The sequence below is a fragment of the Sphingomonas sp. MJ1 (PH-R8) genome (assembly GCF_048058635.1).
Taxonomy (GTDB): Bacteria; Pseudomonadota; Alphaproteobacteria; order Sphingomonadales; family Sphingomonadaceae; genus Sphingomonas.
Genome location: NZ_JBBEFX010000010.1, coordinates 1 through 57,671 on the forward strand (window position 1 = coordinate 1; position 57,671 = coordinate 57,671).

The 57,671-nt window shown below is 67.1% G+C and carries 43 protein-coding genes (1 of these 43 running past the window's edge); 32 read left to right on the forward strand and 11 right to left on the reverse strand.

The window, feature by feature from the left end; genetic code table 11:
- The 6 genes from VPH46_RS09935 to VPH46_RS09960 all read left to right on the forward strand — a co-directional run.
- Window positions 1–613: response regulator transcription factor (locus tag VPH46_RS09935; protein ID WP_416610855.1), on the forward strand; the 613-nt coding region annotated here is incomplete at its 5' end.
- Window positions 614–1,140: 527 nt separating this feature from the next.
- Window positions 1,141–1,533, forward strand: coding sequence for a hypothetical protein (locus tag VPH46_RS09940; RefSeq protein ID WP_416610857.1), 393 nt, complete (start codon window positions 1,141–1,143; stop codon window positions 1,531–1,533).
- A gap of 203 nt (window positions 1,534–1,736) precedes the next feature.
- Window positions 1,737–2,000: a hypothetical protein gene (locus VPH46_RS09945; RefSeq protein WP_416610858.1), complete on the forward strand. Its 264-nt coding sequence runs from the start codon at window positions 1,737–1,739 to the stop codon at window positions 1,998–2,000.
- Window positions 2,001–2,011: 11 nt separating this feature from the next.
- Window positions 2,012–2,527: an SAM-dependent methyltransferase gene (locus VPH46_RS09950; protein ID WP_416610860.1), complete on the forward strand. Its 516-nt coding sequence runs from the start codon at window positions 2,012–2,014 to the stop codon at window positions 2,525–2,527.
- Window positions 2,524–2,790, forward strand: coding sequence for a hypothetical protein (locus VPH46_RS09955; protein WP_125961213.1), 267 nt, complete (start codon window positions 2,524–2,526; stop codon window positions 2,788–2,790). The genes VPH46_RS09950 and VPH46_RS09955 overlap by 4 nt, the downstream gene beginning before the upstream one ends.
- A 6-nt stretch (window positions 2,791–2,796) precedes the next feature.
- Complete coding sequence (locus VPH46_RS09960; RefSeq protein ID WP_416610862.1) at window positions 2,797–3,882, forward strand: hypothetical protein; 1,086 nt, start codon at window positions 2,797–2,799, stop codon at window positions 3,880–3,882.
- Window positions 3,883–3,958: 76 nt separating this feature from the next.
- On the opposite strand, the gene VPH46_RS09965 is transcribed toward VPH46_RS09960, so the two are convergent.
- Both VPH46_RS09965 and VPH46_RS09970 read right to left on the reverse strand, forming a co-directional pair.
- A complete protein-coding gene (locus VPH46_RS09965; protein WP_416610864.1) occupies window positions 3,959–7,018 on the reverse strand; it encodes a TonB-dependent receptor in 3,060 nt (1,019 codons plus the stop codon).
- Window positions 7,019–7,222: 204 nt separating this feature from the next.
- The gene (locus VPH46_RS09970; protein WP_416610865.1) at window positions 7,223–7,966 is read right to left on the reverse strand and encodes a FadR/GntR family transcriptional regulator; all 744 of its coding nucleotides are present in this window, start codon (window positions 7,964–7,966) and stop codon (window positions 7,223–7,225) included.
- Between the two features lie 222 nt (window positions 7,967–8,188).
- Here VPH46_RS09970 and VPH46_RS09975 point away from each other — a divergent pair, with 222 nt between their 5' ends.
- The 7 genes from VPH46_RS09975 to VPH46_RS10005 are packed head-to-tail and all read left to right on the forward strand — an operon-like array spanning window position 8,189 to window position 16,833.
- Window positions 8,189–9,604: a 3-keto-disaccharide hydrolase gene (locus tag VPH46_RS09975; RefSeq protein WP_416610868.1), complete on the forward strand. Its 1,416-nt coding sequence runs from the start codon at window positions 8,189–8,191 to the stop codon at window positions 9,602–9,604.
- Between the two features lie 16 nt (window positions 9,605–9,620).
- Complete coding sequence (locus VPH46_RS09980) at window positions 9,621–10,931, forward strand: Gfo/Idh/MocA family protein (RefSeq protein ID WP_416610870.1); 1,311 nt, start codon at window positions 9,621–9,623, stop codon at window positions 10,929–10,931.
- Between the two features lie 4 nt (window positions 10,932–10,935).
- Complete coding sequence (locus tag VPH46_RS09985; protein WP_416610872.1) at window positions 10,936–11,781, forward strand: FAD:protein FMN transferase; 846 nt, start codon at window positions 10,936–10,938, stop codon at window positions 11,779–11,781.
- The gene (locus VPH46_RS09990; RefSeq protein ID WP_416610874.1) at window positions 11,778–13,058 is read left to right on the forward strand and encodes a Gfo/Idh/MocA family protein; all 1,281 of its coding nucleotides are present in this window, start codon (window positions 11,778–11,780) and stop codon (window positions 13,056–13,058) included. The genes VPH46_RS09985 and VPH46_RS09990 overlap by 4 nt, the downstream gene beginning before the upstream one ends.
- 49 nt (window positions 13,059–13,107) lie before the next feature.
- Window positions 13,108–14,265, forward strand: coding sequence for a Gfo/Idh/MocA family protein (locus VPH46_RS09995; protein ID WP_416610876.1), 1,158 nt, complete (start codon window positions 13,108–13,110; stop codon window positions 14,263–14,265).
- Window positions 14,266–14,320: 55 nt separating this feature from the next.
- On the forward strand, window positions 14,321–15,637 hold the full coding sequence (locus tag VPH46_RS10000) for an MFS transporter (protein ID WP_416610878.1): 1,317 nt from the start codon (window positions 14,321–14,323) through the stop codon (window positions 15,635–15,637).
- A 47-nt stretch (window positions 15,638–15,684) separates the two neighbouring features.
- On the forward strand, window positions 15,685–16,833 hold the full coding sequence (locus VPH46_RS10005; protein ID WP_416611038.1) for an MFS transporter: 1,149 nt from the start codon (window positions 15,685–15,687) through the stop codon (window positions 16,831–16,833).
- A 47-nt stretch (window positions 16,834–16,880) separates the two neighbouring features.
- Here VPH46_RS10005 and VPH46_RS10010 read toward each other — a convergent pair whose 3' ends face one another.
- Window positions 16,881–17,432, reverse strand: a complete 552-nt coding sequence (locus VPH46_RS10010; RefSeq protein ID WP_416610880.1) for a hypothetical protein — start codon at window positions 17,430–17,432, stop codon at window positions 16,881–16,883.
- 378 nt (window positions 17,433–17,810) lie between these two features.
- On the opposite strand from VPH46_RS10010, the gene kduI reads away from it, so the two are divergent.
- From kduI to VPH46_RS10055, 9 genes are all read left to right on the forward strand, one after another.
- Window positions 17,811–18,653 carry a 5-dehydro-4-deoxy-D-glucuronate isomerase gene (gene kduI, locus VPH46_RS10015; protein ID WP_416611040.1) on the forward strand — a complete coding sequence of 281 codons (843 nt, stop codon included), beginning with the start codon at window positions 17,811–17,813 and terminating at the stop codon, window positions 18,651–18,653.
- A gap of 147 nt (window positions 18,654–18,800) precedes the next feature.
- Window positions 18,801–19,556 (forward strand): 2-dehydro-3-deoxy-D-gluconate 5-dehydrogenase KduD, encoded by a 756-nt coding sequence (gene kduD / locus VPH46_RS10020; RefSeq protein WP_416610882.1) that lies wholly within the window; start codon window positions 18,801–18,803, stop codon window positions 19,554–19,556.
- A complete protein-coding gene (locus tag VPH46_RS10025) occupies window positions 19,556–20,569 on the forward strand; it encodes a PfkB family carbohydrate kinase (RefSeq protein ID WP_416610884.1) in 1,014 nt (337 codons plus the stop codon). The genes kduD and VPH46_RS10025 overlap by 1 nt, the downstream gene beginning before the upstream one ends.
- Entirely contained in the window at window positions 20,556–22,130 is a 1,575-nt protein-coding gene (locus VPH46_RS10030) for a carboxylesterase/lipase family protein (RefSeq protein ID WP_416610886.1), read from the forward strand. Before VPH46_RS10025 ends, VPH46_RS10030 begins: the two co-directional genes overlap by 14 nt.
- Window positions 22,131–22,354: 224 nt before the next feature.
- Entirely contained in the window at window positions 22,355–25,372 is a 3,018-nt protein-coding gene (locus tag VPH46_RS10035; protein ID WP_416610889.1) for a TonB-dependent receptor, read from the forward strand.
- Between the two features lie 64 nt (window positions 25,373–25,436).
- Window positions 25,437–26,426 carry an alpha/beta hydrolase gene (locus tag VPH46_RS10040; protein WP_416610891.1) on the forward strand — a complete coding sequence of 330 codons (990 nt, stop codon included), beginning with the start codon at window positions 25,437–25,439 and terminating at the stop codon, window positions 26,424–26,426.
- A gap of 55 nt (window positions 26,427–26,481) precedes the next feature.
- Window positions 26,482–27,279 (forward strand): 2-keto-4-pentenoate hydratase, encoded by a 798-nt coding sequence (locus VPH46_RS10045; protein ID WP_416610893.1) that lies wholly within the window; start codon window positions 26,482–26,484, stop codon window positions 27,277–27,279.
- Between the two features lie 239 nt (window positions 27,280–27,518).
- Complete coding sequence (locus tag VPH46_RS10050) at window positions 27,519–31,364, forward strand: LamG-like jellyroll fold domain-containing protein (protein WP_416610895.1); 3,846 nt, start codon at window positions 27,519–27,521, stop codon at window positions 31,362–31,364.
- Entirely contained in the window at window positions 31,361–32,545 is a 1,185-nt protein-coding gene (locus VPH46_RS10055) for a DUF885 family protein (protein WP_416610897.1), read from the forward strand. The genes VPH46_RS10050 and VPH46_RS10055 overlap by 4 nt, the downstream gene beginning before the upstream one ends.
- 137 nt (window positions 32,546–32,682) lie before the next feature.
- Here the strand turns inward: VPH46_RS10055 and VPH46_RS10060 are convergent, their stop codons facing one another.
- The 3 genes from VPH46_RS10060 to VPH46_RS10070 all read right to left on the reverse strand — a co-directional run bounded on the left by VPH46_RS10060 (window position 32,683) and on the right by VPH46_RS10070 (window position 36,463).
- Window positions 32,683–34,302, reverse strand: coding sequence for a family 43 glycosylhydrolase (locus tag VPH46_RS10060; protein WP_416610899.1), 1,620 nt, complete (start codon window positions 34,300–34,302; stop codon window positions 32,683–32,685).
- A gap of 63 nt (window positions 34,303–34,365) precedes the next feature.
- Window positions 34,366–35,652: an MFS transporter gene (locus VPH46_RS10065; protein WP_416610901.1), complete on the reverse strand. Its 1,287-nt coding sequence runs from the start codon at window positions 35,650–35,652 to the stop codon at window positions 34,366–34,368.
- Window positions 35,633–36,463: a 2-keto-4-pentenoate hydratase gene (locus tag VPH46_RS10070; protein WP_416610903.1), complete on the reverse strand. Its 831-nt coding sequence runs from the start codon at window positions 36,461–36,463 to the stop codon at window positions 35,633–35,635. Before VPH46_RS10070 ends, VPH46_RS10065 begins: the two co-directional genes overlap by 20 nt.
- 377 nt (window positions 36,464–36,840) lie before the next feature.
- On the opposite strand from VPH46_RS10070, the gene VPH46_RS10075 reads away from it, so the two are divergent.
- The 4 genes from VPH46_RS10075 to VPH46_RS10090 all read left to right on the forward strand — a co-directional run bounded on the left by VPH46_RS10075 (window position 36,841) and on the right by VPH46_RS10090 (window position 43,436).
- Window positions 36,841–39,315: a glycoside hydrolase family 3 C-terminal domain-containing protein gene (locus VPH46_RS10075; RefSeq protein ID WP_416610905.1), complete on the forward strand. Its 2,475-nt coding sequence runs from the start codon at window positions 36,841–36,843 to the stop codon at window positions 39,313–39,315.
- A 119-nt stretch (window positions 39,316–39,434) separates the two neighbouring features.
- Complete coding sequence (locus tag VPH46_RS10080; RefSeq protein ID WP_416610907.1) at window positions 39,435–40,457, forward strand: LacI family DNA-binding transcriptional regulator; 1,023 nt, start codon at window positions 39,435–39,437, stop codon at window positions 40,455–40,457.
- A gap of 100 nt (window positions 40,458–40,557) precedes the next feature.
- Window positions 40,558–41,973, forward strand: coding sequence for a glucuronate isomerase (uxaC, locus tag VPH46_RS10085; RefSeq protein WP_416610909.1), 1,416 nt, complete (start codon window positions 40,558–40,560; stop codon window positions 41,971–41,973).
- 23 nt (window positions 41,974–41,996) lie between these two features.
- Window positions 41,997–43,436, forward strand: coding sequence for a mannitol dehydrogenase family protein (locus tag VPH46_RS10090; protein WP_416610911.1), 1,440 nt, complete (start codon window positions 41,997–41,999; stop codon window positions 43,434–43,436).
- A gap of 2 nt (window positions 43,437–43,438) precedes the next feature.
- Here the strand turns inward: VPH46_RS10090 and VPH46_RS10095 are convergent, their stop codons facing one another.
- On the reverse strand, window positions 43,439–44,197 hold the full coding sequence (locus VPH46_RS10095) for a FadR/GntR family transcriptional regulator (protein ID WP_416610913.1): 759 nt from the start codon (window positions 44,195–44,197) through the stop codon (window positions 43,439–43,441).
- A gap of 58 nt (window positions 44,198–44,255) precedes the next feature.
- Window positions 44,256–45,749, reverse strand: coding sequence for a UxaA family hydrolase (locus tag VPH46_RS10100; protein ID WP_416610915.1), 1,494 nt, complete (start codon window positions 45,747–45,749; stop codon window positions 44,256–44,258).
- Window positions 45,750–45,916: 167 nt separating this feature from the next.
- Here VPH46_RS10100 and uxuA point away from each other — a divergent pair, with 167 nt between their 5' ends.
- The 4 genes from uxuA (at window position 45,917) to VPH46_RS10120 (ending at window position 51,622) form a co-directional block, all read left to right on the forward strand.
- Window positions 45,917–47,092 (forward strand): mannonate dehydratase, encoded by a 1,176-nt coding sequence (gene uxuA / locus VPH46_RS10105; RefSeq protein WP_416610917.1) that lies wholly within the window; start codon window positions 45,917–45,919, stop codon window positions 47,090–47,092.
- Window positions 47,093–47,288: 196 nt separating this feature from the next.
- On the forward strand, window positions 47,289–49,793 hold the full coding sequence (locus VPH46_RS10110) for an alkaline phosphatase PhoX (RefSeq protein WP_416610919.1): 2,505 nt from the start codon (window positions 47,289–47,291) through the stop codon (window positions 49,791–49,793).
- Window positions 49,794–49,934: 141 nt separating this feature from the next.
- Entirely contained in the window at window positions 49,935–50,864 is a 930-nt protein-coding gene (locus tag VPH46_RS10115) for an ABC transporter ATP-binding protein (protein WP_416610921.1), read from the forward strand.
- Window positions 50,861–51,622, forward strand: a complete 762-nt coding sequence (locus tag VPH46_RS10120; protein WP_416610923.1) for an ABC transporter permease — start codon at window positions 50,861–50,863, stop codon at window positions 51,620–51,622. Before VPH46_RS10115 ends, VPH46_RS10120 begins: the two co-directional genes overlap by 4 nt.
- Window positions 51,623–51,860: 238 nt before the next feature.
- Here the strand turns inward: VPH46_RS10120 and VPH46_RS10125 are convergent, their stop codons facing one another.
- Complete coding sequence (locus VPH46_RS10125; RefSeq protein WP_416610925.1) at window positions 51,861–53,165, reverse strand: replication protein RepA; 1,305 nt, start codon at window positions 53,163–53,165, stop codon at window positions 51,861–51,863.
- A gap of 550 nt (window positions 53,166–53,715) precedes the next feature.
- Here VPH46_RS10125 and VPH46_RS10130 point away from each other — a divergent pair.
- Both VPH46_RS10130 and VPH46_RS10135 read left to right on the forward strand, forming a co-directional pair.
- A complete protein-coding gene (locus VPH46_RS10130) occupies window positions 53,716–54,918 on the forward strand; it encodes an AAA family ATPase (protein WP_416610927.1) in 1,203 nt (400 codons plus the stop codon).
- A gap of 256 nt (window positions 54,919–55,174) precedes the next feature.
- A complete protein-coding gene (locus VPH46_RS10135) occupies window positions 55,175–56,152 on the forward strand; it encodes a ParB/RepB/Spo0J family partition protein (protein ID WP_416611042.1) in 978 nt (325 codons plus the stop codon).
- 174 nt (window positions 56,153–56,326) lie between these two features.
- On the opposite strand, the gene VPH46_RS10140 is transcribed toward VPH46_RS10135, so the two are convergent.
- Together VPH46_RS10140 and VPH46_RS10145 are read right to left on the reverse strand one after the other, a co-directional pair.
- Window positions 56,327–57,415: a Ca2+-dependent phosphoinositide-specific phospholipase C gene (locus tag VPH46_RS10140; protein ID WP_416610929.1), complete on the reverse strand. Its 1,089-nt coding sequence runs from the start codon at window positions 57,413–57,415 to the stop codon at window positions 56,327–56,329.
- A gap of 2 nt (window positions 57,416–57,417) precedes the next feature.
- Window positions 57,418–57,671, reverse strand: partial view of a TonB-dependent receptor gene (locus tag VPH46_RS10145; RefSeq protein WP_416610931.1) — the end only. It continues 2,377 nt past the right edge of the window; 254 of the gene's 2,631 nt are visible here — the last part of the coding sequence; its start codon lies beyond the right edge, outside the window — the gene reads right to left on this strand; it ends in the stop codon at window positions 57,418–57,420.

Below are 57,671 nucleotides of genomic sequence, written 5' to 3' on the forward strand. Positions count from 1 at the left end.
GGGCTATACCGTGGCGGAAGCGATGAACGGACGCGAGGCTCTGGTGCAGGCGAGCGCACACGAGCCGGATGCGATCCTCCTCGACCTGGGACTGCCCGACCGCGACGGTCTCACCCTGATCCCGATGCTGCGCAAACAGGCGAATGGCGTGATCCTGGTGGTGTCTGCACGCGAAGCGACGGAAGAGAAGGTGGCGGCGCTCGACCTTGGCGCCGACGACTATGTGACCAAGCCCTTCGACACCGACGAGTTGCTTGCCCGGCTGCGTGTCGCGCTGCGCCATCACGGCGGCTCCGGTGCGACGCCCAAGCTGGTGCGCCGCGGAGACATCACCATCGACCTCGACCGACGCCTCGTCTGCCGGGCCGGCGAGGAACTGCATCTGACCCGCAAGGAGCACGACGTGCTGGCGGTGCTCGCGCGCCACATCGGGCGGGTCGTCACGCACGAGCGCATCATCGCCGCCGCCTGGAGCGGGGAAGAGGATCCGCGGGTGGAATATCTGAGGATCGTGATCCGCAATCTCCGCCAGAAGCTGGAGGCGCCCGGCCCCGTCGGGAGCGTGATCGCCAACGAACTCGGCGTCGGCTACCGGCTGCGGCCCGATAGCTAACGCTGGGCATCGGGAACGCCGCACTATGGGCCCGCTATGCGAAAGCCTTGAATCGATCTCGAATTGCTATGCGCCGGGGGATAGCTGGGCCGCCACAACGGGGAATGTGGCATGCGCACGTGGCATCGGTCGTGGAAAGCAAGCATCGGACTTCGCGCCGTCGGAGTGGCCTTGTGCGGCCTTGCCTGGGCGGCAATCGCCAGGCTCGCGAGCTATCCGCCAACTGCCCCGGGCCTGATCCCGTACCTGCTCGCCGGCCTCGGCGTGATTTCCGCGAGCGCGGGAGGCGCGCTGGCATTCCTGGGGCCGCGCCTGTTCACACCGGTACGGGTCAGTGCGCGCTGGCGCCACAATCGCGCCGCCCCTTCTCGCCCCGCCGACAGATGGCATCACGCTCTGCTCCCGAACGCGAACGTCGTGCCGGAATTGCCGAACGCCTGGCTTACGCCTGAACCCACGGCAGCGGCAGGGATGCCCTGGCACGGGGTCCGCTCAGGCGCGGAAACAGCCCTCGACAGGGCAAGGGCATGACCAATCTCACCGCACGCCTTACAGGCGTCGTCTGCCTCCCGGCCGCCGCGGCGAGCACGCTCCTTCACCGCGCGATCTTCGTTGCGGCGCAAGGCGGCCCGGCGCAGGCGGCCGAGTTCGCCACCGGGCTGCTCAGCTTCGTGCTCGCAAGCCTCGGCGTCCTGCTGCTGACGAACGGCGCCCGGTTGTTCGAGCGTCCGGAGCCCCCGGCCGCGAAGCCGACGGAGGTGCTCCTGGTGTCGGAGGCTGCCGGGTTGAACGAGTCCGCCGCATTCGACTCCCGCTATGGTGTCGCCCGACTTCTGGCCGACCGCGCGATCCGGACGGCGTCGCTGCGCGAAGCGGCTCGTCACGCGTCCAATCCTGAGCCTCTCCACACACGGGGCTGACGCAGGCCCATGCCCGTGCTGCGAGCTTCTCTACAGGAGAGCCGAATGCCCAACGGCAGTTCCAGGCCCGCGACTGGCGCCAGCGCTACGCCGCTATGCGGGCGCTATGCGAAAGCCGGGAAACGATCTCGAAACGCTATGCCGCGGTCCATAGATCGCCGGGTGACGGGCCATGGAGCCCGTCCTACCGAGGTACAATCGACATGATGTCGGACGTTTCTCCAGAGCCCGACCAACCCGGGCGCATCATCTACGTGGGCCAGGACTGCGCTGGTCACTGGCTGGTCCAAGACAGCGGCAAGACACTGGAAGGCCGCTTCGTCTCCTATGCAGCGGCTATGCATTATGCGCGCGAGGAGCGCGAAATCTATCGGGCAGAGATCGCGATCGCATCCGCACCGCTGGTCCCGCTGGTCTCCTTCGATCCGGTGCCGGCGCCACGGCATGCGCTCGCCCGCGCGGCATGAGGGAGGCAGTCATGCACGCGCTACTTTCCATCTCGCCAGAACCGATCCCGGTTCACCGGCTGGCGAAGCCCGGCCCTCGCAGCCCGACCGTCCGCCGTTCGGCGGGCCATGACCCGCGCTGGGCTGCCGTCACGGCGCACCTCGCCGCGCTGCGAGAGCAGGGGCGCCATGCCATCCGCATCGTGGATGCGGACTGCGGCGCCGGCGCGCTGCTGCTGGGCGCGCTTCTCCAGGCTCGCGCGATGGGGTTCACTGCGATCGAGGGACGGGGGATCGATGGCTCCCCGCCGATGATCGGCCGCGCACGCGCTTCTGCGGCCCGCTTGCGCGACCCGGCGATCGGCGTGACCTTCGAGGTCGGCGATGTCGCAGCCGCACTTGGCGACGAGGCGGACCTGCCGGCGGACCTGCTGCTCTGGCACCGCTATCCGGCGCCGGATGCCGGCGACATCAGGACGGCGCTTGGCCGTGCCGCAAAGGTCGTGATCGACGACAGCTCCGCTGCCGCAGACAGGTGGGCGGCATGACCGGGCGTGACCTCCGGTGGCGGGCGGCGGGCCTGCTGCTGAGCGCCATCGCTTGCGCTGGCACCTTTCTCCACCGCGACGGATCGCCGCTTACGATCGTCTTCTTTCTGGGAGCGATCTGCGGCATCGTGCTGATGCTCCATGGCAAGCGGGTGGCGGTGGCCCTGCGCGCGGAGCGCCGCGGCCATTGCCAAACGGCGGCTGCGATCCACACCCAGCGGATGCGCCGCCAAGAGCGTCGGTCCGATCGCGTGCGGCGCTGAGGGCGAATGGAGTGCGCGTTCCGTTCGGGCGTGCTCCACGTGGAGGACGTGCCCCTCACCGCCGTCGCCGCAATGGTGGGGACACCGGTGCTCGTCGTCTCGGCCGCTGCCCTCGGGGCTGCCGCCCCTCGGCCGGTACCCCGTGTCCAGCATGTCCTTTCAGTCCGCTCGATCGCCAGCGCGGCGGTGCTGCGCCGGCATGCAGCGGAGGGTTGCGGCGCCGACGTAACCTCCGGTCCGGAAATGCACCGGGCGCTCACAACCGAAATCGCGCCCGCTGAGATCGGCTTTTCGGGAATCGCCAAGAACGGCGCTGCACTGGCCGCAGCGCTTGCGGCCGGCATCGGCCGCTTCACGCTCGAGCTGGAGGAGGAGGCCGCGCTGCTCTCGGCCCTGGCGCTCGCACGCGGAACCCGGGCACGAGCGCTGCTGCGCGTCGCCAGTCTTGCTCCCAATCCGCCCGCTTTTCCCGCCGCGTACGAGCGCCTCTCCCGCTTGGCCGGTCTCGATCTCTGCGGGCTGGCGATTTCTGCCGCCGCAGCGGTGGAACCTGCCGCGATCGGGACGCTGATCGGCCAACTTCGGGCGCAGGGGCATCGCGTCGAACGCGTCGATCTCACCGGCGTGCCCGGCGGCATGGATGATGATGCGCTAAGGAGGTGCGCAAGCGCCTGGGCTGTTGTGTTGGGAATTCCCGTCGCCGGTGTTCCGCCGGGGGCAGCGATGCTCCTGACCCGCGTGCTGCGGGTGAAGCGGACTCCGGCGGGGCCGTGCATCTTCGTCGATGCCGGGCGTGCGGTCTTTCGCGGCTTCCACGCCGCCCAGCCTCGCAGCCCCCACATGCTGGCCAGGGTTCCAGGTGCGAGATCGCCGCATGCTGATCCCGGAGCCACACTCGACTGGGTGGAACGCGGGGATCTCGTCGTAGTCCGCCCGGATCGGAACCCCGTTTCGCAACTGGTGGTGGTGGACGGAAGCCGGTGTGAGATGGAGGCGGATCGCGTGCTTGCCGCGACGCTGGCTGGTCATGGCGCGAGGGGCTATGGGCACGCCACCTACGCACTTCCGGGTATTCCCCGCCTAGAAACATAATCCTTGCTATCGGACCGAGCTTTAAGCCGAAGAGGGCCGTGTCCCCTGCGAGACACGGCCCCGTACGATGCAACGCTCAGAACTGGAAGTTGACGGCTAGCGCGTAGGTGCGGCCGAAATAGGCCGTGTACAGCGGGTCCTGGCGCGTAGTGTCGACCGTCAGCCGGTTTGTCTCGTTGGTGATGTTCGAGACTTCCGCGATCAGCTTGAGGTTTTCGCTGATGTTGTAGGACGCCGAAGCGTCCACAAAGATCGAACTGGCGTTGGACGTAGAGTCCGCGTCGACCGAACCGCTGGGCACCGCCGTGAGGAACGACGACCGATAGTTCACTGTGGAGCGGATGCTGAACTTCTCGTCCTCATAGTACAGCGTGCCGCTGGCGGTTTCCGGTGAGAGGCCGACGAGCGGAGCCGTGCGCGTGAGGGTCGGCGAGATGATGTAGTCGATGTTCGAGCGCACCCGCGTGAAGTTCGCCAGCGCCCCGAAGTTGCTGAGCGCCCCTGGCAGGAAGCGGAACGGCAGCTGTACGTTCACTTCCCAGCCGCGCAGCGGACCGCCGGGGGTGTTGTTGCTGCGTTGGACGGTGAACAGGTCGGTTGGCCGCAGCTGCGTTCCCGACAGCAAGCTCAGCGGCAGGCCGATGTCCTCGAAGGGAACCTGGGTGCTCGTCGTCTGGATATAGGTTTCGATGTTCTTGTAGAAATAGGCGATCGAAATCAGCGATCCCGGAGCGAAATACCATTCGAGCGAGCCGTCGAAGGTGTTGGCGCGGATCGGGTCCAGGAAGGGGTTGCTGAAGGAGGCCGTCTGGATCAACAGGTTGGCGGAACCGGCGGGGATCAACTGGCCATAGGAGGGGCGCGACATCACCCGCGCTGCCGAGACGCGCGCGATCAGGTCGGGCGTGATGTTCAGGGCCAGGTTGATCGACGGCAACCAATCCTCATAGGAGCGGCTAACCTCGGAGATCACGTACATCGATGGGTAGGTCGAACCGGGGGGCGACGCGGTGGTGATCGGACCATAGGTGTTCAGCCCGGTGTGGACATAGCGGACACCGGCATCGCCCCGCAGGGTAAACGGCAGGATGTTCTCCGTGTCGAACTTGAACATCAAATAGCCTGAGCCGTAGGTCTCCTTCACGCCGCCATAGGTTCCCTTGGCGCATTCCAGGTTGCAGTAGACATAGTCGTCCAGACCGACTGCCGAGCGGAACTTGTCCGGATCGATCGAAACGAAGTCCTGCAATTGCCCGTCGAGGTTCTTACCCACCCCGCTCGTCACGAAGGTGAGGCTTGAGAGGGATACGCCGGTGGGCAGTTCGAGCGGCGTGTTGGTGGCAAGTTGCCGCTCCCGCGCGGTGTAGCTGTTGGTACGATATTGCCCGCCGACCTGCACGGTGAACTGCGACGCAGCCTCCCACTCGCCGTTCAGCTCGAAGGTCTTGCTCGTGATCTTGTTGCGTCGGATGAAGTTCGACAATTGCCCGCGCTGGTCGCCGGTGGGGAGCGGCGGGCCGTACTGAAACAGCGCGGCATTCGTCGTGTCGATCCCATAGGTGATCTTGGGAATGTCCGGATTGTCGCGGAAGTCGATCGAGAAGTCGCGCGTATCGTTGGAGTCGATCGCCACCTGCAGGCGATCCACGTCGAGCACCGACTGGTTGATCCCCGCCAAGCCGAAAAGCCGGAAGCTGTCCGAAAAGCGATGGTCGAAGTTGAAGTTCACCTGCTTGTAGGTGGAGGTGAAGCGCTCGTCCTGCATTTCCGAGCGAAGATCGACGCCGTCGAAGAGGCCGTGGACCAGTGAGCCATTCTCGTCGACTTCGATGTCCCGCACGGAGGTGAGCGGTTGGCCGTTGTTCGAAATGGCGCGACCGAAGGAACGCGCGTCGAACATGGTGTCGAGCCGATGGACCTTGAAACGGGAATAGAGCCCGTCCAGCGAGATGTCGGTGTCATCGGTCGGCTTCCACTGCAGTGTCAGCGACCCTGCCAGGCGCTCTTGATTCTGGCTGCTCTTCACGGGGCGCGGCAGGCGCGGCAGGTACACGCCGCCGCCTGGTTTGCCGTTCACCCCCGTACGGCTCATGATATAGTCGTAGGCAGCCGCCGTGCCGGTGCGCGGATTGTTGATGCTGCAGTTGTTGGCGTCGGCGCCGATCGGCGTGCCGTTCGGCTGCGTATAGCCGGGCACCGGGCTGGTCGTTGGAACGCCGTTATAGACATAGCCTACCGGCGTGCAGAACGGGAAGATCACGCCTGCGTTGGCCGTGCCGGCCGGCTGGGCCAGGCCATAGACCGTCGTCGGAACGACATCGACCGCCGAATAGGCGTATTCGTCGATGTGCCGCTTCGAATAGGCGATGCTTCCAAGCACGCCGAACGTGTCGCCGAACTTCTTTGAGACCAGCGCGGACAGGCGCGGATCCACCTTCTTGCGGATGTCGTTGTAGATGCCGCGGGCGGTGCCCGTCAGGACCAGGTCGTCACCGCGCTGATCGAACGGCTTGGGCGCACGCAAATCGACGGTCGCACCCAGCGACCCCTCTTCCACATCGGCAGACAGCGTCTTTCGCACGGAGAGAGCAGAGAAGATCTCGGTCGGGAAAGTCACGAAGTCGAATGAGCGCCCGCTCGCGACGCCGCCACGAATGTCGCTTCCGCTGACCTGCGAGACGCCTTCCATGCCGTTGATGCGCACACGGGTGAATTGCGCACCGAGACCGCGGACGGAGATGTTGCGCCCCTCGCCGCCGTCGCCCCGCGAGAGCGCGACGCCCGGAATACGCTGCATGGACTCGGCCAGGTTCGAGTCCGGGAACTTGCCGATGTCCTCGGCAACGATGCTGTCGATTGCCGCGGTCTCGTTGCGCTTCGCATTGAGGGCGCTGTTGAGCGACGCGCGGAATCCCGTGACGACGATGTCGGTTTGGGGGGCGCCGTCGGTTGGCTCCTGTGGGGCTTGTGTGGAAGCCGCCGCTTGGTTCGCCTGCCCCGCCTCGGGCACGCCCACATCGCTCGTCACTCCCGCGGCAGCGGTTTGTGCCTGCGCCTGGATCGCGGCCGTGAGGAGCGGAATGAGAACACTGGTCGAAACGAGCAAACGATTCTTGTTGCCGCTGTTGAGCCTCACGCCGCCTCTCCCTGTTATACCCGGCGCCCTTGATGGACGTCCTTGGCAGTGATGTGCCGGTTGCCGGCATCAATCCTGCTGTCGGGTAACACTGCACAACCTGTATGACAATAGATGCCAAGTGGTCGGGCAGTTCACGGCAGTAGTTCTCTTACTGGAATGTAGGTTTTAACTGACCAATGTTAGCGGAACCATAGACCTTGATCAGACAGCGCGGCGTGCAAAGGCGCGTCTGCGTTGCGCGGTCTCGGCACGAACGCGCTCCACCGCCTCGGCTTCGTTGAGATGGAGCAGGTGGTCGATCACGCGCGTCAGATGATCGCGCATGGCGAGTCTCGCCTCGGCCGGATTGCGCGCTTCCAGCGCGCGCAGGATGCGACCGTGCTCCTCGAGACGCTCCTTCGTGCCCAGGCTGCCAGCCTTGCGCAGCACCTCGCGCGCGAGCGGCGACCGAAAACGTAGGTCCCAAAAGTCGGTCACCGCGGAGATGATGACGGCGTTGCCCGTCGCCTCGGCGATGCCGATGTGGAAGCGGCGGTCCGCGTCCTCGGCCGCGGCCACATCCTCCTGCGCCATCTCAGCGACAAGCGCACGCAGCTGTGCCAGCTGGGCGTCGTCGATCTCCGTTGCCGCCACCGCCGCGACTTCCCCCTCTACAAGGCGGCGAGCCTCGATGATCTCGAATGCGCCAATGTCATATTCCTCGCCTGCCTCGTCGTTTGTCGAGGCGAGGACAAACACGCCCGACCCCTTCCGCGCTTCGACCAGGCCCTGCATCTCCAGTGCGATCATCGCCTCGCGAATGGTCGGCCGACTCACTCCGAAACGCTCCGTCAGGTCCCGCTCGGCAGGAAGGCGCGACCCGATGGGAAAGACGCCAGCTCCGATGTCCGCGATGATGGCCTGCACGATCTTACGATACAGCTTGCCGCCATTGTTGCCTGACATGTTCATTCCCGATCTCTAACTGCGCGCGATCCGACACCGCTTCCGCATCGGCCTTCCCGCATGAAGTCGCGCTGCGTCAACCCCTTGGGCGGGTCTGACGGTACAAGTACTTCCTTAAAATGTCTGACAGCCTCTTGCATGTGGCCGGACCGCCTTTTACGCATGGAGCATAAAGCGCGTGGCAGCGACCAACGCGCGTCCGGGGATGAGGATGATGGCGGAATGAGCGGAAGCGCAATCGCGTCCAGCAGCAAGTCGCGTCGCGCGGTGGGCAAGGCGGTGCTGGCAGCAACCGTCTGGACGACAGCGATGCTGGTCGGCGTCGCGCCACCCCTCGCCTCCCTCCGCGCCGAGACTGCCGAGCCGTGGCGCAACATCACGCCCGACGCCAGCCTGAGGGGCTGGCACAGCACGGGCGGGAATGCGCGCTACACGGTGGTCGGGGGCGAACTGATCGGCCGCGCCGCGCCGGGCAAGGCGAACAGCTGGCTCGTCTCCGACGCCACCTATGGCGACTATATCATGGAGTTCGACGCCAAGACCGATCCGCTGCTCAACTCGGGGGTGATGGTGCGCGGCCAGAGCCGGCCCGATTACCGCAACGGCGTCGTGCACGGCTATCAGGCAGAGATCGATCCGTCGGCGCGGGCATGGAGCGGCGGCCTGTACGATGAACAGCGCCGCCTGTGGCTCTACAGCCTCGGGCGCAACGATCCCGCCCGCAAGACCTTCCGCTCCGGCGGCTGGAACCACTACCGGATCGAGGCGATCGGCAACCGTCTGCGGACCTGGGTCAATGGCGTCCCCGCCGCCGACATCGTCGACGACGCGGACGCGCGGGGCTTCATCGCCTTCCAGGTGCACGCGATCCCCGAGGAGCAGGCGCTGAAAGGGCCGGAAGTGCGCTTCCGCAACATCCGCGTGATCACGCAGGCGCCCGCACGCTATGCGCTTCCCGAGAACGCGCTGGAACAGCAAGGATGGCTCGCCAATCAGCTGAGCCCAGGCGAGCGCAAGGCGGGCTGGTCGCTACTTTGGGACGGCCGCAGCACCAAGGGCTGGCGCAGCATCAAGGGCGACGGCTTTCCGGCAAAAGGCTGGACGATCGCCGACGGAGCGCTTTCGGTCACCGGAGGTGGCGGCGACCTCGCTACTGCGACCCCGTACCGCGACTTCGAGTTGTCCGTCGACTATCGGCTCACCCCCGGCGCGAACAGCGGCATCAAATACCGGGTGGCGCCTGGCCCTGGTTCGGTTGGCCTCGAATATCAGCTTCTGGACGATGCACGGCATCCCGATGCGAAGATGGGCCGCGACGGCAATCGCACCCTCGCCGCCCTCTATGACCTGATCGCGCCGCAGAACCTTCTCGACCCACCGAACCCGGGCAAGCGGATCAACCCGCCGGGCGAGTGGAACCGCGCGGTGATCGTCGTGCGCGGCAACCATGTCGAGCACTGGCTGAACGGCTTCAAGATGGTCGAGTTCGAACGCGGATCGCCGGAATTCCGCCAAGCGGTCGCGCGGAGCAAGTTCGCCGGCCAGCAGGGTTTCGGCACCTGGGCCGAGAGCCCGATCCTTTTGCAGGACCACGGCGACCGGGTGGATTTCCGCTCGATCAAGATCCGCCAATTCTAGATCGGGGGGAAGAACGATGCTCGACCGTCGAACGATGATCAAGGGTGCCGGAGCCACGGTGGGCGTGGCGATGTCGGCGCGCAGCTATGGGCGGATCAAGGGAGCGAACGACCGCGTCCATGTCGCCGTCGTGGGCGTGAACGGCCGCGGACAGGCGCACATGAGCGCCTTTTCCAAACTGCCGAATGTTGCCGTCACCTACCTCGTCGATTGCGACAGCGCCGTCCTGGCGAAACGCGCCGCGGCCTCTGCCGAGCGCGGGTTCCCAGTCAAGACGGAGCGAGATTACCGACGCCTGCTCGACCGCAAGCTCGTCGACGTGGTCACCGTCGCAACGCCCGACTTCTCGCACGTGAAGATCGCCACCGACGCCATGGACGCAGGTCACCACGTCTATTGCGAGAAGCCGGTGGGCATCGCTCCCGGAGAGGGCGAGGCGATGATCGCAGTCCAGAAGCGCACCGGACGCAAGCTGCAAATCGGGAACCAGCAGCGTTCCAGTCCCGAGACGCGGCAGCTCGCAGAGCGGATCAAGGCCGGCGAACTCGGCCATGTCTATGAGGCGCAAGCATGGTACGGCATCGCGCGCAAGCCGATCGGCCGTGGCCAGCCGGTCCCGCCCCCCGCCAGCCTCGATTGGGACTTGTGGCAAGGCCCGCGGCCGCGCGCGGCGTACCGATCCAATCTCGTTCCCTACAACTGGCACTGGGTGTGGCAGTACGGAACGGGAGAGATCTGCAACAACGCCATGCACGAGATCGACGTGGCGCGCTGGCTGATGGGCCTCGCCTATCCCAAGGAGGTGGCCGCGCGCGGATCGCGCCAGTTCTTCACCAACGACGACTGGGAAATGTACGACACGATGGCGCTCGACCTCGCCTATGAGGGCGACCGCATGATCCGCTGGGACGGGCAAAGCGGCAATGCGATGCCGCGCTTCGGCCGCGGTCGCGGCGTGCTGCTGCTCGGCACCAAGGGATCGGCCGTGGTCGACCGGAACGGGTTCGAGATCTACGATCGCGAGGGCAAGCAGACCCGAGCCGTTAGCGCCGCGGCGACATCGGAGACGACTGGCACCGTGGGCGAAGGCGTGCTGGACGTCTACCACGCGGGCAATCTCGTGGACGTGATCCGCGGCAAGGCGGCGTCGCTGAACTCGCCCATCGAAGAGGCGCACATCAGCACCACCATCTGCCACCTCGGCAACATGGCCTATCGCACCAACCAGGCGCTGACCGTGGAGGGAGCGACGGGCCGCCCCTCGAATGCCGAGGCGATGAAGCTGTGGTCGGTCGACTATGAGCCGGGATGGGAGCTGAAGGCCTGAGCCGGTGACAATCGAGCCCGGCGTCGTGCGCTTTGCGGCGATGGGAACGCGCGTCGAGCTTCATCGCTTCGACGGCGGCGACGATGACGCGCTCGCCGCCGCCGGGCGCGCGATCGAGGCGGTAGATGACGCGCTGACGATCCACCGCCCCTCGCCCGCCACGGCCTTGAACGAGGCGCTGCTGTCGGGCCGCTCCGCCCCCGTCGACGACGCGCTGCTGTTCGATGCCCTGGAGGCCGCGGCGGACGGCCATGCCGAGACGGCGGGCTTGTTCGACATCGCAGCAGACGTCCGCACGGGCACGACATGGACCTCGGTCGCTTTCGATCGGCATGCGCGCCGGGTCAGGGCGGACAGGCCTCTGGCGCTCGACTTCGGCGGATTGGGCAAGGGGATCGCGCTCGACCGCGCGACGAGGGTGCTCCGCGAAGCCGGAGTGACTTCCGCGCTGCTTACCTTGGGTGAGAGCTCGATTGCGGTGATGGGCGAGCACCCGCTGGGCGGAGGCTGGCCGTTCGCGATCCCGCATCCGGAGGATCCGGAGGTCGAGCTGCTGGCGCTGGAGCTTGCCGACAAAGCGCTTTCGATCTCGGCGACCGTGGGTGCCGGAACACGAGCGCCGGAACGCGCCGCGATCATCCGGCCGCATACCCGCGTTCCCGTCGGTGCGCCGCTTTGTGCGGTGGCGGTGGAATCCAACGGCACCCGAGCCGAGATCATGAGCACCGCGCTGATCGCCGCCGATGAAGATGCGGCGGGACGCCTTCTTCACGGGCGGTCGGACTCCCGCTTCCGCTTCGACCTCGGCCCGATCGATTCACCACAGCGCACAAGGACCTTCGCTGCATGACCGACCAAAGCCTTGATCTCACGCGTCGGTCGTTCCTGGACCGCGTGCTGGCGGCCACCGCCGCCGCGGGAGTCGCAGGTGCCGCACCCTGGGCCGTCTCTGCTGCGAACGCCGCCTCCGGCGCGGCAATTTTAGCCGGCGCGGGCGATCGCGTCCGGCTCGGCGTGATCGGCACCGGCGATCGCGGCCGCGCGCTGATGCGCAACATTGCAAAAACTCGCAACTGCACTGTTGCCGCGGTGTGCGACGTCTATGCTCCCAACTTGGCCAAGGGTCGCGAGATCGCCGGCGCAAGCGTGCCAGCCTTCACGGATCATCGTGCCATGCTCGACGCAGGTGGGCTGGACGCACTGGTGATCGCCACCCCACTAGACCTGCACGCGCGCCACACCATCGATGGCTTCGATGCCGGGCTGCACGTCTGGTGCGAGAAGGCGATGGCCCGGACGATCGCGGACTGCGGAGCGATGGTCAGCAGGTCCAAGGCGGCGGGCAAGGTGCTGCAGATCGGCCATCAGCGCATGTTCCACCCCACCTATTTGAACGCCTTGAAGCGGGTGAAGGCGGGCGAGATCGGCACAGTCACCCAGATTCGCGCCAGCTGGCACCGTAACAACAGCTGGCGCCGGCCGGTCCCCGCCGGGGCCGACGACCGCCACGTCAACTGGCGGCTGTATCGCGACAGCTCCGCGGGGCTGATGACGGAGCTCGCCACGCACCAGCTACAGGTCGGCAACTGGTTCCTGGACGGGGTGCCGACCCGCGTCATCGGGTCCGGCAGCATCTGCTTCTGGAAGGACGGGCGGGAGGTCTATGACCATGTCGCGCTGATCTATGAATACAGCGGCGGGCGGAAGTTCATCTACACCTCGTTGCTGAACAATGCGCGCTACGGCTGCGAGGAGCAGATCCAGGGAAGCAAGGGCACGATCGAGCCCGAACTCGGCCGCATCTATGCCGAGGTGCCGCCGAAGGTGCTCGCACTCCAGCGCATGCGCCAGGACGTGGCGCGCGGGCACAAGCGAACCGTGCCGATCGGAGGGGCCACCTGGTTCCCGGAGCTGCCCGTCACCACGCCGGGCGAGTCCCTGGGCTGGGGCGAATATGACGAGACCATGCTCCAGTTCGAGGGCTTCGGCGAAGCGGTCCGTTCCGGCAGGCCGCTGCCCGGGCTGCTCGCACAGGCCTATCAGGCAAGCGTCGCCTCGCTGCTCGGCGAACAGGCGATGGACCGTGGCCAAGCGATGCCCTGGCCGACCGGCTTGGTTGACGTCTGATCCTCCCCACCCTCTGTTGCCAGACTTCCCCTCTGCCCAAGGACTCGCCGTGACCCACACAGACCGCCGCACCCTTCTCGGCTTGGCTGCTGCCGCCGGCCTTTCCGGCCTTGCTGCCGATGCACTCGCACAGTCTGCGGCCCGCGGGGACGCCCCGACGGAAGGTGCGCCCGCGCGCCCGGCGCCGGAAGCCAAGTATCGCGTGCCATTCGGCGTCATCGGCATGGATCATGGCCACATCTACGCCATCACCGACGCGATGATCCGCGGTGGGGGGGTGCTGACCAGCTTCTATTCGGCCGTGCCGGAGCAGGTCGCGACCTTCCAGAAGCGCTACCCCGGCGCGAAGCTCGCCCGTTCGGAAGACGAGATCATCGAGGACCGCCGGATCAAGTTGGTCTGCAGCGCCGCGGTCCCGGGCCTGCGCGCGCCGCTCGGCATCAAGGCAATGCGCGCCGGCAAGGACTTCCTCGGCGACAAGGCCGCGGTCGTCACGCTGGAGCAACTCGCCCAGGTACGCGCCGCGATCAAGGAAACGGGCAAAAAGTTCGGGATCATGTATTCCGAACGGCTGGAGGTGCCCGCTGCCGTACAAGCCGGGCAGCTGGTGCATGACGGCGCCATCGGTCACGTCCTCCAGACCGTGAACCTCGCGCCGCACCGGCTGGGGGCGCCGAACCGGCCGAAGTGGTTCTGGGACACCGAGCGGAACGGCGGCATCTTGACCGACATCGGCAGCCACCAGGCAGACCAGTTCGTCTATCTGACCGGCACCAAGCGCGCCAAGGTCGTAGCCTCCCAGGTCGGCAACTTCGCCCATCCCGAATATCCGCAGTTCCAGGACTTCGGCGACATGATGCTGCACGGCGACGGCGGCACCGGTTATGTCCGTGTCGACTGGTTCACGCCCGACGGCCTGCCGACCTGGGGCGACGGGCGTCTCTTCATCCTTGGCACCGAAGGCTATATCGAGCTGCGCAAATACGTGGACATCGAGGGACGGCCCGGCGGCAACCACCTGTTCCTGGCCGATCGCAAGGGCACGCGCTATCTCGACTGCTCCAAGGTGCCGCTTCCCTTTGGCCCGCAGTTCATCACCGACATCGTCGAGCGCACCTCCGTGGCGCAAGACCAGGAAGGCGCGCTGCTGGCAGCCGAGCTGGTGCTGACCGCACAGGCAAAGGCGACCCGCGCCACCAGCGCCTGAGCGCTCGAGCACCCGGTCCCGCGGCTTCGCCGACACTACAGGAAGAAGGCAGAAGATGGTGTTGCCAAAAGCTCCCGCCCCCGCGCTTGCCCGTCCTGCCACCAACGTCCGCTGGATCATCTGCGCGCTGCTGTTCCTGGCGACGACCATCAACTATGTGGATCGCCAGATCATCGGCATCCTGAAGCCCACCCTGGAGGTTGAGCTCGGCTGGAGCGAGGTCGACTACGGCAACATCGTGTTCTGGTTCCAGGCTGCCTACGGACTTGGGCTGCTTGCGTGCGGGCCGGTGATCGACCGTATCGGCACACGGCTCGGCTATGCGGGCGCGATCGGGCTTTGGAGCTTGGCAGCGATGCTGCACGCCCTGGTGCGCACGCCGCTCGGCTTTTCCGGCGCGCGGTTCCTCCTTGGCCTGGGCGAGGCCGCGAACTTCCCTGCCGCGATCAAGACGGTCGCCGAGTGGTTTCCGCGCCACGAGCGCGCGCTCGCGGCAGGCATCCTCAATGCGGGTGCCAATGTCGGCGCGATCGCCACGCCGATCGTCGTGCCGCTGCTGACCATCCACTTCGGCTGGGAGGCAGCCTTTGTGGTGACCGGGCTCATCGGCTTTCTGTGGCTCGTCGCGTGGCTCCGCTACTATCGGCAGCCTGCCGCGCACCCTCGGGTGAGCGCATCCGAGCTCGCCTACATCGAAGCCGACGCCGCCACAGAGCCGCAGGCCCGCGTGCCTTGGGGCCGCCTCTTCGGGCAGCGTCCGACCTGGGCCTTCGCCATCGCCAAGTTCCTGACCGATCCGGTCTGGTATCTGTTCCTGTTCTGGCTGCCAGACTTTCTGTCGAAGCAATATCAGCTCGATCTGAAGACGTTCGGCCCCCCGCTGATCGCAATCTATCTGCTGGCCGACGCGGGCAGCGTCGGCGGCGGCTGGCTCTCGTCCGCACTGATGAAGCGGGGGTTCGGCGTCAACGCCGCGCGTAAGCTCGCGCTGCTGAGCTGTGCGCTGTGCGTGATCCCGATCCTCTTCGCCACGGGCGCTTCCCATCTTTGGAGCGCCGTCGCGATCCTGGGTCTCGCCGCGGCGGCGCATCAGGGATGGTCCTCCAACCTCTACGCCGTGGTGTCGGACACGGTGCCGCGCGGCTCTGTCGCATCCGTCATGGGGATCGGCGGTGCTGCGGGGGCGATCGGCGGCATGATCATGGCGCAATATGTCGGCCACGCGCTGGAGTCCTTTGGATCCTATTGGCCGGTGTTCGTCTGGGCGAGCAGCGCCTATCTGATCGCGCTCCTGATCCTCCATCTGCTCCTGCCGCGGATCGGCGAAGCCGAAGCCGGCGCGGAAACCGGGCCCGGTCCGGCTGTGGTGTGAGCCGGGGCGGCGATGTGACCGGCGGATGTCGCGGACCGGGAATGCCTTTGTGCGCCGGCTACACCGCTCTTGCCTATCTGGCGGTCGGGCTTCCCCTCGCAGTACTGCCGGGCTGGGCGCTGGATCTCGGGTTCGGTCCGATGGTCGGTGGGCTCCTGGTCTCGGCCCAGTATCTGGCAACGGTAGCCAGCCGCCTGCTGGTGGGGCCGATGATCGATCGCTCGGGTCCCCGCCGAGGTGTCGTGCTGGGGTTCCTGTGCTGCGCAGGCGCGGGCATCGCCACCGTCGCCGCCCTGCAGTTCCCCTCACCCGTCGCGGCATTGGCCGTGATGCTGGCCGGCCGGCTTCTGTTGGGAGCGGGCGAAAGCCTTGTCAGCACCAGCGCCATGCTATGGGGGATCGCCCGCATCGGTGCTCCACAGGCCGCGCGGATGATCTCCTGGAACGGCATCGCCACCTATGCAGCGATCGCGGCAGGTGCCCCGCTGGGCGTAGTCCTCAGCGAACGCGGCGGTCTGGTGCTGCTCGGTGCGGCCCTGACGTCGATCGGCATCGCCGGCTGCTCGCTCGCACTGGTCCAGCCGGCAATGCGCACTCCAGAGGCGGTTCGCATGCCGATACGGAGCGTTTTCGCGCGCGTGTTTCCATTCGGGGCAGTGCTCGCCCTGGCAACGATGGGGTTCGGAGTGGTGACGGCATTCGTCACCCTCTTCTTTGCGGCGGCCGGATGGCCGGATGGCTGGATGGCCCTTTCCGCCTTTGGCGGCGGTTTTGTCGCCTCGCGGATGCTTTTTGCCGCACGCCTCGAAAGCCGGAGCGGTCTGCGAAGCGCGTCCCGCTTCCTCGCGGTCGAAGCGGCGGGCCTGGCGCTTCTGTACCTGTCCGCCAGCCCCCAGATGGCCGTTGCCGGTGCCGCGATCACAGGGCTCGGCTTTGCGATGATCTTCCCCGCGCTGGGCGTCATCGTGATCGAACAGGTGCCGCCGCAAAGTCGCGGAACGGCGATCGGCACCTTTGCATTGTTCATCGATGCCGCGCTGTGTGCAGCAGGTCCGCTCGCGGGCGCAATCGCGGCACGTTCGAACTACGCCCTTCCCTTCGCCGCAGCGGCCTTCTGCGCACTTGTCGGCCTGTGGGTCACCATAAGCCTTCGAACTGCCGGGCGGACGCACGAAGCAGAGCGAGTGACGTGGTGACACGCCCGGGGCGAGGCCGCGCTCGACCGGCGCACCCCTGCGCCTCCTTAGCCCTGCCGGAGCGCGCGCCGGGCCTCCTCCGTCACCGTATACACTGCCTGCCGCTGTGCACCGCGGTTGTGGTGGTCGACGCGATAGCCCTGGTAATGTCGCCGGACGAGCCCAGCGCGCACGAGCTCCGACACCGCCCGACTGACGTTGGTACGGCCCGACTGACGCACGCGCTTGCGCACCTGGCTCTCGATCACGGCCTCCGCCTCTGCCGGGTCGGCGGGCAAGGCGCGCTTGGCCTGCAGTTCCGCACGTACCCTGCCGGCGATCGCGCGCCGCCGCGGATCCCGCTGGGCCACCGGCATCAGCGCGTCGCACAGCCAATCGCGCACCGGCACGCGACGATTGCCCTCCCGCACGAAGGGACCGGCCGCACCGGTCTGGGCGCTCGCCTGGGCGATCAGGTTCAGCACCATGAAGCTGTAGCGGGGGCGCTCGCACAAGGTGGACAGGCGTTCGAGGACGGCAGGCAGGTCCATGGACCGCGCGGGCACCGGCGCTGCCGGCTCTTGAGCCACGGGGACCGCGAAGAGATCAGGCTGGAACATGGGAACATTCCAAGCACAGAGGAGCTCAGATGTGAATCCCCGGCGCGGCCCCACCCATGTTTTGACCACGAATGGCACTTTACCCGGGTAAAGTGCCACGAACGGCAGCCGGCGTGCGGTCGTTCACGCACCTTGCATCCCCTTTTGACACCGCTTACCAAAGCGCATGTCCATCAAGAGGCAGGGGAGAGGCCGGTGCCGCAATCAACCGCCAAGCTTGTGATCGTCGGATCCGGTATGCCGGGGTGGTCGACACGCGCGCGCCCGTTGCAGCACGCCCGTCCGAAGCGTACCGCTGTCTCCACGCGCTCGGCGCCCCCTCGTTCGCCCGACTTTCCGCTGCGCACCGCGCCGCCTGACGTTCCAAGAGGAGCCACCATGTTCGAACGCACCTATTACGCCACCCACCCCGACATGATGGAGTGCGTCTCCAACGAGGAACTGCGCGACCGCTATCTCATCCAGGGTCTGTTCCGCGAAGGTGAGTGCGTGCTCAACTATACCCATGCCGACCGCTTCGTGATCGGCGGGGTCGCCCCGGGCGCCGAGCCCGTGAAGCTGCCCGCCCAGACGGAGCCCGCGTCTGCCGCCGGCCATCCCTTCCTGGAGCGCCGCGAGCTCGCGATCGTCAACATCGGCAAGACCGAAGGCACCGTCACCGTCGACGGCGAGACGTTCACGCTGGGCAACAAGGACTGCCTCTACGTCACCATGGGGGCAAAGGAGGTCGTGTTCGCCGGCCAGGGCGCACGCTATTATCTGGCGTCCTGCCCCGCCCACAAGGAATTCCAGACCCGCAAGCTCGGCATCGCCGACGCGAAGGCGCTGGAGCGCGGCAGCCTGGAGGAGTCCAACGAGCGCACCATCTACCAGCTCGTCATCCCCGGTGTGTGCGACAGCGCGCAGCTGGTGATGGGCCTGACGGTGCTCAAGCCTGGCAGCGTGTGGAACACCATGCCCCCGCACATCCATGAGCGCCGCAGCGAGATCTATTGCTACTTCGAACTCGACAATCCCGACACCGATCGCGTCATGCACTTCATGGGTGAGGGCGAAGCAATGCGCCACATCGTCGCTGCCAACGAAGAAGTCGTGATCTCGCCGCCCTGGTCGATCCACATGGGTGCGGGCACCAAGGCCTATGCCTTCATCTGGGCAATGGCCGGCGAGAACCAGGACTATACCGACATGAACGTGCTGGACATCTGCCAGCTGGCGTAACTTCCTATGCTCCCCTCCCTGGAAGGGAGGGGCTGGGGGTGGGTTCCGAGCCGCCAGGCTCGGCTCTCTCCGCTAGCCAAGAGCGCGCCGCTTCGCGACGCGCACCCACCCCCGACCCCTCCCTTCCAGGGAGGGGAGGAGTTGCAAATGACCAATCCCTTCGATCTTTCCGGCAAGGTGGCGGTCGTCACCGGCGCCAACACCGGCATCGGCCAGGCGATCGCCCTCGCGCTCGCAGAAGCCGGCGCCGATATCGCTGCGGTCGGCCGCACCCCGGCCGAGGACACCGTCGCCAAGGCGCGCGCGCTCGGCCGCAAGGCAGAGATCGTCTCGGCGGATCTTTCCACGATCGAGCCGGTCGGGCGCGTCGTCGAGGAGACGGTGGCAAAGCTCGGCGGGTTTCATATCCTCGTCAACAACGCCGGCATCATCCGCCGCGCCGACGCGGTCGACTTCACCGAGGAGGATTGGGACGCGGTCATCGACACCAACCTCAAGTCGGTGTTCTTCCTCTGCCAGGCCGCCGGCCGCCACATGATCGCCAACGGCGGCGGCAAGATCATCAACATCGCCTCGATGCTGACCTTCCAGGGCGGCATCCGCGTGCCGAGCTATACCGCATCCAAGTCGGGCATCGGTGGCCTCACCAAGCTGCTCGCCAACGAATGGGCGGCCAAGGGCATCAACGTGAACGCGATCGCACCGGGCTACATCGCGACCAACAACACCGCCGCACTCCAGGCGGACGAAGTCCGGAACAAGTCGATCCTCGATCGCATCCCTGCGGGACGCTGGGGCGATCCGTCCGATCTCGGCGGCGCCGCCGTGTTCCTCGCGAGCCGAGCCGCCGACTACGTCCAGGGCCATATCCTCGCCGTCGACGGCGGATGGCTGGCTCGCTGATGACCACGCAGCGCCTGCTCGCCTTTGGCGAAATCATGTACCGCATGTCCCCGCCGGGACGGGAACTGCTGCTCCAGACGCCCAAGCTCGACCTGTGGGTCGCAGGCGCCGAGGCCAACGTCGCGACCGCGCTCGCCCGCCTCGGCCACGACGTCGCCTTTGCGAGCCGCCTGCCCGACAACGACCTTGGCCGCGCCGCGATCAGCACCCTGCGCGGGCATGGCGTGGACACGCGGGGGATCCAGCTCGGCGGCGACCGCATGGGGCTGTATTTCGTCACCTCAGGCGCGGGCATGCGCGCGACCGAAGTCATCTACGACCGCGCCCATTCCGCCTTCGCCGAGGCACCGGCCGAGGCCTGGGACTGGGACACGCTGCTCGACGGCGTCGACCGGCTCCACCTGTCCGGCATCACCCCGGCGCTCGGCCCCGTGCCCGCCGAGAGCGCGCTTGCCGCCGTCCGCGCAGCGGCCGCGCGTGGCATCGCGATCTCGTTCGACGGCAATTATCGCGCCAAGCTCTGGGAGCGCTGGGACTCCGATCCGCGTACCATCCTGACCGAGCTGGTCTCCCATGCCGACCTGATGTTCGGCAACCACCTCGACATCGCGCTGCTGCTCGACCGCACATTCTCGAGCGATGCCGAGGAGCGCCGGCGCGACGCCGCCGAAGCCGCGTTCGCCACCTTCCCCAAGCTCCAGATGATCGCGTCGACCGCCCGCCACGTCGAGCATGTCGACCTCCACCGGCTTTCCGCGCGCATCGACGCGCGCGATCGCGCCGCGCAGACGGAGGAGATGGAGCTCGCCGGCATCGTCGACCGCATCGGCGGCGGCGACGCCTTTGCGGCAGGCGTGCTCCACGCGCTGCGCCGCGGCGACGATCTCAACACCGCCGCGCACACCGGCCTCGCTCTCACCGCCCTGAAGCATTCGCTGCCGGGCGACGCCAGCATATTCCGCCAGGCCGATCTCGACGCGTATCTCCAAGGCGGGCTCGATGTCCGCCGCTGACGGCTGGACCCGCCGCGGCGCCCTCACCGGCGTGGCGGCAAGCGGCGCGGCCCTGTGGGCGGCGAGCGCGGCAAAGGCCGCCGCGGCCGGCACCGTGCGCGCGCCCGCCGGCGACTTCGTCGGCGCCCGCGAGGGCGGTGTCCACGCCTTTCGCGGCATCCGCTACGGCCGGGCCGAACGATTCCGTGCCGCCGTACCAGTCGCCCAACCCGGCACCCGCGTCCTCGCCCAGCGCTTCGGGCCGATCTGCCCGCAAAAGGCCGCAAGCGACGAGCCCCGGTCCGAGGATTGCCTGTTCCTCAACATCTGGACCGCAGAGCCGCGCGTCGGCGCCAAGAAGCCGGTGATGCTCTACATCCACGGCGGCGCTTATTCCAACGGCAGCGTCACCGATCCGCAGACGCATGGGCATCATCTCGCCGCGCGCGGCGACGTGGTGGTGGTGACCGTCAACCACCGCCTCAACGCCTTCGGCTACCTCTACCTGGCGCGCCTCGATCCGCGCTTCGCCGACAGCGGCAACCTCGGCCAGCTCGACCTGATCCTCGCCCTGCAATGGGTGCGCGACAACATCGCCGCCTTCGGGGGCGATCCGAACTGCGTGATGGTATTCGGCCAGTCCGGCGGTGGCGCCAAGATCGCGACGATGATGGCGATGCCGGCAGCCAAGGGCCTGTTCCACCGCGCTGCGACCATGAGCGGACAGCAGGTCACCGCTTCTGGGCCGCTCAACGCCACCGCCCGCACCCGTGCCTGTCTGCAGCGGCTCGGTGTGACGGAAACCAACCTCGACCCGCTGCTGGCGATGCCCACCGAACGGCTCGTGGACGCCCTCGACGCGACCGACCCAATTCTGGGCGGCGGCGTCTATTTCGGCCCGGTGCTCGACATGAGGTGGATGACCCGCCACCCCTTCTGGCCCGACGCCCATCCGCAGGGCCTCGCCATCCCGATGCTGCTCGGCAACACGCATGACGAGACCCGCGCCTTCCTCAGCCCGGACAGTCCCAAGGTGCAGGGGCTCACCTGGGACAATGTCGCCGATCGCATCGCACCCGAGCTGCGCATCGACATTCTGCCCGAATGGGTCGTCGCGCAATATCGTGAGCGTTTTCCGGACTGGACGCCCACCCAGGTCTTCTACGACGCCACCACCTGCGGGCGCAGCTGGCGCGGCCAGGTGATCGAGGCGGAGGAGCGCGCGCGCGCCGGCGCTCCGGGCTGGGTCTATCAGCTCGATTTCGGATCGCGCACCGACCCCCGGCGCGGAGCCTTCCACACCATGGATATCCCGCTCGTGTTCGGCACGCTCGATGCCGAAGGGGCGCAGACCGGCACCGCCGCGGATGCGCGCACGGCCTCGGCAGCCATCCAGGAGAGCTTCGTCGCCTTCACAAAGACCGGTGATCCGAACCATGCCGGGTTGCCGCACTGGCCGCGCTACGATCTGGCGACGCGCAGTACGATGGTTTTCGACACCCGCTCGCGCGTGGAGAACGACCCCCGCCGCTGGCAGCGCGAGCTGTTCGCCCGCGTGCCCTACATCCAGCCCGGTACCTGAAATCCACCATGTGGCAGACGGTTGACACCGGTTCCGATCGGCCGCATGTCTATGACACCGGTTACTAGAGCAAAACAGGCCGGTTGAACGACGCGCCAGACAAGCGTCGGATCGAGAGGATGTCGGACGCGGGCCTGTCGCCCGCCCTCCCGAACCGTGCGCGATACAGCGTGTCAGGAATCGTTGCCGATGCCAGACGTCGGCCGTGAGGGGAGAGATTTCGCATGACCATGTCCCGTCGTACGTGCCGCGGATCGTTGCGCCTGGCCGGCGTTTCGCTCGGTGCGATGTCCGCCGCACTGCTGCTTCCGCAGGCGGCCCTCGCCCAAGCCGCCGAGGTCCCGGAGACGGTCGCACCCGGCACCCAGGCGCAGCAGGATCCGTCGCCGGCCCAGACCGCGATCGTACCGGCCGATCAGGCGACGCCTGACCCCGCTGCCCAGGTCGCACCGCCCGAAGCGGACACGGGAGGCGACATCGTCGTCACCGGCTTTCGCCAGTCGCTCGGCGCCGCGATCGCGCTGAAACGCAACACCGTCTCCTCGGTCGATGCGATCGTGGCGGAAGACATCGCCAAGTTCCCCGACCAGAACCTCGCCGAGTCGCTGCAGCGCATTCCCGGCATCTCGATCCAGCGCGATGCCGGCGAAGGCCGCGCGATCACCGTGCGCGGTCTCGGCGCCCAGTTCACTCGCGTCCGCGTCAATGGGCTCGAGACGGTCGCCACCTCCACCGATGGCGCCAGCTCCAACCGTGACCGCGCCTTCGACTTCAACGTGTTCGCGTCGGAGCTCTTCAACTCGATCGTCGTCCACAAGACCGCGGAGGCCTCGCTCGACGAAGGGTCGCTCGGCGCCGTGGTCGACCTCAACACGGGCAACCCGCTGGCCGGCAAGACCGGCGTCACCTTCGTGGCCTCGGGTCAGGCGTCGTACAACGATCTTTCGGAGAACTGGGGCCCGCGTCTCGCCGGCCTGCTGTCGTACAAGAACGACGCCGGTACCTTCGGCGTCGCGACCTCGGGTGCGTACCAGAGCACCAACAACCTGGAGCTCGGCAACAACACCGTGCGCTGGGCCCAAGGCGTGTTCGACTCGGTCGACGGCACCCCTTGCTTCTCGCAGCCGAACCGTGGCGGCACCTATGTCGGCACCCCGGGCGGCGTCTGCGACCAGGTCGCGCTCGCCTTCCACCCGCGCATCCCGCGCTACGGCTCGGTCCGTCATGATCGCGAGCGCCTGGGCCTGACCGGCAGCGTCCAGTGGGCGCCGACCGACGCAACCAAGGTCTCGATCGACGCGCTCTATTCGCGCTTCAAGGAAACCCGCGAGGAGAAATGGGGCGAAGTGCTGCTGCGCTCCAACGAGCGGCAGATGAACGTCCGCGACTATACGATCGATGACAACAACAACCTGATCTCCGCAACCATCGACGACGCCTGGGTGCGCACCGAGCATTATCTTCGCGAGTCGCAGACCGAGTTCTACCAGATCGGCGGAAGCTGGGATCAGGATGTCAGCGACACGTTCCGCTTCACGCTGATGGGCGGCTATTCCAAGTCGAACGCCACCATTCCGGTGGAGACGACCTTCGTGTTCGACGATCGCGACGCGCAGGGCTTCAGCTACGACTACACCAACATGAAGCGCCCGGTGATCAGCTTCGGCACCAGCGTCACCGATCCGGCCAACTTCCAGCTCTCGGAGATCCGTGACCGCCCGTCCAAGACGGTCAACGACTTCCGCACCGTCCAGCTGCGGACCGAATGGGACGTGACGGAGGGGCTGCAGATCAAGTCCGGAGCCATGTACCGCCGCTTCTCGTTCGATACCCAGGGCTTCTCGCGCGATGCGGTGGTCTGCCCGAACGCCGGCGGCACCGACGTGGTGCTCGGCACCATCACCTGCACGCCCAACAGCAACATCGGCCCGACGGCGGTGTACGGCTTCCCGGCGGGGAACCTCGGCGAGCTGTTCAACCTTGGCAAGGCCGGTCAGCCCGGCGGCACCACCACCGAGTTCCTGATCCCGAACATCGATGCGGCGGCGAACTACACCGGCCTCTATGATCGCACCGCCAACGTGCTGGTCGGGGACACCCGCAGCGTCTCCGAGGAAGTGACCGGCGGCTATGTCCAGTTCGACATGGAAGGCGACCTGTTCGGCCTGCGCTACGCGGCCAACGCCGGCATGCGCTATGCGCACACCGCGCAGAAGTCGACCGGCCTGACCTCGGCTACGGCGGGCGGCGTCACCACCAATACGCCCGTGACCGTCGAGCGGAGCTATGACGACTGGCTGCCCGCGATCAACGTCGCGCTGTTCCCGCATGAGGACATCGTCCTGCGCGGCGCCATTTCGAAGGTCATCACCCGGCCGTCGCTGGGCAGCCTGACGCCGGGAGGCTCGGTCGACGGGTTCAACTACCGCGTCAACTTCGGCAATCCGCAGCTCGATCCGTTCCGCGCCACCTCGTTCGATCTGTCGGCCGAATATTATTTCGCGCCCCAGTCGCTGTTCTCGGTCGCGCTGTTCAAGAAGAACATCGCCAGCTTCCCGGTCTCCGGCACTCGCAGCGGCACCTTCGCCTCGACGGGCCTGCCGCTCAGCGTGATCCCGGCGAGCTCGCCGGCCGCCCAAGCACCGGAAGGCCAGCTGTGGCAGATCAGCGGCCCGGTGAATGGCGAGGGTGCGTCGTTGAAGGGCATGGAAATCTCACTGCAGGCGAGCTTCACCTTCCTGCCGGGCTTCCTCAAGAACTTCGGCTTCCTCGCCAACGCCACCTTCGTCGACTCCAGCGCCAGCTATTCGCAGGGTGGTCCGGCGACCGAGGTGATCCAGCCTGGCGTCAGCCCGACCGGCGCACCCATCCCCGGCGGCACGCTCGGCGCGCTTCCCAACACCACCCGGGACGCGACGCTCTACGGCCTGTCGAAGCGCGCCTACAACGGCACGCTCTACTATGAGGATGCGAAGTTCTCCGCGCGCGCGTCGGTCAGCTATCGCAGCCCGTACATCGACGGCGCCTCGGCGACCGGCAACCTGTTCGAAGGCTATGACGAGACGGTCAACGTCGACGCATCGCTGCGGTACAAGGTGACGCCGAGCTTCGAGCTGTCGCTGGAGGGCACCAATCTGACCGACGAGTATCGCGATCGGTGGGTCGATATCGACGCAAAGCGCAACTACGAGTCCAACCACTTCGGGCGGACGTTCCTGATCGGCGGCCGCTTCAAGATGTAGGTCGTCCCGGGCGCCCCGCTCCCCTCCCTTGGGGCGCCCTTCTTTTCTTCCGCGGGAATTCTGCATGATCGATCGGCGACAGACGCTGGCTGCGCTCGGCTCCGTGATGGCCGCGGCCGCCGCAGGCTCCGCGCGGGCCCAGCAACCCACCCCGCCGGCCCGGGGCACGTCCCCCGATCCCACCGAGATCCTCGAGCTGTGGCCGAACGGCGCTCCCGGCGCCCCCGCCACGCTGCCGGTCGAGCGGATCGAGGAACGCAGCAAGGATCCCGCCCTTTCCGACCGCGCCGTGACCGGCACCCACCGCCCGCGCCTCGTCGTCTTCCGCCCGCGCAAGCCCAACGGATCGGCGCTGATGGTCGCGCCCGGCGGGGGCTATGTCCGCGTCGTGCTCGACAAGGAAGGCTTCGAGATCGGCCGGTGGCTCGCAGAGCGGGGCTGGACCGTGTTCGTGCTCTTCTACCGCCTGCCGGGCGATGGCTGGGCGGCGGGTCCCGACACCCCGCTCCAGGACAGCCAGCGGGCGATGCGGCTCATCCGCGCGCGTGCGCAGAGCTATGGCATCCGCCCGGATCGCGTCGCCGCGATGGGCTTTTCGGCCGGCGGGCATGTTTGCGGTGACCTCGCCACCCGCTATGACGCGCGCGTCTATGCGCCGGTGGATGCTGCGGACCGGCTGAGCGCCCGTCCCGACATTGCCGCGCCCATCTACCCCGTGCAGTCGATGCGCCTTCCCGTCGCCCACGGCGGATCGCGCAAGCAACTGCTGGGCACCAACCCCACGCCAGCGCTCGAAGCCGCGCACAGCCCCGAGAACAACGTCCGCGCCACCACCCCGCCCTGCTTCCTGGTTCATGCCGAGGATGACGCAACGGTGCCGGTCGAAAACAGCCTCGCGCTGCGCGCCGCACTCAAGCGCGCTGGCGTACCGGTCGAGACGCACCTGTTTACGGAGGGCGGCCACGGCTTTGGCATCCGCGGTGCGGCCGGCAAGCCCGCGGCGATCTGGCCCGAGTTGTTCGCGCGCTGGGCAAAGACCCACGGCTTCGGCTGAACGCTAACCGGTGTCGCTGACACCGGTTTCAGACTTTGGATTGGAGAAGCTCCAGGTGGCGACCGTACTGCAGCAGAATATCGAACGCATCGCCGAGTCCTTCGTGCGTGCGCGCCGTGAGGGCGTGGCGATCGTCGACTATCCCGGCACCATCCCCGCTGCGCTGGCAGAGGCCTATGCGGTGCAGGACCGCGCCCTCGCGCTCGACGGCCGCCGCGTCGCGGGGTGGAAGGTCGGCAAGATCGACCCGCCGATCGAGGACGTGAACCGCCTCGCCGGCCCGATCTTTGCCGACCAGATCGTCACCGCCGCGGGCGCCGGAACGCCGGTCGCCATGCCGGTATTCCGCGGCGGCTTCGCCGCGGCCGAGGCCGAGTTCCTGCTGCGCGTCGGCACCGCGCCCGATCCCGCCAAGCTCCAGTACACGATGAAGGAGGCGATCGACCTGATCGACGCCGTGCACGCCGGCATCGAGATCGCCAGCTCTCCCTTTCCCGGCATCAATGCGCTCGGTGCCACCGTCACCATCTCCGACTATGGCAACAACAACGGCCTGGTGATTGGCCCGGCGATCGACAACTGGCGCGATGCCGGCATCGCGGACTGGCCGGTCGAACTCACCATCGACGGCGCCCCGATCGGCGCCGCCACCGCCGCCACCATGCTTGACGGACCCTTCGGCGCGGCGCGTTTCCTGTTCGAGCTGCTCGCCGCCCGCGGCATCGCGCTCCAGCCGGGCGACTGGATCTCGTCCGGGGCCGTCACCGGCGTCCACCAGGTGTCGCTCGGCGCCCGCGTTGACGTCCGCTTCGACAACCGCCTCGCCACCGCATGCACCATCGTGGCGCGGTGACGATCCCCAACCACGCCATGCTGCCGTACCCCGGTGAAGGCCGGGGTACAGTTGCGGTGCGGGTGGGGTTGGGGATCGCCCCTCGAAGGCCTTCCCAACTGGACCCCGGCCTCCGCCGGGGTACAAGTCCAGCTGCCGCCTTCCGCCTCCTGCCCTAGCCGTCGACCGCACACCCAATGCCCGCCACCGGCCGAACAGACGGGGCCCACCCCGCACCTCCGCCGGCCCGAGGAGAGAGAATGACCCGTTCCCCCGTTTCCGCGCTGGCCCTCGCCGCCGCCCTCCTCGCCACCCCGGCCGCAGCCCAGACCCAGGCGCCCGCCGCAGCCGCCGCCGACCAGAGCCTGATCTTCCACGCCACCCTCGACAGCGGCTTCACCGCCGAGCACGCAGCCGGCGACCCCGTCCCCAATTTCCGCAGCGGCATGAGCACCGTTGCCGATGGCGCGATCGGCGGCGCCGCGCGCTGGTCGGACGCCGGCTATGTCGCGTGGAAGGCGCCCGGCAACATGCGCGCCGAACGCGGCACCCTCGCCTTCTGGTGGCGTGCGCGCGATCCCCTGAACGACGTCCCCTTCGTGATCTTCCGCACCGGATTTGCCGATCACACCAGCTGGGACATGGCGTTCCTGCGCATCGACTGGAACGGCCACGGCTTCGACGCCTTTGTCACCGACGCCAACCTCGCGCGCATCCGCGTCTCCTACACCATTCCGCAGATCCCTGATCCCAACGCCTGGCACCACCTCGCGTTCGCCTGGGACGAGACAGTCGGCGTCCGCCTCTATGTCGACGGGCGCGAAGTCGCGGCCAAGCGCCAGACGGCCGATCTCGACTCGGGGCTCGACCAGTTCGGGCTCGCCGGCCGGGTGATCTCGCCGCATCAGGTGCAGAGCCGCTACAACTTCATGCGCGGTTCCGACGTCGACGACCTGCGCGTCTACGACCGGATGCTTGGGCCCAGCGGCGTGACTGCGCTCGCCGCCAAGCAGGAGCCCGCCGCGCCCCCGGCCGATGATGCCGCCGCCCGTCGCACCGCCTGGCTCCACCGCTATGGCTGGGACCGGCAGAGCCCGCCCGTCCTCACCGACCCCGCCACCACCATCCGCAAGGTCGAGTTCGCCGACGCGAAGGACCTGAAGCAATGGATGTGGAAGGGCGTCGACGGCATCCCCGAGACCACCTGGCCCGGCGTCTACAACCGCTCCAAGCTCCCCGGCCGCGACGACTATTTCCAGCTCCCCGACTGGAACGTCTATGTGGAGGGCGGCAAGACCTATGACCTCGCCGTCCCCGCCGGAGAGCGCTTCAACCGCGTCGCCATCCGCGGCGCCGCCTATGGCACGCTCGCCTATGCGCCCGAGGGTGGCGACTATGCGACCCTCGCCAAGCGCCCCAAGGGCGTGGTCCGCACCAGCGACAGCTTCGCCACGAAGGCGGGGGGCCGCCTGCGCTTCACCAACGTGATGCAGGAACAGCCGATCCAGGAGATCTGGGCCTATAACGTCACGGCAGGAACGCCGCCCAGGGGTTTGTTCAGCCTCGATTATGTCGTGGATGCCAAGGCGTCGTCGCAGCTCCCCGCCCTTTCCGCGCTCAACGCCTATGTCGCGGGCCGCTATGCGCCCGACGAGCAGGCCACCGCCGTCGCCATGCCGGCCGGCGGCATCAAGACCGCGGTCGGCGCCGGCAGCTCGGCCGAGACCGGCGCCGCCGTCCGCCGCGCCGACGCCCGCCCGATCGTCCACCTGCTGGTGCCCTCCAACTTCGGCGACGCCTTTCCGGACAGGCCGCTTGCGCGCGCCTGGGACTATGGCTGGCAGAACCTCCATGCCGGGCTCGACGGCATCGCCATCGACCTGCCCGCAATGCAGCTTACACCGGACGCCAAGGGCCTGATCCCGCTCAGCATCGTTGTTCACGATCCGATCTGGCCGGATCGCCAGATGATCGACGTGCAGGTCTCGGTCCGCCCCGGCGAGGCGCGCACGCTGTGGCTGGACCTGCGCGACCGCATCCTCACCAACGATAGCCTCTATCTTACGATCGCGTCCGCAGCCCCCGATTTCAGCGCCGATGCGCTCAACGGTGCCAAGCTGCGCCTCGTCTTCAAGGACCGCGCCGAGGCCGCCCGCGAGCATGTCGTCGACCGCTTCAACCAGGTGAAGGACAATTGGGGCTTCCTGGTCGAGGAGCATACCGCCTCCAAGAACGCCGGCCTCTACCGCCGTGTCTTTGCCGACATCTCCGACCTGTTGCGTGTCGATCCCGATCATGCGGAGGCGCGGCGCTATTGGGCGGACATCAACTACCGCCCCGAAAACATGCCGGCCTTCACCCAGCCGCAGCCGCCCGCCGGCGTACCGCTCTGGGCATTCCGCCAGCTCGAGGATTTGAAGCTCGCCCGCCATTTCGTGAACTGGTGGATCGACGAGCGCCAGGTGCCCTATGGTGACTTCGGCGGCGGCATCTCCGACGACACCGACCTCACCCAGCAATGGCCCGGCCTAGCGCTGATGGGCGTCGATCCCGACAAGATCAACGCGTCGCTGCGCGCGCTGGACGAGGCCGTCTACAAGAACGGCATGATCGAGAACGGTCTGGGCGTCCTCACCACCGACGAGCTTCACGCCTATGAGGAAGGCATGAACGCCGACGCCGAACGCCTCTACCTCAACTGGGGCGAGCCGCGCACCGTCGAGCGGATCATGGCCACCACCAAGGCGCTGGGCGGCATCATCACCCGCAACCCCGCCGGCCATCTCCATTTCTCCTCGAATTGGTACGGCGCCCGCAAGGTCTACCGCGAGGGCGCGTTCGAGTGGCAGAAACCGTACAGCTTCACCGTCCTCCACGGTCCGATCCTGCTCGGCCTCTACAACGCCAGCCCCGCCGCACGCGGCCTGGTGACCGGCATCGTCGACGGGCTGATGGCGCACGGCACCCAAGGCCCCGACGGCAACTGGAGCTATCCCAACGAGGTCAACTGGCGCACCGATGCCACCCGCGTCGGGGACGGCGGCGGCGCCACCACCCCGCTCCAGTCCGCCTGGGCATCCTGGCGCTTCACCGGCGACGCGAAATACCTCCGCCCGATCGAGACGCGCCTCGCCAAGGCCGGGCTCGCCGCGCTCGCCGAGTTCAACGAGAACGCCTTCCACGCCCTCCCGATGGGCGGGCAGCTGCTCGCAACCGCGCCCGCCAAGGCCGAGGCTTCGGGCGATCCCTTCGCGCTCTACAGCGCCTGGGCCGCGAGCGGCGACCGCAGCTGGCTCGAACGCCTCCACGCCGACGCCATCGCCGACAAGGCGCAGCACATGTACATGTACACGCAAGGGCACTGGTGGTCCGATCGCGTCGACCAGCCCAACGAGATCCTGCAGCGCGAGCGCCTGGGCGGCATCGCCCTGCGCCGGAACCAAACCTGGCCCGGCAACACGGTCAGCTGGCGCTTCGACCAGCCCGACGCCGCGACCCAGGTCGCGATACTGGTCCCCAACCCGAAGCCCGACGCCTTCCGCGTCATCGCCTACAACACCACCAACCAGCCCCAGCGCGCGACCATGACCGGTTGGACCGTCACGGCCGGCACCTGGACGATGAAGGCCGCCACCAGCAGCGACGGCGGCACCACCCTCACCCCCGCCGACAGCCGCCAGCTCACCCTCGAGCGCAGCGCTTCGACCGAAGTGACCTTCGCGCCCGGCACCACCACCGTGCTCGACTTCACCCTCGATCAGGCGAGCGGCCCGGTCGAGCAGCGCCCCGACCTCGGCATCGGCACCGACGACGTGATCGTACAGGGCCGCCGCGTGTCCGTGACGATCCACAGCCTCGGCTCGCAACCTGTGACCGGCGGCGCCGTGACGCTGGTCGACGGCGCCGGCCGCGAGGTCGCCCGCGCCGCCGTGCCCGCGCTTGCCGCCCCCACCGACCTCACGCCCAGGACCGCCACCGTGCGCCTGAGCATCCCCAGCGGCGTCGATCCCGCCACCCTTTCGGTCCGCATCGCCCTTCCCGGCGATGCCCCGGAGGTGACACGCCAGAACAACCAGGTCCCGCTCGCCGGGCTCGTCCGGAAATGAAGGCGACGCGGCGCGCCATCCTTGCCGGCCTCGGCGTGCTCGCCACCCCCGCGCTCGCGCTGGAGGGCCGAAACGACCTTCGCGCTGCCCTGGACGCGGCCGAGAAGGACGGCGACCCCGCGCACCTCGCCAGCTTCGACGCCCGAGCGCTTCCCCCAGGCCAGCGCCTCGATCTGCTCACGGCTCGCGCCGGCCTCGTGATCGACGCGAAATCCGCCACCGCCACCGGCACCGAACGCTATGCCCTCCTGCTCCAGCAGCGCAGCGGCACCAACGTCACCCCCGCCCGCACCCGCCGGCGGCTGACGCGCGAGCTCGCCCGCCTCACCGCTCGCGCCGACCGGCTGTTCCTTGGCCTCGGCCGCACCCGGGGTTCGGTCGGCGAGCGCTACCGCGCGCTCTTCGGCGACCCGCAGTGGCATTATTCCGACAGCGACGCCGGCCGCGACCAGGCCGTCGCCGACATGAACCGCGTGCTCGCCGCCGCCCGCGCGCGCGTTCCCGCGCTGCTCGGCCCCGTCCCGCCCTTCTGCCTCGACGTCACCGCCCGCCAGCTCTCCTCCGCCGAACTCGCCGCCGGCCGTGGCGGCTATCGCGAGTTGCCAACACCCGGGAAGCCCGGCGCCTATGTGGTTGATCTCAAGGACATCTCTCGCCGCCCCAGCTGGAGCCTCACGAGCGCCGTCCACCACGAGCTGCTCCCGGGCCACATGACGCAGATGCCGATGGAAGCGCTCGCTGCCCCCCATCCGCTCCGCCTGCGCTACGCCCCCTCCTATGCCGAAGCCTGGGGAATGCATGCCGAACAGCTCGCCGCCGCCGACGGCGTCTACACGGGCGACCCGCTCGGCGAACTCGGCCACATCCACTGGCTGCTGTTCCGCGTCACCCGCGGCCTCGCGGATCTGGGCATCCACCTCGACGGATGGAGCATCGACCAGGCCCGCACACAGTTGATCACCTGGCAGGGCGAGCCCGGCTATTTCGCCCCGTTCGAGGTCGACCTCCCCCGCCTCGCCAAGGAACCCGCCACCCGCGCGGGCGAGGCGATGGCCTGGCTGGACCTCGCCGACACCGCCGCCCGCGTGAGGCCCGCCGAACGGGTGCCCTTCCACCAAGCCATGCTCCGCCACGGCCGAATGCGCACCGAAGCGTATGGAGGCTGGCGGGACCTCACCTGATCGCTCCCGTACGCCGGCAGAGGCGGGCGTCGCGGTGGTGCTCCCACGCAAGCGCGAACCCAGGGTACCAAGCCTCTCCCTCGGTTGTTCTACTTGACCCTAGGTCCCGGCTACGCGGGAACGCAGTGCGCGCAGCCCTACAATGCCCGATACCGAAAATCCCGGAACCGTGCTTCGCCCGTCCCGGCCGAATACAGCCCCGGGCGCAGCATCAGGAACCCGCCCCGCACATTATGGTGGTACCCGGAGACCTCCATCCCGCGGTCGAAGCGCTTCCACGTCCGCCCGTTATCGCCGCTCAGGTGGATGGCGACGATATGCTCCTTGTTCGCCACCCGCATCCGCAGGCGCCGGCCATAGGGGTTCGCCGGCCGCCCGCGCTCGATGCCGTACTGGTGCGTCACGAACCGCGTCTCGTCGAAGCCAAGCCCACAGTAGAGCTTGTCGTCATAGAACAGCACCAGGCCCGCAGTCCCGCCGGCTGCGATCTCGATCGCGCATTCGAACTGGTACGCCCGGTCCCCCGCGATCAGCATCAGCGGCGAGGAATCGCTCGGTGCCTTGCCGGTTGCCTTCAACACCAGCGTGCCATTCTCCACGCGCGCCCGAGCGGCCTCGTCCGGTCCGGGCTGAAAGAAGTTCCACTTCGCCCCCAGCTGCAGGGTCCGGAAGTCATCCGACAGCGGCTGCCCATGCGGCAGCGCCGCGCCGCCCCTGGGCTTGGCGATGGGCTGCGACAGGTCGCCGCCCTTCATCCGGAACCAGCCTTCGGCGGTCCATTCGATCGGGTCGAGTAGCGCCTGCCGCCCCAGCGTCCAGAACCCGTTCTCGAACCCGTGGTACACCGACCACCAGCTCCCGTCCGGCGCCTCGACCAGGCTCGCATGGCCGCGTGACCACCAGCGTTCCGACACATCCTGGGTCCGCACCACCGGATTGGCCGGATCATTCTCCCACGGCCCGTGGAGCGAGCGCGACCGTGCCACGATCACCATGTGCCCGGTGGGCGGGCCCGCCGTCCCGCCGACCGCGGTGATCTGGTAATACCAGCCGCCGTGCCGCACGATCTTCGGCCCCTCGGGCGAGAAGCTCTCAACGTCCCACTCGTCCGGATAGCGCCAGGGGTCATAGACATGCTCGACCTTGCCAACGGTCGACAGCCCGTCGTCTGACAGCCGGATGCGGTCTCCGCCGGACAGAAACAGCCAGCGCGACCCATCCTCGGCCACCGCATGGCACGGGTCGATATGTTCGTGCAGCCCCAGCGATTTGGGATCGGACCAGGGCCCGTCGATGTGATCTGCCCAGCTGACATAGATGTCGTTCGGCGTGGCCTTCACCGGGATGTAGAGGAAATACCGCCCCTTGTGCTTTTCCAGGCTCACCGCCCACACCGATCCGATGTTGCGGTTGAGCGCGGCCTTGCGCGGCTGCCAGTTCACCAGGTCGCGGCTGTGCCAGATCGTCAGCCCGGGATAGCTGTCGAAGCTGGAGAAGGTCATGTAGTAGTCCCGCCCATCCTTCAGGATGGCGGGATCGGGATGGTCGCCCGCGAGCAGCGGGTTCAGGAACCGTCCATCGCCCAGGTCCGCGATCCGCTGGTTGTCGAAGCCGCGCTTCCAGTCCTTCGCCGGGCCCGCCTTGCAAGCCTCAGGCGCCGCCGACGCCCCCGCTGCGCGTGCGGGCGTTCCACCCAGCATCGCCGCTGCACCGCCGGCAAACGCCGTCCCCAGCGCGTCGCGCCTGCTCAATCCCATCGCATTTCTCCAGCTTGGGGGTGCGGCAGCGGGCGGCGTGCGTGCGCCGCCCGCTGCCTACCTTCAGACTTCCTGCGCCCGCGCCAGCTTAGGCGACAGCAGGTGGACGCACAGCAGCGCCAGGAAATAGGCCGAGCCCGCCACCGCGAACAGCGGCACATAGCTGCCGATGCTGTCGAGGACATAGCCTGCGTACTTTGCCATCAGCATGCCGCCGATTGCGCCCACGGTGCCGCCGATGCCGACGACCGAACCCACCGCCGCGCGGGGGAACAGGTCGGACGGGAGGGTGTAGAGGTTGGCCGAGAACGCCTGGTGCGCCGCGGTCGCAACGCCGATCACCAGCACCGCCAGCCACAGATTGTCGATCGACTGGGCAAAGAACACCGGCACCACCGCACAGGCGCAGATGAACATGGTCATCTTGCGCGCATAGTTGACGCTCTTGCCCGCGTTGATGAACCGACCCGACAGCCAGCCCCCCGCGACGCTGCCCAGATCGGACAGCAGGTAGATGGCGACCAGCGGCGGCCCGAAGCTCAGCAGGTCCAGGTCATAACGCTCGCCCAGATAGCCCGGCAGCCAGAACAGGAAGAACCACCAGATCGGGTCGATGAAGAACTTGCCCAGCGCATAGGCCCAGGTCTCGCGCACGCGGATCAGCCGCTTCCACGGGATCGCCGTCACCGGATCGGCCGGATCCTGCTCGATCCAGGCGCGCTCCTCATTCGTTATCTTGGGATGCTCGCTGGGGCGTCGATACATCATCAGCCAGGCGACCAGCCACAGCAGGCTGACCAAGCCGGTGATGATGAACGCCGCACGCCAGCCATAGGTGACGGTGATGATCGGAACCACCAGCGGCGTGATGATCGCGCCGACGTTGGCGCCGGCGTTGAACACGCCGATCGCCAGTGCCCGTTCGCGCGCCGGGAACCACTCGGTGACCGCCTTGATGCTCGCGGGGAAATTGCCAGATTCGCCTAAACCCAGGCCGAAGCGTGCCATGGCGAACTGGGTGACGCTGTACGCGCCGCCATGGGCGATGTGGGCGATCTGCCAGATGACGAAGGCGATGGCATAGCCGAAGCGCGCGCCGATCACGTCCATGATCCGGCCGAAGCCGAGGTAGCCGATCGCATAGGCGAACTGGAAAAAGAAGATGACGTCGGCGAAGTCGGTCTCGCTCCAGCCGAGGTCCGCCGACAGCGTCGGCTTGAGCACGCCGATCATCTGCCGATCGACGTAGTTGATCACCGTCGCCGTAAACAGGAGCGCGACGATCCCCCAACGATAGCGACCCGCCCGCGCTACCGCGCCTGCAATCGGATCAGCCCGTCCGTTCTCCATGCTTCGTCTCCGACATACTCTCCTGCCGGGCGGCGGCCTCTATCGTGCCGCTCACCCGAAGTGTTCCAAACCGCGCCTCGACCCGCGCCCCGACCGCCACCTGGTGGACGCCGGTCACCGCGCCTGAGGAGACCCATTGCCCCGGCTCCAGCGTCCGGCCGCGCGCAGCCAGACTCTCGACCAGGAACGCGACGGCGCCGAACGGGCCATCGAGCATGGTGCGCGCGCTCGCCTCACCGACGCAGGTGTCGTCAACGAAGGTCGCAACCTGCCAGTCCTCAAAGGCCCGGCTCGACCAGTCCGCCACCGGCGCGCCGATCAGCAATGCGTTATGATTGCCGAAGTCGCTGATCGTGACCAGCGGTCCGTCCGCATTAATCCCCGCATAGGGCGAACTCGCGATCTCGAACCCGACATGCACCGCGTCGACCAGCTCGACGACTTCCTCGAGTGAGATCCGCTGCCCACCGGGGCGTGGCGAATGGCCTATGCGCAGCAGATATTCGGCTTCCACCGCAGCAAAGCCGCCAGCGATCACCGGCAACGCCGCCGGATCGTCGCCGGCGCTCTGAATCTGGTCGGCAAAGATCGGCCCTGCGAGCCGCGGCACGCCCAGCGTGTCGCTGTGGGGCGCCGGCACGCGGCCCACCTTCCACCCGGCGACGGCACCGCCACGGAGGGAGATCGCATGGTCCTGCACGCCATAGGCCGTGGCCAGCGAGGTCGGATGTCCGCCCGGATAGGTGGGAAGCGCCGCACCCGCACGCCGAGCCTCCACAAAGGCCCGTGCGATCGCCTCTTCCCCACTCATCGACAGAACATCCTCAGCATTTCGCAGGCATGGCTATTGGAAACCGGTGTCAGGAGCAAGGCCGTTTGTGAGTTTGCGGCTCAAGGCGGACTCAGAACCCCTTCAGAGACAGCCGGCCGGGTTGCGTTCGGAAGCGCAGAGGCAGGCCAAGATAGCGTTACCAATTTCGTTGACCGCCTGCCGTCGATGTGCACAGTTTGGTCCAAACAGAAAAACTGGGGAGGTGTCGCGTGGCTCGCACGTTGCTGATCGGACTTCTATTCCTGTCGTCGGTTGCGCCAATCAGCGTGGCCACCGCGCAGTCCGCGCCCTCGGAGCTCCGCTATCGGAATCCGCAGCTGCCCCCTGCCGAACGCGCCCGCGATCTCGTCTCCAGGATGAGCCTCGAAGAAAAGGCGCTCCAACTCGGCCACGACGCTCCTGCTCTGCCCCGACTGGGCATCCCCAAGTACAACTGGTGGAACGAAGGGCTGCATGGCGTGGCGCGCGCCGGCATCGCAACGGTATTCCCGCAGGCCATCGGCATGGCGGCGACATGGGATATCGATCGGATGCGGAGTACCGCCGACGTGATCTCTACCGAGTTTCGCGCCAAATATCTCGAGCGGCGCCATCCCGACGGCGGGAGCGACTTCTATCGCGGGCTCACCGTGTGGTCGCCCAACCTCAACATCTTTCGCGATCCGCGCTGGGGACGCGGGCAGGAGACCTACGGCGAGGACCCCTATCTGACGGGCCAGATCGGCACCGCCTTCATCCGGGGCCTGCAGGGCGACGATCCGAAGTACTTCAAGACGATCGCGACCTCGAAGCATTTCGCGGTCCATTCCGGCCCGGAAAGCAACCGCCATCGCGAAGACGTGTACCCGAGCCTCCACGATTTGGAGGACACCTATCTGCCGGCGTTTCGCACCACGGTGACGGAGGGCAAGGTCGCCTCCATCATGTGCGTGTACAATGCGGTCTGGGGCGTGCCCGGCTGTGCCAACGCGGTGCTGCAGCAACAGTATCTGCGCCGCGACTGGGGTTTCCAGGGCTATGTGGTCTCCGACTGCGGGGCAGCGGCGAACATCTATCGCAAGGACGCGCTGCACTACACCAACACCGCTCCGGAAGGTGTCGCAGCCGGCTTCGAGAACGGCATGGACCTGATCTGCGGCGACTACCGCAACGGCATGACGACCGATCCGGAGAACATCGTCGCGGCCGTCAAGGCAGGGCATATGAGCGAGGCGACGGTGGATCGGTCGCTCCAGCGCCTGTTCGAGGCGCGCATCCGGCTCGGCCTCTTCGACCCGCAGCTGCCGTTCCCGACCGTCACGGCGAAGGACTACGACACGCCCGCGCACCGCGCCAAGTCGCGCGAGATGGCAGAGGCGTCGATGGTGCTGCTGAAGAATCAGGGCAATCTGCTGCCGTTCAAGAGCGCACCGCGCACGATCGCCGTCATCGGACCCAACGCCGACAGCTTCGATACGCTGGTGGGCAATTACTACGGTACGCCGTCCCGGCCGGTGACGGTGCTCGACGGCATCCGCGCGCGCTATCCCAACGCACGGATCCTCCATGCGCAGGGCGTCGGCCTCATTGGGCCGGAAGAAGCGCCGGTGCCGGACACGGCTTTCCGGGGGCTCCGCGTCCAGCATTACGCCAACCGCGACTTGCAGGGGGCGCCGAGCGCCACGGAAGCCGCGACCAACGCACGGGTGGAGTGGAGCGGTGACTGCGAAAGCTCCGCACGCTGGACGGGCACGCTGGTGGCCCCGGAAACCGGCGAGTATCGCTTCCGCTTCTCCAGCGAGAACGGCTACCGCGTCTGGATCGACAACAAGCTGGTCGTGGACGAATGGGGCGTGGGCGACGCGCCCTCGATCCTGTCGGGATCCATCCGCCTGAAGCGGGACAAGAGCTACGCCGTCCGCGTCGAGGGCTTCCAGCGCGGCGCGCGTGGCCAGCAGCAGCTTCTCTGGAGCCTGCCGAGCGCCAATGGCGACGATGCGGTGGCAGCCGCCAGCCAGGCCGACGTCGTGATCTTCGCAGGCGGGCTTTCCGCCCGCATCGAGGGCGAGGAGATGAAGGTCCAGGCGAAGGGCTTCGCCGGCGGTGATCGCACCAGCCTCGACCTACCCGAGCCCCAGCAAAAGCTGCTCGAACGGGTCCATGCCACCGGCAAGCCCGTCGTCCTGGTGCTGATGAACGGATCGGCGCTGAGCGTGAACTGGGCCGACAAGAACATCCCGGCAATCGTCGAGGCCTGGTATCCAGGTGGCGAGGGCGGCCATGCCGTCGCCGGCCTTCTCGCCGGAGACTATAGCCCGGCCGGACGCCTCCCGGTCACCTTCTACAAGTCCGCGGACGATCTGCCCGCGTTCGACGATTACGCGATGAAGGGGCGGACCTACCGCTATTTCAACGGGGAGGTTCTCTACCCGTTCGGCCACGGCCTTTCCTACACCGACTTCGCCTATCGGAATGCACGCGTCAGCGACAAGGCGATCCAGGCGGATGGCTCGGTGACGGTGTCGGTGGATGTCACCAACGCGGGCGGCATGGACGGCGACGAGGTCGTCCAGCTGTACGTCGCGCATCCCGGCAAGGATGGCGCTGCCATTCGCACGTTGCAGGGCTTCGAACGGGTGCACCTGAAGAAGGGCGAGACGCGCACGGTTCGCTTTTCGCTGAAGGACCGACAGCTCAGCTACGTGGACCCGCAGGGCCGCCGTCGCATTTCCACCGGCCAGGTCGACCTCTGGGTTGGTGGCGGCCAGCCGGTGTCGAGGCCGGGGCACACCCAAGCGGCCGGAGCAGCCGCTTCATTCGCGATCTCTGGCGAGAAGCTGCTGCCGCGCTGAACATCGCCAATGGCTCGGATCACGTCGCTGCCGGTTCGCATCATCGGACGCGCCCCTGCCGCAGGGGTGCGTCCAAATGCCGCTGGCAAACAACTTCGCTCGGTCGCTATGGATGCGCCATGACCAAGGCCTCCCAGCCCACCATCAACGACGTCGCGCGTCTCGCCGGCGTTTCGAAGAAGACGGTCAGCCGCGTCATCAACAACAGCGACCTCCTGAACGAGGACACGCGCAAGCGCGTCGAGCAGGTGATCGCCGAGCTGGGTTATACGCCCAATCCGCAGGCGCGTGCGCTGGCGCTGCGCCGGAACTTCGTGATCGCGCTGATCCACGACAATCCCAATGCGCAGATGGTGCTGGGCGTGCAGCACGGGCTTCTGGAGGTGCTGCGCGACACCGAATTCGAGCTGCTGGTCCACCCCGTCGACCGCGGTGACCCGGAGATGCTGGGTGAAATCCGCCGCTTCCTTGAACGCCAGCGCCCCTATGGCGTGATGCTGCTGCCGCCGATTTCCGAGAACGACCAGCTCGCCGGTCTCTGCGCGTCCATCGGCTGCCGCTATGTTCGCATGGGATCGGCCCCGTTCGATGTGCCGGAGCACATGGTCGCCTCCAACGACCGCGAAACGGTCCGGCACGCGATCGGCCATCTGATCGAGGCGGGTCATCGCCACATCTGCGTCATCGCGGGTCCCCGCGGCTTCCGCTCCGCGCTCGAACGCCAATCCGGCTACGAGGAAGCGATGAAGGCTGCCGGCCTGCCGTTCGACCGCACCTGGATCGCACCCGGCGACTATACCTTCGATTCCGGCATGCGGGCGACCGAGCGGCTGCTCGACCTCTCGCCCCGCCCCACCGCGATCTTTTCCTCCAACGACGAGATGGCGGCGGGCGCCATCCATGTTGCCCGCCAACGCGGGCTGGAGATTCCGGCCGACCTGTCGATCATCGGCTTTGACGACACGACCATCGCCTCGCACCTCTGGCCGCCGCTCACCACGGTCCGCTGGCCGATCGAGACCATGGCACGGGCAGCTGCGCTCAAGCTCATCGGCAACAGTGTCGGTGACGAGGACGGCGAGCACGCACTGTTCCTGTCGACGCTGATCCGGCGTGCCTCGGTCGCGGCACCGTTCACCTGAAGATATCTGACAAATTGGCTGGACAGTCTCCAGCCGCTTTTGCATCCTTCCGCCTACTGCCGGCGGGCCGCCCGCCTCCCTTTCTGCCCGAGGCCGTTCGATGACCAAGCTTTCGCTTCACCCTGATCGGCTGCTGCCGGCCGATCCGACCACCCGGTCGATTGCGCGGCGACTGTATGAGCGGATCGCGGGCCTTCCGATCCTCTCGCCCCATGGGCACACCGATCCGGCCTGGTTCGATCGCAACGAGCTGTTCGGCAATCCGGCCAGCCTCCTGATCATCCCGGACCATTATGTCTTCCGCATGCTCTACAGCCAGGGCGTGCCGCTGGAGGAACTGGGCGTACCCCGCGTCGACGGCGGCCCGACCGAGGCCGATCCGCGGGCGATTTGGCGCCGCTTCGCCAGCCACTATTACCTGTTCCGCGGCACCCCATCGCGCATGTGGCTCGACTGGGTGTTCGTCGAGATTTTCGGGCTCGACGAGGTGCTGTCCGCCGCCAACGCCGACACCTATTACGACACCATCGACGCCGCGCTGAAGCAGGAGGCGTTCCGCCCCCGCGCGCTGTTCGAGCGGTTCAACATCGAGGCTATCGCCACCACCGAGGGTCCGCTCGACCCGCTCGACCACCATCGCGCGATCCGCGCGAGCGGGTGGCAGGGCAAGGTCATCACCACCTACCGCCCTGACGCCGCGCTCGACCCCGAGTTCGAAGGCTTTCAGCAGAACGTCGAGCAATTGGGCGAGCTGGCCCGCGAGGACGTGTCGAGCTGGCAGGGGTACCTGCGGGCGCACGAAAACCGCCGTGCCTATTTCCGCGAGGTCGGCGGCGCGACCGCGACCGACCACGGCCACCCCAGCGCTGCGACTGCGGACCTGTCCGAGGCGGAAGCCGAGCGCCTCTATGCCCGCGTTCGCTCCGGCAGCTGCACGGCCGCCGAGGCCGAGCTGTTCCGCGCCCAGATGCTCACCGAAATGGCACGGATGAGCATCGACGACGGCATGACGCTGCAGATCCACCCCGGCGTCCACCGCAACCACAATGCGACCCTCATGGCGCAGTTCGGCCGCGACAAGGGCGCCGACATCCCGATGGCGACGGACTTCGTCGGCGCGCTCCATCCGCTGCTCAGCCGCTATGGCTCGGACCCGCGGCTCAACATCATCCTCTTCACCCTGGACGAGGACAGCTATGCGCGGGAGCTCGCGCCGCTCGCGGGCCACTATCCTTCGCTGCGGCTCGGCCCGCCCTGGTGGTTCAACGACAGCCCCGAAGGCATGCGCCGCTTCCGCGAGCGGGTGACCGAGACCGCCGGCTTCTACAATACGGTCGGCTTCAACGACGACACCCGCGCCTTCCTGTCGATCCCCGCGCGCCACGACGTTGCCCGCCGGATGGACTGCGCCTTCCTTGCGCGCCTCGTCGCCGAGCATCGGTTGCCCGAGGACGAGGCGCACGAGGTCGCGCAGGCGCTGACCTATGATCTCGTCAAGCAGGCCTACAAGCTGTGAGCGCACGCCTCTCGAACGCGACCATGGCAACGCTGCCCGCCAAAGTCACCCGCCCGCCCTACGACCGCGCCGCCGTGAAGGCGGGCGTCGTCCACCTGGGCATCGGCGCCTTTCATCGCGCACATCAGGCCGCGGTATTCGACGCCGCGCTCACCGCAGGAGACCTGCGCTGGGGCATCATCGGCGTGTCGCTGCGTTCTCCGGGCGTGCGCGACCAGCTGGTACCACAGGACGGGCTCTATACGCTGGTCGAGCGCGAGGGCGACGCCCGGCGCCTGCAGCTGATCGGGGCGGTCCAGACCGTGCTGGTGGCGCCCGAGCATCCGGCGGCGGTCGTCGCCGCGCTCGCCAGCCCCGACACGCATCTCGTCACGCTGACGATCACCGAGAAGGGCTACAAGCTCGACCCCGCCACCGGCGCGTTGATCGAGGCGGATGCGGATGTCGCCGCCGACCTCGCCAGCCTTGAAGCGCCTCGTACCGCCCCGGGCTTCTTGGTCGCGGCCCTCGCCCGCCGCCGCGCTGCGGGCCTTCCCCCCTTCACCGCGATTAGCTGCGACAACCTGCCGCACAATGGTGCGCGACTGCGCCAGGCGGTGCTGCGCATGGCCGCCGCGCACGACGCGGAGCTCGCCGCCTGGATCGAGGCGGAGGGCGCCTTCCCGCAGACCATGGTCGACAGGATCGTCCCCGCCACCACCGACGCCGATATCGCCGAACTCGCGCGGACCTTGGGCGTGGAGGACCAGGCGATGGTCAAGACCGAGCCCTTCTCCCAATGGGTGATCGAAGATCGCTTCGCGGGTCCGCGGCCGGACTTCGCGGCGCTTGGCGTCCAGCTCACCGACGACGTCGCGCCCTGGGAAGAGGCCAAGCTCCGGCTGCTCAACGGGGCACATTCGGGCATCGCCTATCTCGGCGGGCTCGCGGGCATCGACTTTGTGCACGAGGTGGTGGCGCTGCCCGAAGGCCGTCGCTTTGTCGAGCGGCTGTGGGACGAGGCGGAATCGACGCTGTCGCCCCCGCCCGGCCTCGACGTCGCAGCCTATCGAGCACAGCTGATGGCGCGCTTCGCCAACGCCGCGCTCCAGCACCGTACCCGGCAGATCGCGATGGACGGGTCGCAAAAGCTGCCGCAGCGGCTGCTCGCAAGCATCGCTGCGTGTCGCGCGACGGATACCCGCTGCCCCGCCCTGAAGCTCGCCGTTGCCGCGTGGATGCGCTGGCAGGAGGGCATCGACGACCAGGGCAGAGCCTTTACCGTCGACGATCCACTCGCTACGCGCACCGCCGCGGCATTGGAGGGCACCGTCACGGCCGAGGAGAAGGTGGCAGCGCTGCTCGCGCTTGATGCGATCTTCCCCCCTGCTCTGGCCGAAGACGCCGCGCTGGCACAGCTTCTCGCGGCTTGGCTGCACCGCCTGGAGACGGAGGGCGCCCGCGCGACCCTCGCGCGGCTGTAGGATCAGCGGATCGCGGAAAAGCGGTTTGCGCGATCCCGCAACTGGGCCGCCTCGGCCCGAACTCGTTCGAGGGCATCGTTCTGCGTCGCCTCGAGCAAGTGCTCGATCACGCGGCCCAGGTGGCGGCGCATGGCGTGGCGCGCCCCATCCGGATCGCCCGCGGCGATCGCGTCGAGGATGGCCCGATGGTCCTCGATGCGCGGTTTCTCCCCTGCCCTTCGCGCGCGGTCGAGCACGGCCATGCAGAGGGGCGAGCGATGCCGCACGTCCCAGAGCGTCTCGATCGTCAGCACCATCGCGTCGTTGGCGGTCGCCCGCGCGATCTGGCGATGGAACTCGCGATCGGCATACTCGTCCGGGCTGTCGATCGCGTTCTCGGCGATCATCCGCTCCAGAATGTCGCGCAACGCTGCCACGTCCGCCTCGCTTCGCGTGAGCGCAGCCAGCGCAGCGCACTCCCCCTCCACCAGCCGGCGCGCCTCGATCAGTTCGAACGCCCCGATGTCCAGGTCGGACGGCTGCAGCAGTCCCGGCGCATGGGCGGTCACATAGACGCCCGATCCACGCCGTGCCTCGACCAATCCGAGGATCTCCATGCCGATCACCGCCTCCCGCACCGTCAGGCGGCTGACGCAGAAACGATCGACGAGTTCGCGTTCGGTGGGGAGCCGCTCGCCCGGTGCGAAGCGCCCGCTGACGATGTCGGCCTGAAGGGCGTCGATGATCGCCTGGTAGAGCTTGCGTCCGGCGGGTCGGGTCATGCTGGGTTCCTGCACGCCGTCAGCCTAGGCGGCACGACTGGCCCTGTCATCCATCGACTTAGACGGTCACACCCTGCTTCCACAGCGCGATTTCCCGCTCGCCGTTGCGCTCGGCGCGTGTCTCTGCACCGGAGGCCGTGGCGATCACCAGGTCGAGCAGCCGTTCGGTCACGGCCTCCGGCGGCTCCCCTTCCAGGAGCGGCCCCGCATCGAAGTCGATCCATCCCGGCTTACGCTCGGCAAGCCCGGTGTTGGACGCGATCTTGAGCGTCGGTGCCGGGAACCCCATCGGCGTCCCGCGCCCGGTGGTGAACAGGATCACGGTGGCGCCCGCGGCCGTCAGCGCTGTTGAGGATACCGCGTCGTTGCCCGGCGCTTCCAGCAGCACCAACCCCTTTTGCCGCACACGTTCGCCATAGCGCAGCACGTCGACCACGGGCGCTCGACCCGCCTTCTGCACCGCACCCAGCGACTTCTCGTCCAGCGTCGTGATGCCGCCCGCCTTGTTCCCCGGCGACGGGTTCTCATAGACGGGCTGGCCATGGGCAATGAAATAGCCCTTGAAGTCCTCAACCAGCGTACAGATCTCGCCGAACACCGCCTCGTCCTTGGCGCGCGCCATCAGGATACGCTCGGCGCCGAAGATCTCGGGGATCTCGGTCAGCACCGGGGTTCCTCCTGCGTTCGCCACCGCGTCTGCGACGCGCCCGACCAGCGGGTTGGCCGAAACACCCGAGAACCCGTCGGAGCCGCCGCACTTCAGCCCCAGCACCAGTTCCGACAGCGGCACCGGCTCGCGGCGGTCCTGCTCGGCCAACGCGACCAGTTCCTCGATCATCGCGAGGCCGGTCTCATATTCGTCGCTGACCATCTGGGTGGTGAAGGAGCGCAGGCGATTGCGGTCGATGCCGGGCGCGGAGGCGAGCAGCGCGTCCATCTGGTTGTTCTCGCACCCAAGGCCGATCAGCAGCACGCCGCCGGCATTGGGATGCTGCGCCAGGCTCGCCAGCATCGTCCGGGTATGATCGAGGTCGTCGCCCAGCTGGGAACAGCCGTAGGGGTGCGGAAAGGCGTGAATGCCGTCCACGCGACCCGCAAAGCGCCGCGCGGCGAGTTCGGCCAGCCGCCGGGCCGTCGCGCCCACACAGCCGACCGTGCACAGGATCCAGATCTCGTTGCGCGTACCAACCGCCCCGTTCGCACGGCGGTAGCCCTCGAAGGTACGCGGCGCGGCGGACACGGCGGGGACCGGCGGAGCCGCGGCATAGGCATACTCCTGCGCCTCCTCCAGCAGCGTGCGCACATTGTGGGTATGGACGTGCGCCCCAGCCGGGATGTCGATCGTCGCGCGTCCGATCGGCCAACCGAACTTCACGACTTCGTCGCCGGTCGCAATCGGCCGCACCGACAGCTTGTGGCCCTTCGCCACCGGGTCGCAGAGCGTCACCGTCGTGTCGCCAACCGTCACCGTCTCCCCTGCCGGCAGGTCGCGCAGGGCAGTGGCCACATCGTCGCGGGGATCGACCTGGAGCGCGGAACGGATCAGGTGCATCAGGAAGGTTCGCCTGTTGGAGACATTACTCAGATAACTTTAGCGGGCCTCGTCTGCAAGGCGTGCCATCGTGCCCATCTACTTGTCTGACCGCGGGCTGCGTACTAGCGTCGAATCCTCCCCATCCGCCGTTCCGGCGGTGCCGTTTCTCCAGAGGTTCGACGCCCATGATGATGACGCAGACCATGCGGTGGTTCGGCCCCGCGGATCCGGTCGCGCTGGCCGATATCCGCCAGGCCGGGGCCAGCGAAGTCGTCACCGCATTGCATGAGGTGCCGAACGGTGCCGTCTGGTCGCGAGAGGCGATCGCCGCTCGCAAGGCGCAGATCGAGGAGGCGGGACTTGGCTGGACGGTGGTCGAGAGCCTGCCGGTGCATGAGGGCATCAAGACCCGCTCGGCCAGGTGGGACCAGTTGATAGACGCGTATCTCCAGAGCCTGCGCAACCTCGCCGCGTGCGGCATCACCGTCGTCACCTATAACTTCATGCCCCTGCTCGATTGGACGCGGACGGACCTTGCGTGGCCGCTACCGACCGGCGCCCGCGCGCTGCGCTTCGATCCGGTCATGGTCGCGGCCTATGACCTGCATATCCTGCGCCGCCCCGATGCGGCCGCGGACTATGATCCCGCGATATGCGATGCCGCCGACCGCGCCCATCACGCCATGGAGGAGGGGGCACGGCTCCGCCTGGAGCGGACCATCATCGCCGGCCTGCCGGGAAGCGAAGAGCATTTCACCTCTGCCGAGTTCCTCCGCTGCATCGACACCTACGCGGATGTGGACGCCGGCCGGCTGCGCGCCAACCACCTCGCCTTCCTGGAGGCGGTCTGTCCGGAAGCGGACGCGCTCGGGATCAGGCTCGTCGTTCACCCGGACGACCCCCCCTTCCCCATCTTCGGCCTGCCGCGCGTGGTGAGCACCGAGGCGGACGTTTCGGACCTGTTCGCCCGGGTCCCCAACCCGTCCAACGGGCTCTGCTTCTGCACCGGATCCTTCGGGGTGCGCGCCGACAACGACCTTCCGGGCATGGTCGAACGGCTGGGGGATCGCATCGGCTTCCTGCATCTGCGGTCCGTCCAGCGCGAGCCGGACGGCGCCTTCCACGAGGCGGAGCACCTGGAAGGCGATGCCAACATGCCCGCCGTCGTCACCGCGATCTTCGCGCTCCAGCAGCGCGAGGGCCGATCGATCCCGATGCGTCCGGATCATGGGCACCAGATGCTGGACGACCTCAACAAGCACACGAATCCGGGATATTCGCTGCTGGGGCGGATGCGCGGGCTGGCCGAGTTGCGCGGCCTGGAGCGCGGCATTGCGCAGGCGGCACGTACCGTCGCCTGAAGGCATTTACCGGGAAGTACGCCGGCCGCTCCAGGAGCGAAAAGTGAGACGGGCGCGCAGGTCGGCAGCACCCGGAATCGAAGGGCTGTCATCCGCCTGACTTCGGGATGCAACACGGATTTCGCCGAGCTTACACCGCCCTGACGCACGGCACGGGCACAGGCACCCCAGGGTAATAGAATCTCGGGGGCTCTGCATGACTTCCAACACGACGGACATCGGCTATGACGATGGCGATATCGACACCAATCATACCGCTTCGCGGCATCTGAACGATCTGGTCTCCGAGCGCTATTCGCGGCGGCAGACCCTGATGGGCGGGATTTCGGCCATGGCGACGGCCGTGTTCGGCAGCGCGGTGCTGGCCGGATGCAACGACGACGATGACGACACCGGGTCCACGCCCGGCTTCACCGTGTCCGCGACGTCTTCGGGTGAGGCCAAGGCCGGCCGCGTGGTGACGCTGACCGGCACGGTCTCGGGCGGCAGTGCCAGCAGCGTCGCCTGGGCGCAGACGAGCGGCACGTCGGTCACGCTGGTCAATGCCACCTCCAACGTTGCGACCTTCATCGCGCCTGCGGTGGCGACACCGACCAACCTCACCTTCCGCTTCACCGGCGCGGGCGCCAATCTCGCGACCGCATCGGCGACGGTGACGGTTCTGGTAGGGGCGCCCGAACTGGGCTTCGCGGCAGTACCCAAGAGCCTCGCAGACGTCGTGGCGGTACCTGCCGGCTACACCGTGTCGGTGCTGTACCGCCTGGGCGATCCGATCGTGTCCTCGCTCGCGCCCTATGGCAACAACGGCACCGACGGCGACTTCGCCCGGCGCGCCGGCGACCACCATGACGGCATGAGCTACTTCGGGCTTCAGGCGAGCGGCAGCGCGCCCGATGCTGCGAACAGCACACGCGGGTTGCTGGTGCTGAACCATGAAAACATCACCCAGGCGTATCTCCACGCCAACGGGCCCACGTCGGTCGCGGGCGTGCGCCCCGAAGCCGAGGCGCTCAAGGAGATCGAGGCGCATGGCGTCTCGGTGATCGAGGTGACCCGCGGCAGCAACGGCGGGTGGAGCTATGCACAGGGGTCGGCCTTCAACCGCCGCGTCACTCCCAATACGCCGATGGCGTTCCACGGCCCCGCACGCGGCGACGCCAGCCTGCGCACCGCCTATTCACCGGACGGCACCGCCGGACGCGGCACGATCAACAACTGCGCCAACGGCTCCACCCCCTGGCACAGCTATCTCACCAACGAAGAGAATTGGGCCGGCTATTTCCGGCGCAACGCGGGCGATGCAGCGACCCGCGCGGCAGCCGGTCGAGCGGCGCAGAATGCATCGCTCGCCCGCTACGGTATCGCCGAGGGCCGCACGGGCAATTACGGTTGGACCACGGTCACGCCCGCTACGGCAGACAGCACGATCTTCCGGCGCTGGAACGCGACCGCATCCGCAGGCCTGCCGGCGGACGGTACCGGCGACTTTCGCAACGAGCCGTTCCAGTTCGGTTGGGTCGTCGAGATCGATCCCTTCGACCCCGCCTCCACGCCGCGCAAGCGCACGGCGCTCGGCCGCATGAACCACGAGGGCTGCCAGATCGGCCGCACGGTGGCCGGCGTCCGTCCGGCCTTCTACATGGGCGACGACGCGCAGAACGAGTATATCTACAAGTTCGTGTCGCAGCAGCCCTGGGCAGCCGCAGACGCAAACCGCCCCGACCGTCTTGCGGTAGGCGACAAGTATCTCGACACCGGCACCCTGTACGTCGCCCGCTTCGACGCTAGCGGCGAAGGCCAGTGGCTGCCGCTCGTCTTCGGCCAGGGTCCCCTCACCCCCGCCAATGGCTTCACCAGCCAGGCCGATGTGCTCATCCATACCCGGCTCGCGGCCGATGCGCTGGGTGCGACGCCGATGGACCGGCCCGAGTGGACGGCGGTGAACCCGGTCACGGGCGAGATGTACTGCACGCTCACCAACAACAGCAATCGCGCCGTCACGCCGGCGAGCGGGAGCCAGCGCCGGGTCGATGCGGCCAATCCGCGCGCGTATCTGGACCCCCGCAGCGACGGCCGCTCGCCGACCCGCGGCAATGCCAACGGGCATGTCGTGCGGCTGCGCGAAGCGGGTGACACGTCGGAGGCAACCAGCTTCACTTGGGACATCTATGCCTTTGGTGCCGGGTCGGATCTCGACCCGGCCGGCATCAACCTGTCGGGGCTCGACGCGACCAACGACTTCTCGTCGCCCGACGGCCTTTGGTTCGGCCTGCCGAGCAATCCGTCGGGACAGGTCACGCCGCTGATGTGGATGCAGACCGACGACGGCGCATTCACGGACCAAACCAACTGCATGATGCTGGCGGCAATCCCCGGCATCGTCGGCGACGGCAAGGCGCAGACGGTGACCAGCACGCTGGACGGCCAGACGGCCACCGTCACGACGCGGGCAGGCCGGGCGCCCGGCGCGACCCTGCGCCGGTTCCTGGTAGGGCCCAAGGAGTGCGAGATCACCGGCATCCACTCCACGCCGGATGGCCGCTCGCTGTTCGTCAACATCCAGCATCCTGGCGAGAACGGAAATCCTGCCAACATCACCAGCAACTGGCCGGCGAACCAGGCGGCCGCGGCGCCCGGCCAGCGTCCGCGCTCGTCCACGATCGTGATCACGCGCGACGACGGCGGCGTCGTCGGCCTCTGATCGGGTGCGTCCTGTTCGGCCACTGAGGCTGGACAGGACGCGCTCCCCCCGACCGGCGAGAGGGACGGCGCGCCCCCAGGAGCAGGAACGGCTTTAATGCCCCCCTGCCCGCTCCTATCTACGCGCGGCAAAGGGGGCCTCATGCCAGAACCGATCCTCGCCGTGAGCGGCGTGTCCAAGACCTACAAGGGCGGCTTCACCGCACTCCACGACGTCGACCTCGCCATCAACAAGGGCGAGATTTTCGCGCTGCTGGGCCCGAACGGCGCCGGCAAGACCACGTTGATCAGCATCATCTGCGGCATCGTGACGCCGTCGACCGGGACGATCCGGGTTGCCGGTCACGACGCGATTAGCGACTACAAGGCCGCCCGGCGCCTGATCGGCCTCGTTCCCCAGGAGCTTTCGGTCGACATGTTCGAGACCGTGCTCGCCACCGTCACCTTCTCGCGGCGGCTGTTCGGGCGATCGGGCCACAGCGCCTATATCGAGCAGGTGCTGCGCGACCTGTCCCTGTGGGACAAGCGCGACGCGCGGATCATGGAACTGTCGGGCGGCATGAAGCGCCGCGTCCTGATCGCAAAGGCGCTCGCCCATGAGCCGGAGGTGCTGTTCCTCGACGAACCCACCGCCGGCGTCGACGTGGCGCTGCGCCGCGACATGTGGAAGCTGGTCCATCGCCTGCGCGAACGCGGCACGACGATCATCCTGACGACCCATTACATCGAAGAAGCCGAAGAGATGGCCGACCGCGTCGGCGTCATCAACAAGGGCCGGCTGCTGCTGGTCGACGACAAGACCGCGCTGATGCAGAAGCTGGGCAAGCGCGAGTTCGACCTGACGCTGGTCGAGCCGCTCGACGCGGTCCCTGCCGGCCTGGAAGCGTGGCAGCTCAGCCTGGTGAACGACGGCACCACGTTGCGCTACGTATTCGATTCGACTCGGGAGGACACCGGCATCCCCTCGCTGCTACGCGCGCTTGCGGACCGGCATATCGCGTTCAAGGACCTGGAGACCTCCAAATCGAGCCTTGAGGACATCTTCGTCGATCTGGTGGGAGAACGGGCATGAACCTGCACGGAATCTGGGCGATCTATCGCTTCGAAATTGCCCGATCGCTGCGCACCCTGTGGCAGAGCCTCGTCGGCCCGGTGCTGACCACCAGCCTCTACTTCATCGTCTTCGGTGGCGCGATCGGCAGCCGGATGCAGAGCGTGGAGGGCGTCGGCTATGGCAGCTTCATCGTGCCCGGCCTCATCATGCTCTCGCTGCTGACGCAGAGCGTGGGGAATGCGTCGATCGGCATCTATTTCCCGAAGTTTACCGGCACGATCTTCGAGCTCCTGTCCGCCCCCATCTCGGCCATGGAGATGGTGCTGGGCTATGTCGGCGCGGCCGCGACCAAGTCGATCGTGATCGGCGCCATCATCCTGGCGACCTCGGCGTTCTTCGTGCCGCTTTCCGTGATGCATCCCGCGGCGATGATCGCCTTCCTGTTGCTCACCTCGGTCGCGTTCAGCCTGTTCGGCTTTATCCTGGGCATCTGGGCCAAGAGCTTCGAGCAGCTGAACTTCGTGCCCATGCTGCTGATCACCCCGCTCACCTTCCTGGGCGGCAGCTTTTATTCGATCGACATGCTGCCGCAGCCGTGGCGAACGATCAGCCTGTTCAACCCGGTCGTGTACCTGGTGAGCGGCTTTCGCTGGAGCTTCTTCGGCAAGGGCGATGTAGACATCGCGGTCAGCCTGGCCGTGACCCTGGGGTTCCTGGTGGCGTGCCTCGCCATCGTCGCCTGGATCTTCAAGAGCGGCTGGCGGCTGAAGAACTGACCGTTCCAGTCGCGGCCCCCTCCCTGCTCTCTCACCCGGGTAAACGATCGCCGTATGGTGAGCGCTGAAGCTCGATGAGCGTAGGCGTTCATCAGGGGCTGCGGGGAAGATGAAGGATAGTGACTTCCCGTCGCTCCGCCTTAGATGCCCCCTGGCGAGGCATCGAAGGCGGACGAGACAAGTTCATAGGCGCGCGAAAACGACGAGCCGTTCGGGGAAACGGCTCGTACATCATCGGTCAGTCGTCGGGTCGCAGCGCCCGACGTTCGGCGTACCGGATCACGAACGCTTCCCAGACGCGAAGCCATTCGGCTTCCGTCCTCAGCTTCTTGATATCGGGAAACCCCTTCCGGAAGGCTGCCGCCATGTCATCGACCGACCAGGGATGCCCCTTGCTGAGCCCGATGGCGCGGAACGCCTTTTCGCGGTCACCATAGGAGAGAGTCCCTTCGGGAAAGGCGACGCGTGGCTCCCCGTCCTTGGCGCGTGCATCGCCCCCCCCTGCCCTTCCTCCGACCGATGATCTCGGAGCCTTTTCCGGAGCCGCTGGGCTCACGAGGCGAAGATGGGGGCCGACCAGCTTGCGCTCCATCGGAGCGGGAGACGGATGGAGGATGACCTTGCGACCGGAGAGGTCCACGTTCGCATTCGGATAGACCGCCGAGACGAGCTGCATGGTCTCCCGCACGGTTTGCCGGAAGCGCTTGCTATCGGCGTCGTTGCCGAGGTGCTTGGCCAGCTGATCCCATGAGATCACCTGTCCCTTGTCGGAGCTGATGCGAGGCAGGCGATAGGCAAGATAGGTATAGAGATCGAGTGCGGTCGGCGTCCCCTTCAGCTCCCGAATCGCCACTTCGTTGAGCGGAACCGCGTGCTCGATGAGGTGGCTGTAGAATACCTCCGACATCCGGATTTCGCGTGCGAAAGCACCGTTCTTGTCCAGCGACCCTGCGTACTCGTTGGAAATCTTCACATCGCGAACCGCGAACGCATTGTCCTCCGCGCCCGTGCCGTCCCAGCGGATCTGCCACTCGCAGGCGAGCAGCCGATCCACCTGCTCCCGCATGAGGTTCGCCGTACCCCGTGGGCCATAGGAGACGGTCTGGTATCCCAGGCGACGCATCCATTCGGTGAAGTTGCGCCCCAGATAGACGTCGCGCGACCGCTTCATCACGGCCTGGGAGAGCAAGTAGATCAACGCGACCCGCGGATAGGCGCCATATGGCACACCCAGGCTTCGCAGCACGGACTTGCCGTCCACGTTCTGCAGCACGGGCCGTGGGTTGATCGCAAGCGCGTACTTGCCGTCTTCCCGGACGATCGGCTGGGTATCGTCCTTGGGCCTTTTGGTCGGCAGCGACATCGCGCACAGCGCCGAGTGCAGGAAGGCAGGCACTGGCTCTTCGTCATGGACCCGAAGGAATGCGTCCAACGTACCCTGCGTGCCGGATGCAGTAGCCACTTCGCGAACGCGCGCCGCTCCCCCGTCGAGCATTGCTAGCGCATACTGATGCCCGATCGGCCTGTGCTCATCCCCGCTCATCGTCTCTGCCCTTCCCCGAATCTCGCGGGCCTCGGATGAGTCGTGTTCAACAGCTTTGGACGCCGAAATCAAGATGGTTGGCAGTTTGCGAGCCGATCTCGCGGCAAAACCTGCAATTCCACCGATGATCTCGGTGCTAAATGGGTGGGGACTGCCCTCGCATGCCCCTTGCCCCAGAAAATCATCAAAGCCGATTCGCGTATCGGTTTTGATACAGGGTTTCTTATTATAGGTTGGCGCTCCGAGATCATCGGTGGAATCGCACCGAGATCATCGCCCCTTCGCACCGACATCATCGTCTGGCACCGAGATCATCGGTACGCCCCCGAGCTAGTGATCTCACCTCGCCGTTTAGCCTGACCGGCCTCCGCCAGCGGCCATCTTGCCGAGGTTGCTAGCCCCCGTGGACCCCGCCTCCCGCCCGGTACGGGGACGGCGCGGTCGAATGTGCTCGCAGATCATCGGTCAAATTGTAACTTTGATGGCCGATCGTTGCTCGAAACTGCCAGGAAAGCTACGGACGGGTCGCACTCTTCAAAAGCGGATTGAAATGGCCATTGAACCTGCACACGTCCGGGATGAGGACTTGATCGAGGGCGGACTGGAGGTCCTTCATCGTAAGGCACTCACGATCCTGAAGCGGATCCGCGACAGTGCGATAGACCCTGAAACCGGGCAGAAGCGCGGCCCGACTTTCCCCATCTCCAAGGCTGCCAAGCTGGTGGGAAGAACCGCATCCGCGATCCGCGAAGCCGAACGGGACGGGCGTCTTCCGGAGCGTGGCCGGACCGCCTCCGGGCACCGCGTGCAATATACGCTCGAAGAGCTGGACCATATGCGCGAGGTGTTCGGCACCCGCCCCTGGCGGGATCCTGGCGACGTGCCGGCGATCATCTCGGTCTGCAACTTCAAGGGCGGTGTGGGCAAGTCGACGATCGCGCTGCATCTCGCCCAGCATTTCGCGATCGGGGGCTACCGGGTCCTCTTCATCGACTGCGACAGCCAAGCGTCCTCGACGATGATGTTCGGATACCGCCCGGACGTGGATCTGGGTGAGGACGACACGCTCTATGGCCATTTCCACAATCCGGAGCTGCTGGGGATCCGGAAAATCATCCGCAAGACCCACTTCCATGGCCTTGATCTCATCCCGGCCAACCTGCGCCTCTACAACCTCGAGTATGAGATTGCGGGGTATCTGGCGCGAAATCAGAACCTGGCGATCATCGATCTGATTGCCGAGGCGATCGACACGGTCGTGGACGACTATGACGTGGTCATCATGGACCCGCCCCCTGCCCTCGGCATGGTCTCGATGGCAGTGCTCCAGGCTGCGAACGCCATGGTCATTCCCGTGCCGCCGAGCTTGGTCGACTTCGCATCGACCGTGTCGTTCATCGACATGGCCAAGACCACCATGAAGCAGCTCGAAGAGCTCGCGGGCAGGGGGCGGCCGGCCTATAACTTCATCCGTCTCGTCGGCAGCCGCGTAGACGACAGCAAGTCCATGCACCGGGAGGTGCTGTCGATGATGCGTCAGGTGTTCGGCGGATCGATGTCGTCGTCGGTCATGGTGACGAGTGCCGAGATCGACAACGCCAGCTCCCGGATGAAGACGGTGTTCGAACTGGAGAAGCCGGTCACCTCCCATGAGGTGTATAACCGCTGCATGAAGCACCTGAACGAGGTGTGCCGCGACATCGAGCAGGATGTTCTGCGAACATGGGCAAGTAGGGCGGGGGATCAGCTTTGAGGCGCCGTTGCCACGTGGCAACGGTAGCAGGTAGCCGTCGCGCCTCTCGGACTGTGCCAATGGCCGGGCGTGTGGTTGCCACGTGGCAACCGGGATATAATTATGCATGTAAACAATAGCTTACGGCTTAGCGCCAGCGCGGATGGGCGTGCGGCTGCTGGTGGCCGAAAAGCTTATGGTGAGGATGTTGCCACGTGGCAACCAAGGTCTGGAGCTCGCGGCGTGCCGGCCGCGCAAGGTGGAAGGAACGAGCCGAATGGCTAAGGGAAATAGAGGCTTCGGCTCGATGTTCACCGAGAATCTCGACGACGAAAGCCAGCTGGACAAGTCGAGCCCGTCGGAGGGCATCATCGCGAGCCGCAGCCAGACGCTCGCCCGCATCGCGACGGGGAAGACCGTCGCCGATCGCACGGAGTGGGTCGACCCGGCGCGGTGCCGGCCCTGGAGGCTGCACAACCGCGATCTGGATCATCTGAGCGAAGAGACGTGTCGCGATCTGATCGACTCGTTCCTTGCCGCTAAGAAACAGCGCATTCCTGCAATCGTCCGCCGCTTGAAGGATGATCCGGATCATGACTTCGAGATCATCGCGGGTGTCCGGCGCTGGTGGACGGTGCAATGGCTCCGGGCGCACCACCACCCCGAATTCGACTATCTCGTCACGATCCAGAGCGTCAGCGATGAAGAGGCGTTTCGGATCTCGGACGTCGAGAACCGTTCGCGCAAGGACATCTCGGATTGGGAGCGGGCGAAGGAATATACGCTCGCGCTCGCCGAGTTCTACGATGGCTCCCAGGCGCAAATGGCGGAGCATCTGAAGCTCTCGCGGTCGTGGCTTAGCCGCCTTCTAGACGTGGCGCGCCTTCCGGACGAGATCGTCACCGCCTTCGCCGACACCCACGACATCACCGTCAGGATCGCGCGCGACATCAAGCCGCTGTCGAACGACCCCAGGGCGCTTACGCTGATGCAGGGGGAAGCAAAGCGGATCACGGAAGAACGTGCCGGCGGCTTGCGGTTCAGCGGCCCGGAAGTGGCAAAGCGGCTCGTTCGCGCAACCGTGGAGCCGACGCGGAAGGCGGCAGGCGAGAGGGAGGTTTGCGGGCCGAGCGGAAAGGCGATCCTGCGCTATGCCAAGGGCCGGGGCGGGGGAGTGACGATCAAGATTCCCGCCAAGCCTGCGGCAAGCAGGGCAGAGTTGCTGAAGGCGATCGAGGACCTGCTGCCGATCTGATCGGCAGCGGGGAGGTGGGCGCCGGTTCCTAGACGGCCCCGCGCGCAGGATTGGCTGCCAGGGCCGGGACTCGTCCCTCGTGCCCTGGCGCCACCTCTGTGACCGGAGCGGCTCAGCCGCCGCCACGGTGCACACTTCTGGCAGATATGAGGGGCTGCGCCTTCCTGCTTACCGCTAGGGCACCAGTGAGCATCCCTGCGACACGCGCACCGGGTTGCACCGCGCCATCGCACCTTGCGGCAACGTAACCGTGAAGTTCGTGCGCAGCGGGTTCGGCGCTCCAGGATAATAATCGGTGCTAACGGCTTGGGCGCCGCTTGCCACGGCCGCGTCGGCCTTGCTGTAGTCCCGCCTGCGCGCTTCGACGGTGTTGGCATCGGTGCGGGTACGGACGACGACGCCCTCGGCGACCCAGTTGCGGATCCTGTCGCCGTCGACCAGCGGGTCCTGGACGATCTGGATCGCGGACTCGGGCTGGTCATCCGGATACCAGCCGAACATCGCCCGGCCCGCGAGGGAGGGGTGGCCGGAGCGGTACAGCTCGGACACGGCGGCACGGACATCGAGCAGCACGTAGATCCTGCCCCGCGCCGCCGACAGCGCTGGCCAGCCGCGGCTGCGCACTGCCTGGCGCAGGGTCGCGCTACCCCCGCGCACCTCGTCCGGTGTGATCAGCCGCCTGCCCGGCAGCACCGACCTTATTTCGGCATCGAGCGCGTCGAGCAGCTCCGGATTGTCGAGGGGCAGGGGGGTGGTGATCCCCGGCCTGTCTGAGGGTGTGTCCGCAGCGTTGATCGTGATCATGATCGGCAGGTGATCGGGATGGGCGCGCGACCAGCGATCGACCTCACTCAGGCAGCGCACCAGCGTCGGGCAGGTGCTCAGATAATCCACATCCGGGATATGGAAGACCTTGAAACCCGGCTTCAGCATTGCGCCGCGATCGAAACCGGTACGCTCACCCGCCGCACGCGCCCAGGCTTCGCCCTTCGGGTCTGCGTAACGCCCGCCCCGCGGGTCGGCGAAGATGTCGAGTTCGAGCTGGCGGATGCCTGCGTCGAGCTGCTGCGCGAGTGGCAGGTGATAATAATCGAGCCCGTCCGCCAGCTTCGGCTCGATTGCCCGGATCTTCGCCATCACTGCGGCAGGGATGCGCGCCTTGAAGCTGTTGTGCGACCCCACGGTCTGAACGTCGTTCATCGCGCGGGGTGCCGCGCTGCCGCCGACAACCAGTGCCGCGGCTGCAAGAAGGAGTGCCTTCACCCTCAGAACTCCGTCCGCACGCCGAACAAGATGGTGCGGCCCCAATAGTTGATCTCACCATAACGAAGTTCATCGTCATTGTAGCTGTATTGCTTTGCGCCAGCGATGTTGATCGCTTCCAGGCTCAGCATCGTCTTTTTGCTCAGTCGGTACGAAAGGTTTCCGTCCAACGATCCAAATGCATCGACATAAGTCGGAGCCTGGGTCGTGCTGCCGGTGCCCGCGAGATACTTGTCCCGCCACACGTAAGAAAGTC

Excerpts from the sequence above, each read along its gene's own strand:
- VPH46_RS09940 (WP_416610857.1), top strand. The coding sequence starts at position 1,141 with ATGACCAATCTCACCGCACGCCTTACAGGCGTCGTCTGCCTCCCGGCC.
- VPH46_RS09945 (WP_416610858.1), top strand. The coding sequence starts at position 1,737 with ATGATGTCGGACGTTTCTCCAGAGCCCGACCAACCCGGGCGCATCATC.
- VPH46_RS09950 (WP_416610860.1), top strand. The coding sequence starts at position 2,012 with ATGCACGCGCTACTTTCCATCTCGCCAGAACCGATCCCGGTTCACCGG.
- VPH46_RS09955 (WP_125961213.1), top strand. The coding sequence starts at position 2,524 with ATGACCGGGCGTGACCTCCGGTGGCGGGCGGCGGGCCTGCTGCTGAGC.
- VPH46_RS09960 (WP_416610862.1), top strand. The coding sequence starts at position 2,797 with ATGGAGTGCGCGTTCCGTTCGGGCGTGCTCCACGTGGAGGACGTGCCC.
- VPH46_RS09970 (WP_416610865.1), bottom strand. The coding sequence starts at position 7,966 with ATGTCAGGCAACAATGGCGGCAAGCTGTATCGTAAGATCGTGCAGGCC.
- VPH46_RS09975 (WP_416610868.1), top strand. The coding sequence starts at position 8,189 with ATGAGCGGAAGCGCAATCGCGTCCAGCAGCAAGTCGCGTCGCGCGGTG.
- VPH46_RS09980 (WP_416610870.1), top strand. The coding sequence starts at position 9,621 with ATGCTCGACCGTCGAACGATGATCAAGGGTGCCGGAGCCACGGTGGGC.
- VPH46_RS09990 (WP_416610874.1), top strand. The coding sequence starts at position 11,778 with ATGACCGACCAAAGCCTTGATCTCACGCGTCGGTCGTTCCTGGACCGC.
- VPH46_RS10000 (WP_416610878.1), top strand. The coding sequence starts at position 14,321 with ATGGTGTTGCCAAAAGCTCCCGCCCCCGCGCTTGCCCGTCCTGCCACC.
- VPH46_RS10010 (WP_416610880.1), bottom strand. The coding sequence starts at position 17,432 with ATGTTCCAGCCTGATCTCTTCGCGGTCCCCGTGGCTCAAGAGCCGGCA.
- kduI (WP_416611040.1), top strand. The coding sequence starts at position 17,811 with ATGTTCGAACGCACCTATTACGCCACCCACCCCGACATGATGGAGTGC.
- kduD (WP_416610882.1), top strand. The coding sequence starts at position 18,801 with ATGACCAATCCCTTCGATCTTTCCGGCAAGGTGGCGGTCGTCACCGGC.
- VPH46_RS10025 (WP_416610884.1), top strand. The coding sequence starts at position 19,556 with ATGACCACGCAGCGCCTGCTCGCCTTTGGCGAAATCATGTACCGCATG.
- VPH46_RS10030 (WP_416610886.1), top strand. The coding sequence starts at position 20,556 with ATGTCCGCCGCTGACGGCTGGACCCGCCGCGGCGCCCTCACCGGCGTG.
- VPH46_RS10035 (WP_416610889.1), top strand. The coding sequence starts at position 22,355 with ATGACCATGTCCCGTCGTACGTGCCGCGGATCGTTGCGCCTGGCCGGC.
- VPH46_RS10040 (WP_416610891.1), top strand. The coding sequence starts at position 25,437 with ATGATCGATCGGCGACAGACGCTGGCTGCGCTCGGCTCCGTGATGGCC.
- VPH46_RS10050 (WP_416610895.1), top strand. The coding sequence starts at position 27,519 with ATGACCCGTTCCCCCGTTTCCGCGCTGGCCCTCGCCGCCGCCCTCCTC.
- VPH46_RS10055 (WP_416610897.1), top strand. The coding sequence starts at position 31,361 with ATGAAGGCGACGCGGCGCGCCATCCTTGCCGGCCTCGGCGTGCTCGCC.
- VPH46_RS10060 (WP_416610899.1), bottom strand. The coding sequence starts at position 34,302 with ATGGGATTGAGCAGGCGCGACGCGCTGGGGACGGCGTTTGCCGGCGGT.
- VPH46_RS10065 (WP_416610901.1), bottom strand. The coding sequence starts at position 35,652 with ATGGAGAACGGACGGGCTGATCCGATTGCAGGCGCGGTAGCGCGGGCG.
- VPH46_RS10070 (WP_416610903.1), bottom strand. The coding sequence starts at position 36,463 with ATGAGTGGGGAAGAGGCGATCGCACGGGCCTTTGTGGAGGCTCGGCGT.
- VPH46_RS10075 (WP_416610905.1), top strand. The coding sequence starts at position 36,841 with ATGAGCCTCGAAGAAAAGGCGCTCCAACTCGGCCACGACGCTCCTGCT.
- VPH46_RS10080 (WP_416610907.1), top strand. The coding sequence starts at position 39,435 with ATGACCAAGGCCTCCCAGCCCACCATCAACGACGTCGCGCGTCTCGCC.
- uxaC (WP_416610909.1), top strand. The coding sequence starts at position 40,558 with ATGACCAAGCTTTCGCTTCACCCTGATCGGCTGCTGCCGGCCGATCCG.
- VPH46_RS10090 (WP_416610911.1), top strand. The coding sequence starts at position 41,997 with ATGGCAACGCTGCCCGCCAAAGTCACCCGCCCGCCCTACGACCGCGCC.
- VPH46_RS10095 (WP_416610913.1), bottom strand. The coding sequence starts at position 44,197 with ATGACCCGACCCGCCGGACGCAAGCTCTACCAGGCGATCATCGACGCC.
- VPH46_RS10100 (WP_416610915.1), bottom strand. The coding sequence starts at position 45,749 with ATGCACCTGATCCGTTCCGCGCTCCAGGTCGATCCCCGCGACGATGTG.
- uxuA (WP_416610917.1), top strand. The coding sequence starts at position 45,917 with ATGATGATGACGCAGACCATGCGGTGGTTCGGCCCCGCGGATCCGGTC.
- VPH46_RS10110 (WP_416610919.1), top strand. The coding sequence starts at position 47,289 with ATGACTTCCAACACGACGGACATCGGCTATGACGATGGCGATATCGAC.
- VPH46_RS10115 (WP_416610921.1), top strand. The coding sequence starts at position 49,935 with ATGCCAGAACCGATCCTCGCCGTGAGCGGCGTGTCCAAGACCTACAAG.
- VPH46_RS10120 (WP_416610923.1), top strand. The coding sequence starts at position 50,861 with ATGAACCTGCACGGAATCTGGGCGATCTATCGCTTCGAAATTGCCCGA.
- VPH46_RS10125 (WP_416610925.1), bottom strand. The coding sequence starts at position 53,165 with ATGAGCGGGGATGAGCACAGGCCGATCGGGCATCAGTATGCGCTAGCA.
- VPH46_RS10130 (WP_416610927.1), top strand. The coding sequence starts at position 53,716 with ATGGCCATTGAACCTGCACACGTCCGGGATGAGGACTTGATCGAGGGC.
- VPH46_RS10135 (WP_416611042.1), top strand. The coding sequence starts at position 55,175 with ATGGCTAAGGGAAATAGAGGCTTCGGCTCGATGTTCACCGAGAATCTC.